Source organism: Streptomyces sp. MMG1121, from assembly GCF_001280015.1.
Lineage (GTDB): Bacteria > Actinomycetota > Actinomycetes > Streptomycetales > Streptomycetaceae > Streptomyces.
On record NZ_LGDV01000197.1, the window covers coordinates 1 to 57,671 of the forward strand.

Consider the following 57,671-nt stretch of genomic DNA (forward strand, 5'->3'; position numbering starts at 1 on the left):
GCCCCCCCGCCCACCCGGGCTCCGCCCCCCGGCCCCTCCTTCCCCGCTCCGCCCGCAAGAAAATCCTGTCCGAATCATTGACGCACCCTGGCCCTCTCCGTAACTTGTGCCAGCAAGCGCTTACTTGAAACGATTCATGACGGCGGCAACGACGCTGCGGGGAGGGCCCGACGGTGCAAACCAGCAGGAATCCTGAGAGGCGTACGATCCTGAAGGCGGCCGGGGCGTCGGCGGCCGCGCTCGGGCTCGCCGCGACGACCGGCTGTGGAGGCGGAAGCGGTTCCGGGGATGGAACGGTGACGATCCGTTACTCGTGGTGGGGTGCCGAGGAGCGGGCCAAGAAGATCAACCAGACCATCGCCCTCTTCGCGAAGAAGTACCCGAAGATCAAGGTCAAGACGGACTTCCAGACGTACCAGTCCTTCTGGGAGAAGTTCCAGACCCAGGCCGCCGGCGGAAATCCACCGGATGTTTTCCAGAACGCCGTCGGATTCCTTCGGAAATACGACAAGCGCGGAATTCTGCTCGACCTCAACTCTCAAGTGAAGGCAGGCAATCTGAGCCTGGATCACTTCCGCGAGGGCGTGACGAAGGTAGGCGAGGTCGACGGCAAGCAGCTCGGAATTCCGGTCGGCTCCAACACCATGGCGCTCGTCATCGACAAGAAGGTCTTCCAGAAAGCGGGCGTCGAGCCGCACGTGGGCTGGTCGTGGGACGACTACTTCAAGGCGCTGAAGACGATCCACGACAGGACGAAGGTACCCGGAGACACCGGCTACTTCGCGATCATGTACCTGTACGACCTCTACCTCCGGCAGAACGGCAAGGCGTTCTTCACCAAGGACGGACTCGGCTTCGACCAGGCCGATCTGAGGGAGTGGTGGACCGACGGCTACAACCGCGTCAAGGCCGGGATCGTCACCGACCCCAAGATCGTCCAGCAGGACCAGCCCAAGTCCTCGCTCTCCGCCGGACACGGCGCCTCCGAGTTCACGTGGGACAACTTCACCGTCCGCTACTCGTCCGAGGGCGACAGCACCTACGGCCTCGCCCCGATCCCGACCACGGACGGCAAGCGGACCGGCCAGTACCTCGCCTCCCTGATGCTCAGCGCCTCCGCCCACACCTCTCACCCGAAGGAGGTCGCGCAGTTCATCGACTTCATGTGCCACGACCCCGAGGTCGGCGCGATCATGGGCTACGACCGCGGCATCCTCGCGAGCACCGAGCAGTACGACGCGTACAAGCCGACCGACGAGGTCAACAAGGAGATCGCGCAGTACGAGGCCGACACCGCCAAGGCGGGCGTCCTCGGCACGATCACCCCGCACCCCTCCGGTGCCGACACCATCGAGGCCGCCTTCCTGCGCATCGGCGGCGACCTCGGCCAGGGCAAGACGAAGGTCTCCGACGCGGTGAAGCAGTTCTTCACCGAGTCCGAGGCCGCCTTCCAGGCCTGATGGGACGTGCCGTGACGCTCGTCAAGGACCCCGTGCCCGCCGCCCGCAAGACGCTCCCGGCCGCCCCCGCCACCGCGGGGCGGCGCGGCAACCGGCGCGAGAACCTCGCCGGCTATCTCTTCATGTCCCCGTGGATCGCGGGCTTCGTGCTGCTGACCGCGGGCCCGATGGCCGCCTCGCTGTACTTCGCGTTCACCGACTACAACCTCTTCAACGCCCCGAAGTGGGTCGGGCTCGACAACTTCACGAAGATGTTCGACGACCCCCGCTGGCAGAAGTCGGTGGAGGTGACGGCGAAGTACGTGATCATCGGCACCCCGCTGAAGCTGCTGCTCGCGCTCGGGGTGGCCCTCCTGCTCGCCCAGAGCCGGCGCGGCCAGGCCTTCTACCGGGCGGCCTTCTACGCCCCGTCACTGATCGGCGCGAGCGTCTCCATCGGCTTCGTCTGGCGGTCGCTGTTCTCCGACGGCGCCGTCGTGGACCGTACCCAGACCTTCTTCGGCTGGCACGTCGGCGGCTGGGTCGGCAACGCCGACTGGGTGCTGTACTGCCTGATCGCCCTGACCGTCTGGCAGTTCGGCGCGCCCATGGTCATCTTCCTGGCCGGGCTCAAACAGGTGCCCAGGGAGCTGTACGAGGCGGCGGAGATGGACGGTGCCGGACCCTTGCGGAGGTTCTGGAACATCACCCTGCCGATGATCTCCCCGGTGCTCTTCTTCAACGTGCTCCTGGAGACCGTCCACTCCTTCCAGATCTTCGGCTCGGCCTATGTCGTCTCCAACACCTACTGCGGACCGGCCGACGCCACGCTCGTCTACACCTGCTACCTCTACCAGCAGGGCTTCAAGAACGCCCAGATGGGCTTCGCCTCCGCCATGGCCTGGATGCTGCTGCTCGCCGTGGCCCTGGTGACGGCCGTCCTCTTCTGGTCACAGAAGAAGTGGGTGCACTACGAGGAGGACGCCCGATGAGTTCGCCCGGTCTCTCCCGCGAGCGCACCGGCTCCCTCGCCTGGCACGTGGGCGCCCTGCTGATCCTGGCGGTCATCCTCTACCCGGTGATCTGGGTCATCGGCGCCTCGTTCAAGCCCGGCAAGGACATCGTCAACAGCCTCACGCTGTTCCCGTCCCACCCGATCCTGAGCAACTACAAGGGCCTTGTCGACGGCATCGCGGACGTCCAGATCTGGACGTTCTTCCAGAACTCCCTCTTCTACGCCCTCGGTGCCGTCGCCGGCGTGCTCATCTCCTGCTCGCTGACCGCGTACGCCTTCGCCCGCATCCGGTTCGCCGGGCGCGGTCTGCTCTTCTCGCTGATGATCGGCACGCTGTTGCTGCCGTACCACGTGCTGCTGATCCCGCAGTACGTGATGTTCCAGAAGCTGGGCTGGGTCAACAGCTACGCCCCGCTGCTGATCGGCAAGTACCTGGCCACGGAGGCCTTCTTCGTCTTCCTGATGGTGCAGTTCATGCGGAACCTGCCGAAGGAGCTGGACGAGGCCGCGCGGCTCGACGGCTGCGGCCACCTGCGCATCTACTGGTCGATCGTGCTGCCGCTGTCCCGGCCCGCGCTCATCACCAGCGCGATCTTCACCTTCATCAACGCCTGGAACGACTTCATGGGCCCGCTGATCTACCTCAACGAGCCGGGCAAGTACACGGTCTCGCTGGGCCTCATGATGTTCCGCGACTCCGACGGCGTGGCCGCCAACTACGGCGGGATGATCGCGATGTCCCTGGTCGCGCTGCTGCCCGTGCTGCTGTTCTTCCTCGCCTTCCAGCGCTATCTGATCGACGGGATGGCGACCTCCGGACTGAAGGGGTGAGGCGAGCCGTGGCCCGGGCGCGGGCGGAGCCGCGGGGGGAGTCCGTGTTCGCGGAGCGGTTCGCCGTCTTCGCCGAGTGTCTGCTGACCGGCGTGTGGATCGCGGTGGCCTCCCTGGGGGTCGTCACCTACCCGGCCGCCTTCGCCGCCGGCGCCCGGCACCTGCGCCGCCGTACCGGCCACCGGGCAGGCGGCTGGCGGGAGTTCGCCGCGGACTTCCGCGCCGCCCTGCGCCGGGGCTGGGCGGTCGGGCTCGCCGGCTGGGCCGCCGCGGCGGCGGCCTGGGTGGATGTGCAGGCCGTGCGGGCCGGGCTGCCCGGCGGGCCGCTCGTGGGGGCCGTAGGGCTGTTCGCGGTGCTCGGGCTCGCCGTCACCGGGCTGCGCGCGGCGGCCGTCTGGGCGCCGGGGGAGAACTGGCGGGCGCTGCTCGCCGCGGCCGGCCGCCGCAGCGTGCTCGACCCCGCCGGATCCTTCCTGCTCGTCGGCGGAGCTGTCCTCACCTGCTGCTCCGCCCTGTTCGTCGCCCCGCTGGCGGTCCCCGTGCTCGGGGCCGTCACCGCGGCGGCCGTCGCCGTGGAGGAGCGCCACCGACGCCGCTGAGCGACGGCACCCCGACCAAGGCCGGCGCCCCGGGCGCCATCCTTCGCCCTGTCATGCCCCTGTCCAGCCGCACGTGTCCCGCACGGAAGGAAAGAGCATGTCTCCCATCCCCCGCAGGTCCCTCCTCAGGGCGGCCGCCGTCGCCGGCGCCGCCACCCGGTTCAGCTGGGCCCTCGGAGCCAAGGACGCCGAGGCCGCGCCGCGAGCCGCAGCCGGGGGCGCCGACCCCGTCACCCTGGACTGGCTGGAGGACGGCGGCCTCGGCGCCGCGCCCGGCTCCACCGTCGGCGTGCCCTGGCCCATGGGCACCTACCAGGAGGACCAGACCTTCGCGCTCACCGACGCCGACGGCAAGGACGTCCCCGTCCAGACCTGGCCGCTCGCCTACTGGCCCGACGGCTCCCTCAAGTGGACGGCCCACGCGGTCGGTTCGGGCGACGGAAAGCTGACCCTCACCGCCGGTACGCCCGCCGCACCCGGCAACAAGGTCACCGTCGACCGGAACGGCGGCACCATCGACGTCTCCACCGGCGTCATCACCGCGAAGATCGGCAAAAACGGCACCACCCTGATCAAGTCCGTCACCCGGGGCTCGACGGAGATCGCCAGGAACGGGCGCCTCGTACTGATCCGGCAGCCCGAGGTGGAGGACGAGGACCAGGGCGCGGTCAGGACCGAGCGCTTCGACGGCACCATCGACTCCGTCACCGTCGAACAGGACGGCCCGGTCCGCGCGGCCGTCCGCATCGACGGCAAGCACCGCAAGGGCGGCCGCGGCTGGCTGCCGTTCTCGATCCGCCTGTACTTCTACGCCGGCGCCGACTCCTTCCGCGTGGTGCACACCATCACCTACGACGGGACGCAGGAGCCGGGCAGGAGCAGCGGCGACTTCATCCGCGGGCTCGGCGTCCGCTTCGGCGTGCCCCTGCGCGACGCGGCGTACGACCGGCACATCCGCATCGGCGGAGAGGGCACCGGCCTGCTCCGCGAGGCCGTCCAGGGCATCACCGGACTGCGCCGCGACCCGGGCGCCGCCGTGCAGAGCGCCCAGTACGAGGGCCGGAAGCTGCCCGACCCGTCCACCTGGGACCAGCGGGTGACGACGCGCCTGCAGTACGTCCCGCACTGGGGCGACTACACCCTCTCCCAGCTCTCCGCCGACGGCTTCACCGTCCGCAAGCGCACCAAGAAGGGGTACGGCTGGATCGCCGCCGGCGGTGGCAAGCGGGCCGCCGGCTTCGGCTACGTCGGCGGCGCGAGCGGCGGACTCTCCTTCGGACTGCGCGACTTCTGGGAGAAGTTCCCCGCCCAGCTCGACATCCGCGACGCCCACACCGACGAGGCCACCGTCACCCTCTGGCTCTGGTCGCCCGAGGCCCAGCCGATGGACCTGCGCTTCTACCACGACGGCATGGGCCAGGACACCTACGCCAGACAGCTCGAAGGCCTCAACATCACCTACGAGGACTACGAGCCCGAGTTCGGCTCCCCCTACGGCATCGCCCGCACCTCCGAACTGCTCTTCTGGGCCAACGACTCCACTCCGGCCGCCGAGACCCTCGCCCAGCAGGTCCGGGCCGTACGGGTACTGCCCCAGCTCGTCGCCCCGCCCGCCCAGCTCATCAAGGCCGAGGTCTTCGGCCCCGGACTGTTCTCCGAACCGGACCGCTCCACCGCCGCCAAGGCGAAGATCGAGGACCACCTCGACTTCCTCTTCGCCTACTACAAGGACCAGGTGGAGATGCGCCGCTGGTACGGCTTCTGGGACTACGGCGACTTCATGCACACCTACGAAACCGTCCGCCACCAGTGGCGCTACGACGTCGGCGGCTACGCCTGGGACAACTCCGAACTCTCGCCCGACCTGTGGCTCTGGTACGCCTACCTGAGAAGCGGCCGCTCCGACCTCTTCCGCTTCGCCGAGGCACTGACCCGGCACACCGGCGAGGTCGACGTCTACCACCTCGGCACCTGGGCGGGCCTCGGCACCCGGCACGGCGTGCAGCACTTCGCCGACAGCGCCAAGCAGCAGCGCATCGCCAACACGACGTACCGGCGCTTCTACTACTTCCTCACCGCCGACGAACGCGTCGGCGACCTCATGCACGCCAACGTCGACTCCGACGAGACCTTCCTCGTCCTCGACCCGCAGCGCAAGGTCCGCACCGACCCCTACACACCCGACCGGCACGCCCTGTCGATCGGCTTCGGCACGGACTGGAGCGGCCTGGTCTCGGCCTGGCTGACCGAGTGGGAACGCAAGGGCCCCCAGTGGGAGAAGGCCAAGGCGCGCGTACTGTCCACGATGGAGGGCATCGCCGCCCAGCCCAACGGCTTCGTCCAGGGCAGCGGGCTCTACGACCTCGACACCGGCAAGTTCGCCGTCGCCGACAAGCCGGTGGTGTCCGTGTCCCACCTTTCGGCTGTCTTCGGTCTCAACGAGCTGTGCGCCGAGCTGATCCACCTGGTCGACATGCCCGCGTTCAAGACGGCCTACCTGGACTACTGCCGCTACTTCAACGCCACCAAGGCCGAGCAGAAGGCCCGCTACGGCTCCGACTTCGGCACCCTGCTGCTCTTCCAGGGCCACTCGCGCCTCGACGCCTACGCCGCCGTACAGACCGGCGACGCGACGCTGACCAAGCGCGCCTGGACCAGGTTCTACAGCTCCGACGGCTACAGCGAGTCCTCGCCGTGGACGACCGAGAAGCTCACCGGACCGGTCACCCTGGTCGAAGGCGGTGAGGCGAACTGGGTGTCCAGCAACGACACCGCACTCTACGGCCTCGCGGCCATCGAGAACCTGGCCCTGCTCGGCGACAGGATGCCCTGACCGGGCGGACGGGAGCGCCGTCGCACGGGCGGCGGCGCTCCCCGACGAGTGTGGCCCGGGCCACGATGCGGCGCCTGAGTACGCGTACTCAGATTTATGCCTGCATACGGGCAGACTCCGTCCATGGACCGCAACCGCTACCGCTTCCTCAGCTTGTGGACCCTGCCCGCCCCGCCGGCGGCCGTGTACGCCGTGCTGGAGCGGCCCGAGGACTACCCCCGCTGGTGGCCGCAAGTGCGGGCGGTGACCCGGCTGGACGGCGGCACCGGGGTCATCACCGTCCGGTCCCTGCTGCCGTACGCCATGACGTTCACCGCACGCGAGACGCGCCGCGATCCGGCCGCCGGGATCCTGCAGATCGCCCTCTCCGGCGACATGGCCGGCTGGGCCCGCTGGACGGTCACCGCCCAGGGGCCGGGGACCCTGGCCCGCTACGACCAGGTCGTGGAGGTGCACAAGCCCCTGCTCCGGCGGCTCGCCGTACCGGGACGCCCGGTCTTCCGGGCCAACCACCGGCTGATGATGCGGGCCGGACGGCGCGGGCTGCTGCGGTACCTCGAAGCGGTTTGAAGGATCGGCGTCTCGACCTGTATTGTTCAGTGCGTTCCCGGGCGATTAGCTCAGTGGGAGAGCGCTTCGTTCACACCGAAGAGGTCACTGGTTCGAACCCAGTATCGCCCACCCGGAGAAGGCCGGTCCGCATCAGCGGACCGGCCTTCTGCTCGCTCACGCCGCCGCCGGCAGTTCCGGGCGCAAAGGCCAGTCCGTGTTGACTATCTCCTCCGAGCCGCTGCGCGCGAACCACGCCTGGAGGCCGCGGGCCTGCGCCGCGTGCCAGTTGGCCTGGAGCGTGTGCAGCTCGGCCGGGGAGAGGCGCTCCAGCCGTGTCGCGAAACGGCGGCCCACCGCCCGTACGACATCCAGCGCGGCCAGCGCGTCCGCCGCCGCGTCGTGCGCGTCCTGCAGCTCGACGCCGTAGTGCGCGCACAGGTCGGTCAGTGTGCGCCGGCCCTTGCGGTACCGGTCCAGATGCTTGTCCAGGACCCGCGGGTCCAGCACCCTGAGCGGCACCGACTCGAACCAGCGGTCCAGCGAGGACGCCCGGTGCCGGCGCAACTCCCGGTCCAGCAGCGTCAGATCGAACGGCGCGTTCATCACCACCAGCGGGCGGCCCATCGCCGCGTGCTCCGCCAGATGCTCGGCTATCTCGTACATCACCGGCGCCGGCCAGCGGCCGTGGTGCTGCAGGTGTTCCTCCGTCAGCCCGTGCACCGCCGTCGCCGCCTCCGGCACCGGGACGCCCGGGTTCACCAGCCAGCGGCAAACCCGGGGCCGGGTCCCCGGCGCGTCCTGGACGACGACAGCGGCCGACACGATCCGGTCGGTCTCGACGTCCACACCCGTCGTCTCCGTGTCGAAGGCGGCCAGTGGCCCTTCGTACCAGGTCGTCATCTGAACCCAACTCCTCGTTCACCCAGCGCAGATGACGTTCCGTCTTCTGCCCGTTTGGTGATACCCGGGCCGTTTGCGCCGTACGCCGGAAGGAGACAACAGGAGTACGGGTCTTTGCAGTTCAGCGGCCCGCAGCGGAAACACTCTTGGCTTGGAAGGCTGTTGGTCATGGCCATAGCGCAGCCCGAGCGGGGCGGGCTGCTGCCCGATCGCCCGGGCACCGTCCGCGGCACGCTCGCCACCACGGCGTGCATGGAGACACTGCAGGTCGGCTATCTGCACGCGGTCGCCGCCGCAGCGGGATGCTCGCTGTCCCAGCCCTTCCCGGACAACGGCATCGACTGGCACGTCAGTCACAGCGCGCCCGGACACACCGTCGACGACGAGGTCACCATCAAGGTGCAGCTCAAGTGCACCTACCAGATCGCTCCGAACCCGCCGGGCCGCTTCTTCTCCTTCACCCTCGACAACGACCATCTGCGCAAGCTCGCCCGCACACCCGTCTCGGTGCACAAGATCCTGGTCGTCATGCTCGTCCCGCGCTCCCAGGACGACTGGCTGCGCGCCAGCCACGACCGGCTCGACCTCAGGCACTGCTGCTACTGGGTCAACCTCGCCGGCCACCCGGTCACCGGCCGGCACCGGACCACCGTGCGGATCCCGACCTCGCGCATCTTCGACGACCGGGCGCTGTGCGAGATCATGACGCGGGTCGGGACCGGAGGCAGGCCATGAGGAGCCGTCCGTACGAGGAACTGCCACGCCAGGTCCGGCCCCATCCCGACGATCTCGTCTGGCACCGGCCCCCCGACCCCGCCCGGGTCGACCCCGCCGTGCTCGGCGCCCTGCTGCACCGGCACGGCTGGCAGCGGCGCGGCGGGGCACCGGGACGCTACGGCCGCTGGACCCCGCCGGGCCCCGGCGGCGGAGGCACCAGCCTGCTGGTGCCGGAGAGCCGCGCCTTCCCCGACAGCGACGACCTGCTCGGCGAGGCCCTCGACGCCCTCGCCCGCAGCGAGACGCCCGCCGCACGCGAGGTGCTGATCTCCCTGGCCGTGCCCAGCGACGAGATCCGCTGGTGGCGGGACACCCCGGGCGGACCCGTCGGCGCCGCGCCCTGGAGCGCCGACGAGCAACTGCGCGGCGCCGTGAGGCAGATGCTGCTCGCCGCCGCGCTCGCCACCCGCGCGCGTGCCGGCTACTACGGCGCCCGCCATCGCCGCGCGGCCGCCACCCTGCTGGAGAACGTGCTCGTCGGCCCCGCCGCCGAGGGCCGCACCCTCACCGCGTTCGCACCCGTGCCCACCGGCCGCCCCCTCGCCGTCCGCCTCCACCAGGCGCTGTACGCCGCCCGCGAGGCCATCGACTACCAGCGGGCCACCGGCGGCATGGACGCCTTCGACGGAGCCGTCGAGGCCGGCGTCAGCCGCGAACTGACCGAGGCGCTCGCCACGTTCGTCCGGGGCACCGAGGGCGCCCGGATCGCCGTCGCCTGGGCACCCGGCGCCGGCGTCCCCGAGGGCTGCGCCGGCTCCGCCGAACCCGTCGAGTTCTCCCCGGGCGACCTGCCCGTGCTGCGCGAGGCCGCGGCCCGCTATCTGCGCGAGGAACCCTCCGTACCGGTCCGGATCACCGGCGCCGTCGTCCGTATGCGCCGTTCGGGACCCGGCGGCGAGGGCACCGTACGGCTGCGTGTCCTCGGCGGCGCCGAGGTGCCGCACGTCCGCGTCACCCTGGACGAGGAGGACTACCGGATAGCGGGCCACGCCCACCTCGTCGGACTCCCGGTGCGCGTGCACGGCCGGCTGGAGCGCCGGGGCGGCTTCCGCCGGCTCACCGGCGCCTCCGGTGTCGTACCCGTACAGGTCGACGAGGCCGAGCGGGACCGGCTGATGAAGGCCCTCCAGGAGAACCTCGACTTCTTCGAGGAGGCGTGCGGGGAGGCGTACGAGGACGGGGACTGAGAGCGTAGGGGAACGGGGACTGAGGGTGACCGTTTAGCGGTCGGTGCCGTCGGGTCGGTACGATCGCCAGTGCGCGCGCTCCTGGTATGGCGCCGCATCCCACCTTCAGTCAGGAGAGACCGGTGTCAGACGTCCGTGTGATCATCCAACGCGATTCCGAGCGGGAAGAACGCGTGGTGACGACGGGCACTACGGCCGCCGACCTCTTCGCGGGCGAGCGCTCGATCATCGCCGCGCGCGTGGGCGGCGAGCTGAAGGACCTGGCCTGCGAGGTCAAGGACGGCGAGACCGTCGAGGGCGTCGAGATCTCCTCCGAGGACGGCCTGAACATCCTGCGCCACTCGACCGCGCACGTCATGGCGCAGGCCGTGCAGGAGATCTTCCCCGAGGCCAAGCTGGGCATCGGCCCGCCGGTCAAGGACGGCTTCTACTACGACTTCGACGTCGAGAAGCCGTTCACGCCCGAGGATCTCAAGGCCGTCGAGAAGAAGATGCAGGAGATCCAGAAGCGGGGGCAGCGCTTCTCCCGCCGTGTCGTCACCGACGAGGCCGCCCGCGAGGAGCTGGCCGCCGAGCCGTACAAGCTGGAGCTGATCGGCCTCAAGGGCTCGGCGTCGCACGACGACGGCGCGGACGTCGAGGTCGGCGCCGGCGAGCTGACGATCTACGACAACCTGGACGCCAAGACCGGCGAGCTGTGCTGGAAGGACCTGTGCCGCGGTCCCCACCTGCCCTCGACCCGCCTGATCCCGGCGTTCAAGCTGATGCGCAACGCGGCCGCCTACTGGCGCGGCAGCGAGAAGAACCCGATGCTCCAGCGCATCTACGGCACCGCCTGGCCGTCCAAGGACGAGCTGAAGGCGTACCTGGACTTCCTCGCCGAGGCCGAGAAGCGCGACCACCGCAAGCTCGGCAACGAGCTGGACCTCTTCTCCATCCCGGAGCAGATCGGCTCCGGCCTCGCCGTCTTCCACCCCAAGGGCGGCATCGTCCGCCGGGTCATGGAGGACTACTCGCGGCGCCGCCACGAGGAAGAGGGCTACGAGTTCGTCTACACCCCGCACGCGACGAAGGGGAAGCTCTTCGAGACGTCCGGACACCTGGACTGGTACGCCGAGGGCATGTACCCGCCCATGCAGCTCGACGAGGGCGTGGACTACTACCTCAAGCCCATGAACTGCCCGATGCACAACCTGATCTTCGACGCGCGCGGCCGCTCGTACCGTGAACTGCCGCTGCGCCTCTTCGAGTTCGGGACCGTGTACCGGTACGAGAAGTCGGGCGTCGTGCACGGCCTCACCCGTGCCCGCGGCTTCACGCAGGACGACGCGCACATCTACTGCACCCGTGAGCAGATGTCCGAGGAGCTGGACAAGACGCTCACCTTCGTCCTCGGCCTGCTGCGCGACTACGGCCTCACCGACTTCTACCTCGAGCTGTCCACCAAGGACCCGGAGAAGTTCGTCGGCTCCGACGAGGTCTGGGAGGAGGCGACCGAGACGCTGCGCGAGGTCGCCGAGAAGCAGGGCCTGCCCCTCGTCCCCGACCCGGGCGGCGCCGCCTTCTACGGCCCGAAGATCTCCGTCCAGGCCAAGGACGCGATCGGCCGGACCTGGCAGATGTCGACCATCCAGCTCGACTTCAACCTGCCCGAGCGCTTCAACCTCGAGTACACCGGCCCGGACGGCTCCAAGCAGCGCCCGGTCATGATCCACCGCGCGCTCTTCGGCTCGATCGAGCGCTTCTTCGCGGTGCTCCTGGAGCACTACGCGGGCGCCTTCCCGGCGTGGCTGGCCCCGGTCCAGGCGCTCGGTATCCCGATCGGCGACGCGCACGTGGAGTACCTGGAGAAGTTCGCGGCGGCGGCCCGCAAGAAGGGTCTGCGCGTCGACGTGGACTCCTCCTCGGACCGTATGCAGAAGAAGATCCGCAACGCCCAGAAGCAGAAGGTGCCCTTCATGGTCATCGCGGGCGACGAGGACATGTCGAACGGCTCGGTGTCCTTCCGCTACCGCGACGGCTCGCAGGAGAACGGCATCCCGTTCGACGAGGCCATCGCCAAGATCGCCCAGGCCGTCGAGGAGCGCGCGCAGGTCTGATCCGGCGCCCGCTGGCACACGAAAGGCCCCCGGGGGGGATCACCTCTCCGGGGGCCTTTCGTCGCCCTCCCGGTAGAAGGTCCGCATCAGCCAGGACGAGAACGAGCCCGTCACCGCGCCGAGCAGGGCGAGACCACTGGCCATCATCCCGATCGCGATCACCCGGCCGAAGGGGGTCACCGGCGTGATGTCGCCGTAGCCGACCGTGCTGAGGGTCGAGGCGGCCCACCACACGGCGTCCCCGAACGTCCGCATGGTGGCACCGGGCGCCCCGCGTTCCTGCTGATAGACCGCGAGGGCACCGGCGAAGCCGAGCAGCAGGGTGGACAGACCGGCGTAGGAGATGACCCGCGCGTACAACGAGAGCCGCCGCCGGCCGGGCCGGTGCTGCAGAGCGTCGTACAGCGGGACGATCCGCAGTGGGCGCAGCAGCGGCAGGACGGCCACCAGCGTGAGCAGCACATGCGTCGGGACGTAGCGCAGGCCCTGCCCGCTGAGCCGCCAGCGCACCGCGTAGTCCACGAGGGACACCCCCCAGAGGACCAGCAGTACGTACGCACTGGCATGCCGCACGAAGGCGGGCAGGTCCGTGGCCAGGACCCGGGTGGCATACACGCCCAGGAAGACCAGGGCCGCCACGAAGAGAGGGATCTCGGTGCGCTGCTCCCAGCGCGTCGCACGGCTGTCGTCGTCCACCGGCCAAGCTTGGCCGGTGACTGTCTTCCGGCCGCCCCGGCGACACGCCGGGAACGGGCGAAGCCATATGCTGCTTGGCATGACGAGTGAGCCGGAGCAGCAGATCGGAGTGGGGACGCAGGACGCGTTCCAGCGCCTGTGGACGCCCCACCGGATGGCGTACATCCAGGGCGAGAACAAGCCGACCGGTCCGGGGGCCGACGACGGCTGCCCGTTCTGCTCGATCCCGGCCAAGTCCGACGAGGACGGGCTGGTCGTCCGGCGTGGTGAGCATGTGTACGCCGTGCTCAACCTCTACCCCTACAACGGCGGCCATCTGATGACCGTGCCGTACCGGCACGTGGCCGACTACACCGAGCTGACCGGGCCGGAGACCGCCGAGCTGGCCGAGCTGACCAAGCAGGCGATGACGGCCCTGCGCACCGCGTCCGGCGCGCACGGCTTCAACATCGGCATGAACCAGGGCACGGTCGCGGGCGCCGGCATTGCCGCCCATCTGCACCAGCACATCGTCCCGCGCTGGGGCGGCGACACGAACTTCATGCCGGTGGTGGGCCACACCAGGGTGCTGCCGCAGCTCCTGGCCGACACCCGGAAGATGCTCGCGGAGGCGTGGTCCGCCTGATCCCCCCGTGCCCTCGGCCGAGGGCACCGCTCACGCGTCGTACAGGTCGGCCTTCCTCGGCGACGGGTCCTGGATGCTGGTGCTGAGGAACGAGGAGCGGGCACCGAACTTCTCCGTGTCCACGCCGTTCTCCGCCAGCACCCTGATCGCCGCCGAGTGCACCACCCGCAGCACCGGGGTGGCCGCGCGCAGCGCGTCGTCGGCCATGAAGCGGTGCCGCCAGGGCTGGTCGGCCCAGGCATGCCTGAGGCCGAACGGCTCGGGCAGGGCGAGCGAACCGCCGAGCCAGTTGAGCAGGGGCGGATACCAGGTCAGCGGGGCGCGCGCGGCCAGCCGTACCACCTCGTCGGTGCCGACCAGGGGCAGCTTGATCGTGCGGGTCTCCCACGGCTTGAGGGACTTGGAGACCTCTCTGGTCGGCGCCTCCGGCTTGGAGGTGAACAGCGAGTTGACCGGCCCCAGCGCGTGTCCGGTCACCTCGATGCGCAGCGTCTGGTGCAGCACGGTCACCGTGATCAGCATGGTGATGATGAGCTGGCCGTCCCACAGCGTCCACTGCACGCCCAGGTAGTGCCGGTCGCCGCTGCCGAACTGCTGCTTGTTGCAGATGTCCTGTATCGCGTGCGGCTTGACCTGGAACGCCTCGACGTCCGTGCCCTCGGGCCGGGACACCGCCGTGGCCTTCTCGCCGATCGGCGTCACGATCCAGTGCTTCACGGACGGCTTGGGAAAGCCCCCGGTGTTCAGCGGGCCGCGCTCCAGCAGGCCGAGCTGGTCGTGGATCGCGCGGATGACGTCCCAGCTGCGGAAGGGGTGGATCTCCCGGGCCGGGTCGGCGGGCAGCAGGTCCTCGGCGAGCTGCCAGGAGCCCCAGCGGGTGCCCATACCGAGTATGCCCTTGGGACCGGCGTAGAAGACCGAGTTGGACTGCTGCTCCGCGCTGAGCCGGGCCAGCGACTGGCGCAGCTCCTCGGCGGCGGTCTGGTTGGGTCCGCGCGGCACGGCCTCGGGGACCTTGGCGCCGACGCTGGTGCCCGACAGCAGGCCGTCCCAGCGGGCCCGCAGATCCTTGGCGGTGGCCTCGCAGATCCGCTTGGCCCAGAACCAGCCGAGGACGGGCAGGACGACGGCCGCGCGCGCGTACCAGGCCCAGAAGCCGGTGAACGGCATCTTGATCAGGAACAGTACGGCGAGGACGCCGACGGCGAGGAGCAGCGCGGTGGCCAGCGTCCCGGCCCGCTTGTCGTCGCGCTTGGCGATGTACGTCCGCAGCTGGAAGACGAGCAGCCAGACGATCAGCCCGGGCAGGAACAGTACGCCGCACAGGGCCGTGACGGCGGCCAGGCGGGTGTCGCGCTCCCGGCGGATGTTGTTGGCCGCGAGGCAGTGCTCGACGACGAACTGCGGCTCGGAGCCGAAGGACTGGATGAGCGGCTTGCGGCCGGAGGCGAGCATGCGGGCGACCACGGCCCGCGAGAACGCCTCACCGAGATTGGGCTTCAGCAGCGCGATCCGGCCGGGCTTGACGGTCGACTGGTGCCAGTCGTTGTCGGCGTTCTTGATGGTGTCGATCGTGCTGTCCCGGTACGCCGCGGAGGCCAGTGCGGAGGTCGCCGCCTGTCCCTCGTCGCCCGAGACGGGCACCTGGGGCCCGTCCCACTCCGTGCCAAACGACATTCCCGCCCCCTCGCCGCCGTGTCGCTCCTGCGGCCTTCCCGACTTCCTTGCTCCGCACACCTGTTGAACACGGGTTGAACAGGCCGTCGCGCCGAATTGCCCCACCGCCACCGACGACTGCGGCACGACGCGATCAGGTGATCAGCGTATCCGCCGCCACCGACAGCCGGTGGGCGGACGGCCGAAGCCGCCCGCCCTCCGGGAAGGTGACGTCCGGTGAACTAGGTCGTCTCGTCCGCCTGTTCGCGGATCCGCTCGGCGATCTGCGGCGGCATCGGCTCGTGCCGGGCGTACGCCCGGTCGAAGCGGGCCGTGCCGTGCGACAGCGACCGCAGGTCGACGGCGTACCGGCCGATCTCGAACTCGGGCACCTCGGCCCGGATCAAGGTCCGCGCGGCGCCGACCTGTTCGGTGCCGAGCACCCGGCCGCGCCGGCTCGACAGGTCGCTCATCACCGCGCCCACATAGTCGTCGCCGACCAGCACGGACACCTCGGCGACGGGCTCCAGCAGATGGATCCGCGCGTCGGCCGCGGCCTCCCGCAGTGCCAGCGCGCCCGCGGTCTGGAAGGCGGCGTCGGAGGAGTCCACCGAGTGCGCCTTGCCGTCCAGCAGCGTGATCCGCACGTCCACCAGCTGGTACCCGGCGGCGACGCCCTTGGCGGCCTGCGCCCGTACGCCCTTCTCGACGGACGGGATGAACTGGCGCGGTACCGCACCGCCGACCACCTTGTCCACGAACTCGATGCCCGAGCCGCCCGGCAGCGGTTCCACCTCGATCTCGCAGATCGCGTACTGCCCGTGCCCGCCGGACTGCTTCACATGCCGGCCGCGTCCGGTCGCCTTGTGCGCGAACGTCTCCCGGAGGGAGACCTTGTGCGGGACGACGTCGACCTGGACGCCGTAACGGCTGCGCAGCCGTTCCAGGGCGACGTCCGCGTGGGCCTCGCCCAGGCACCACAGGACCACCTGGTGGGTGTCCTGGTTCTGCTGCAGCCGCATGGTCGGGTCCTCGGCGACCAGCCGGGCGAGCCCCTGGGAGAGCTTGTCCTCGTCCGCCTTGCTGTGCGCCTGGATGGCGAGCGGCAGCAGCGGGTCGGGCATCCGCCAGGGCTCCATCAGCAGCGGGTCGTCCTTCGCGGAGAGCGTGTCCCCGGTCTCGGCGCGGCCGAGCTTGGCCACGCACACCAGGTCGCCGGCGACGGCGTGCGTCACCGGGCGCTGCTGCTTGCCGAACGGCATGGACAGGGCGCCGACCTTCTCGTCGACGTCGTGGTCCTCGTGGCCACGGTCGGCCAGCCCGTGCCCGGAGACGTGCACCGTCTGGTCGGGGCGCAGGGTGCCGGAGAAGAGGCGGACGAGGGAGACCCGGCCGACGTAGGGGTCGGAGGCGGTCTTGACGACCTCGGCGACCAGCGGGCCGCCGGTGTCGCACGGCTTCAGCTCGCGCGCCTTGCCGTCGATGGTGGTGACCCCGGGCAGCGGATGCTCGAACGGGGTCGGGAAACCGCCGGTGACCAGCTCCAGCAGCTCGACCGTGCCGAGCCCCTGCCGGGCGCCCTCGGCGGCGGGGGCGGCCGCCAGGACGGGGAAGAACGCGCCGCGGGCGACGGCCCGCTCCAGGTCCTCGACCAGAGTCTTGATCTCGACCTGCGCGCCGCCGAGATAGCGGTCCATGAGGGTCTCGTCCTCGCTCTCGGCGATGATCCCCTCGATGAGCCGGTTGCGTGCCTCCTCGATGTCCGGCAGCTGCTCCGGGCCGGGCTCGGACTCCTTGCGCTCCCCGGTGGAGTAGTCGAACAGCTTCTGCGACAGCAGCCCGACCAGCCCGGTCACGGGTGCGTGCCCGTCGGGGCCCTCCGGGGCGCGCAGTGGCAGATACAGCGGGAGCACGGCGTCGGGGTCGTCCCCGCCGAAGGCCTCCGCGCAGGTCCGGGTCATCTCCTCGAAGTCCGCGCGGGCGGCCTCCAGGTGCGTGATCACGATGGCGCGGGGCATGCCTACGGCCGCGCACTCCTCCCAGAGCATCCGGGTCGAGCCGTCCACCCCGTCCGCGGCCGAGACGACGAAGAGGGCCGCGTCCGCAGCGCGCAGACCGGCCCGCAGCTCCCCGACGAAGTCGGCGTACCCGGGGGTGTCGAGGAGGTTGATCTTGATGTCGTCCCATTCGACGGGCACCAGGGAGAGCTGTACGGAACGCTGCTGCCGGTGCTCGATCTCGTCGTAGTCCGAGACGGTGCCGCCGTCCTCGACGCGGCCCGCCCGGTTCACCGCCCCCGCGCTCAGCGCGAGGGCCTCCACCAGGGTCGTCTTGCCCGAACCGGAGTGGCCGACCAGCACCACGTTCCGTACGGACGCGGGCTGGTCGGCCTCGAGAGCCCTGCCGGCGGCCCCGGGGTGTGTCTGAGTCTTGTCGCCCATGATCCTGCCTCCCGTGCACGGTGAGGTCACTACGGGCGCGGATACGCGGGATCCGCGTGTGGTGGCGGCTCCGGCGACGCCCGCGGTTATTCGAGCTTTCCACTCACGTCACGCTGCGTCCATACGGCGGACCCGATCGCGCCACGCACGCCCCGCGCGCGGCGGCGCACACCGCTTCACGCCACGGGCTGTGGGTGCCCGCCCGTCACGTACGCACGCGCGTGGCTACGATGGGCCAGCCGGAGGCCATCAGGGCCGCGGCGACACCGACCGTCGGGAAGGCCATGCTGAACAAGTACGCGCGTGCATTTTTCACGCGTGTCCTCACACCGTTCGCCGCGTTTCTCATCCGGCGGGGGGTGAGCCCCGACACGGTCACGCTCATCGGCACGGCCGGTGTGGTGGCCGGCGCGCTGGTCTTCTACCCCAGGGGCGAGTTCTTCTGGGGCACGGTCGTGATCACCCTGTTCGTCTTCTCCGACCTGGTCGACGGCAACATGGCCCGCCAGCTGGGCCGCTCCAGCCGCTGGGGCGCCTTCCTGGACTCCACCCTGGACCGGGTCGCCGACGGCGCGATCTTCGGCGGCTTCGCGCTCTGGTACGCGGGCCAGGGCGACAACAACATGCTGTGCGCCGTCGCCATCTTCTGTCTGGCCAGCGGCCAGGTGGTGTCGTACACCAAGGCCCGCGGTGAGTCGATCGGGCTGCCGGTCGCCGTCAACGGGCTCGTCGAGCGGGCCGAGCGGCTGGTGATCTCGCTGGTCGCGGCCGGTTTGGCGGGCCTGCACAAGTTCGGCGTGCCGGGCATCCAGTGGCTGCTGCCGATCGCCCTGTGGATCGTCGCCGCGGGCAGCCTCGTCACGCTGGTCCAGCGGGTCGTCACCGTCCGCCGCGAGTCGGCCGAGGCGGAGGCGGCCGTCGCCCGGCACAACGCGGCCCACGGGAGCGAGGCGGCGAAGTGAGCACCGCCGACCGGCTCACCGACACGCTGTACGGCCTCGGCTGGAGCACCGTCAAGAAGCTCCCCGAACCGGTCGCGGCCCGTCTCGGCCGCACCGTCGCCGACCTCGCCTGGAAGCAGCGCGGCAAGGGGGTGAAGCGGCTGAAGAGCAACTACGCGCGCGTGGTGCCCGACGCCACCCCCGAGCGTCTCGCCGAGCTCTCGCGCGCGGGCATGCGCTCGTACCTGCGCTACTGGATGGAGTCCTTCCGGCTGCCGGCCTGGAGCACCGAGCGTGTGAAGAGCGGCTTCGACCCCAAGGACATCGACCGCCTCACCGACGGCCTCGCCTCCGGCCGGGGCGTGGTCCTCGCCCTGCCGCACCTGGCCAACTGGGACCTGGCCGGCGCCTGGGTCACCACCAAGCTGGAGACGCCGTTCACGACGGTCGCCGAGCGGCTGAAGCCCGAGAGCCTCTACGACCGTTTCGTCGCCTACCGCGAGGGCCTCGGCATGGAGGTCCTGCCGCACAGCGGGGGCTCCGCCTTCGGCACCCTGGCCCGGCGGCTGCGCGAGGGCGGCCTGGTCTGCCTGGTCGCCGACCGGGACCTGTCCGCCTCCGGGGTCGAGGTCGACTTCTTCGGCGAGCAGGCCCGGATGCCCGCGGGCCCGGCACTGCTCGCCCAGCAGACCGGCGCGCTGCTGCTGCCGGTCACGCTCTGGTACGACGACTCGCCGGTCATGAAGGGGCAGGTGCATCCCCCGATCGAGGTTCCCGAGTCAGGCACGCGCGCGGAGAAGACGTCCGTGATGACACAGGCGCTGGCCGACGCCTTCGCCACCGGGATCGCCGACCATCCGGAGGACTGGCACATGCTGCAGCGCTTGTGGCTCGCCGACCTCGACCCCGCGAAGGGACCCTCGTGAGAATCGGGATCGTCTGCCCGTACTCCTGGGACGTGCCCGGCGGCGTCCAGTTCCACATCCGCGATCTCGCCGAGTACTTCATCCGGCTCGGCCACGAGGTGTCCGTCCTCGCCCCGGCCGACGACGACACCCCGCTGCCGCCGTACGTCGTCTCGGCCGGCCGCGCGGTACCGGTGCCCTACAACGGCTCGGTGGCCCGGCTCAACTTCGGTTTCCTGTCGGCCGCGCGGGTACGGCGCTGGCTGCACGAGGGCGCCTTCGACGTCGTCCACATCCACGAGCCGACGTCGCCGTCGCTGGGACTGCTGACCTGCTGGGCGGCCCAGGGCCCGATCGTGGCCACGTTCCACACCTCCAACCCCCGCTCGCGCGCGATGATCGCGGCGTACTCGATCCTGCAGGCCGCCCTGGAGAAGATCAGCGCGCGGATCGCGGTCAGCGAGTACGCCCGCCGCACCCTGGTCGAGCACCTCGGCGGGGACGCGGTGGTCATCCCCAACGGCGTCGACGTGGACTTCTTCGCCAAGGCCGAGCCGAAGCCGGAGTGGCAGGGCGACACGATCGGCTTCATCGGCCGGATCGACGAGCCCCGCAAGGGCTTGCCGGTCCTGATGAAGGCCCTGCCGAGGATCCTGGCAACCCGCCCGCAGGCGCGCCTTCTGGTCGCGGGGCGGGGCGACGAGGAAGCGGCCGTGGAGGATCTCCCCAAGGAGCTGCGCGCGCGCGTGGAGTTCCTCGGCATGATCAGCGACGAGGACAAGGCGCGCTTCCTGCGCAGCGTCGACCTGTACGTCGCGCCGAACACCGGCGGCGAGAGCTTCGGCATCATCCTGGTCGAGGCGATGTCGGCGGGCGCACCCGTGCTCGCCTCCGACCTGGACGCCTTCGTACAGGTCCTCGACCAGGGCGAGGCGGGCGAGGTCTTCGCCAACGAGAACGCCGACGCGCTCGCCGAGGCGGCCGTACGGCTGCTGGCCGACCCCGAGCGCCGCGCCGCCCTGAGCGAGCGCGGCAGCACCCATGTGCGGCGCTTCGACTGGTCGACGGTCGGCGCGGACATCCTGTCGGTCTACGAGACGGTGACGGCCGGCGCGGCAGCGGTCGCGGCGGACGAGCGGACGACCGGGTTCCGGGCCAGGTTCGGCCTGGCACGGGACTGAGCCGCGCCACCCTGGCGACGCGAGGGCGCCGAGGCCCGCGTGGGCAGGGTTTCCCGGGCCGCGCGGACCGTCGCGAAGAGCCGTCGGCGGGCGGGATCGACCGCACCCGGGGCGGTGGACCGGGTGAAGGGCCCCCGGGGCCGGTCCGGGGTTTGCCGTGCGGGGCGTCGGACGGCAGCCGATAGCCTTCGGCCGTGACCGCAACCCTCATCTGGATCCTCGTCGTCCTCGTCGCGATCGGGCTGTACCTGAGCTGGACGGCCGGGCGGCTGGACCGGCTGCACGTGCGGATGGACGCCGCGCGGGCCGCGCTCGACGCACAGCTGCTGCGGCGGGCCTCCGTGACCCAGGAACTGGCCACCTCGGGCGTGCTGGACCCGGCCGCCTCCATCGTGCTGTACGAGGCCGCGCACGCGGCCCGGCAGGCGGAGGAGGAGCAGCGCGAGGTCGCCGAGAGCGAGCTGAGCCAGGCGTTGCGCGCGGTCTTCGAGGACCCGGCGCAGGTGGAGGTCGTACGCGAGGCCCCGGGCGGCGAGGAGGCGGCCCATGAGCTGGCCGAGGCCGTCCGCCGGGTCCCGATGGCCCGCCGCTTCCACAACGACGCCGTGGGGGCCGCCCGCAGGCTCCGCGAGCACCGCAAGGTCCGCTGGTTCCGGCTCGCCGGCCACGCCCCGTTCCCGCTGGCCTTCGAGATGGACGACGAGCCGCCCGCGGCCCTGGCGGAGCGGGAGGGCTGAGGCCGTCCGGGGCCGGGGAGCGGGACGCCTGAACGCCTGGTGAACAAAAGGATCCACCGGCTTCCCATTGGCCCTTGCTGTGGCCTGGTCCACTCGCGTTTCCTCGGTGGGGCAGAAACCCTCTTTCCCTTCAGTGAGGTCACCCGTGTCCACCATCGACAACCAGGCTCCCGAGACCGGTACCGCCCGTGTGAAGCGCGGCATGGCCGAGCAGCTCAAGGGCGGCGTGATCATGGACGTCGTCACGCCGGAGCAGGCGAAGATCGCCGAGGACGCGGGCGCCGTCGCCGTCATGGCGCTGGAGCGGGTCCCGGCCGACATCCGCAAGGACGGCGGCGTGGCCCGCATGTCCGACCCGGACATGATCGAGGGCATCATCGACGCCGTCTCGATCCCGGTCATGGCCAAGTCCCGCATCGGCCACTTCGTCGAGGCCCAGGTGCTGCAGTCCCTCGGTGTCGACTACATCGACGAGTCCGAGGTCCTCACCCCGGCCGACGAGGTCAACCACTCCGACAAGTGGTCCTTCACCACCCCGTTCGTCTGTGGTGCCACCAACCTGGGCGAGGCCCTGCGCCGCATCGCCGAGGGCGCCGCGATGATCCGCTCCAAGGGCGAGGCCGGCACCGGCAACGTCGTGGAGGCGGTCCGTCACCTGCGCCAGATCAAGAACGAGATCGCCAGGCTGCGCGGCTTCGACAACCACGAGCTGTACGCCGCCGCCAAGGAGCTGCGCGCCCCGTACGAGCTGGTCAAGGAGGTCGCCGAGCTGGGCAAGCTCCCGGTCGTGCTGTTCTCCGCCGGCGGCGTGGCCACCCCGGCCGACGCGGCCCTGATGCGTCAGCTCGGCGCCGAGGGCGTGTTCGTCGGCTCCGGCATCTTCAAGTCCGGCGACCCGGCCAAGCGCGCCGCCGCCATCGTGAAGGCCACCACCTTCTACGACGACCCGAAGATCATCGCGGACGCGTCCCGCAACCTCGGCGAGGCCATGGTCGGCATCAACTGCGACACCCTCCCCGAGACCGAGCGCTACGCCAACCGCGGCTGGTAATCACCCCATGAACACTCCTGTCATAGGCGTCCTGGCTCTCCAGGGCGACGTACGGGAGCACCTCATCGCCCTGGCCGCGGCCGACGCCGTGGCCAGGCCGGTGCGGCGCCCCGAGGAACTCGCCGAGGTGGACGGCCTCGTCCTGCCCGGCGGCGAGTCCACGACCATCTCCAAGCTGGCCGTCCTCTTCGGAGTGATGGAGCCCCTCCGCGCGCGCGTGCGCGACGGCATGCCCGTCTACGGCACCTGCGCGGGCATGATCATGCTCGCCGACAAGATCCTCGACCCGCGCTCGGGCCAGGAGACCATCGGCGGCATCGACATGATCGTGCGCCGCAACGCCTTCGGACGTCAGAACGAGTCCTTCGAGGCGGCGGTCGACGTCAGGGGCGTCGAGGGCGATCCTGTAGAGGGCGTCTTCATCCGTGCCCCCTGGGTGGAGTCCGTGGGCGCCGGGGCCGAGGTGCTCGCCGAGCACGAGGGCCACATCGTCGCCGTACGCCAGGGCCATGTGCTCGCCACGTCGTTCCACCCGGAACTGACCGGCGACCACCGCGTTCACTCCTTGTTCGTCGACATGGTGCGCGCAAGCAGGGCGGCGGAGGCCTAGTAGGATCTCTGGCGTTCGTATAGAGATGGGTTACGCGAAGGAGACAGGCAGATGTCCGGCCACTCTAAATGGGCCACGACGAAGCACAAGAAGGCCGTGATCGACGCCAAGCGCGGCAAGCTCTTCGCGAAGCTGATCAAGAACATCGAGGTCGCCGCGCGGATGGGTGGCGTCGACCTCGAGGGCAACCCGACGCTCTACGACGCCGTCCAGAAGGCCAAGAAGCAGTCGGTGCCCAACAAGAACATCGACTCCGCGATCAAGCGCGGTGGTGGTCTCGAGGCCGGTGGCGCCGACTACGAGACGATCATGTACGAGGGCTACGGCCCCAACGGTGTCGCGGTGCTCATCGAGTGCCTCACCGACAACCGCAACCGTGCCGCCTCCGACGTCCGCGTCGCCATGACCCGCAACGGCGGGAACATGGCCGACCCCGGCTCGGTGTCGTACCTGTTCAACCGCAAGGGCGTCGTCATCGTCCCCAAGGGCGAGCTGACCGAGGACGACGTGCTCGGCGCCGTCCTGGACGCCGGCGCCGAGGAGGTCAACGACCTCGGCGAGTCCTTCGAGGTGCTCAGTGAGGCCACCGACATGGTCGCGGTCCGCACGGCCCTCCAGGAGGCCGGCATCGACTACGACTCGGCCGAGGCCAACTTCGTCCCGACCATGCAGGTCGAGCTGGACGAGGAGGGCGCCAAGAGGATCTTCAAGCTGATCGACGCGCTCGAGGACAGCGACGACGTGCAGAACGTGTTCGCCAACTTCGACGTCAGCGACGAGATCATGGAGAAGGTCGACGCGTAGCGCGCACAACTTGCCCACGGGCCGACGGGACACACCCCGTCGGCCCGTCGCGTTGTACGGCGTTGTCAGTGACACCCGATAGCCTGCACGAACAGGCGATCGGGAGATGATCGGCAAGTGCTCGGAGGGAGGGGCGCGTGCGCGTACTGGGGGTGGACCCCGGGCTGACCCGGTGCGGTGTCGGCGTCGTCGAGGGGGTCGCGGGCAGGCCGCTGACGATGCTCGGCGTGGGAGTCGTCCGCACGCCCGCGGACGCCGAACTCAGCCACCGCCTGCTCGCCGTCGAAGAGGGCATAGAGCAGTGGCTGGACGAGCACCGGCCCGAGTTCGTCGCCGTGGAGCGCGTCTTCAGCCAGCACAACGTGCGCACGGTGATGGGCACGGCCCAGGCCAGCGCCGTAGCCATGCTGTGCGCCGCCCGGCGCGGCATCCCCGTGGCCCTGCACACCCCGAGCGAGGTCAAGGCGGCCGTCACCGGCACCGGACGTGCCGACAAGGCGCAGGTCGGCGCCATGGTCACCCGACTGCTCCGACTCGCCGCGCCCCCCAGGCCGGCCGACGCCGCAGACGCCCTCGCGCTCGCCATCTGCCACATCTGGCGCGCCCCCGCCCAGAACCGGCTCCAGCAGGCGGTCGCCCGCCACACAGCCCACGCAACGAAAGGCCGTACGGCATGATCGCCTTCGTCAGCGGCACGGTCGCCGCGCTCGCCCCCGATGCGGCGGTCGTCGAGGTCGGCAGTGTCGGCATGGCCGTCCAGTGCACGCCGAACACGCTGTCCACGCTGCGCATCGGCCGGCCCGCCAAGCTGCACACCTCGCTCGTGGTCCGCGAGGACTCGCTGACCCTGTACGGCTTCGCCGACGACGACGAGCGCCAGGTCTTCGAGCTGCTCCAGACCGCGAGCGGCGTCGGTCCGCGCCTGGCCCAGGCGATGCTCGCCGTGCACACCCCGGACGCGCTGCGCCGCGCCATCGCCACCGGTGACGAGAAGGCACTGACCGCCGTACCCGGCATCGGCAAGAAGGGCGCACAGAAACTGCTGCTGGAGCTGAAGGACCGGCTCGGCGAACCCGTCGGCGCCCCCGTGGTCGGCGCGCCGGTCACCCAGGGCTGGCGCGACCAGCTGCACGCGGCCCTCATCGGCCTCGGCTACGCCACCCGCGAGGCCGACGAGGCCGTCGCCGCCGTGGCCCCCCAGGCCGAAGCCGCCGGCGGCACGCCCCAGGTGGGCCGGCTGCTGAAGGCCGCCCTGCAGACCCTGAACCGCGCCCGCTGACCCACGACGATCGAGGCACATGCACATGGACTGGGACGACACGGCCGACACTCCCGCCGAGGAGCGGCTCGTCGGTGCGTCCGCCGACCGGGAGGACCAGGCGGTCGAGGCCGCCCTGCGCCCCAAGGACCTCGGCGAGTTCATCGGCCAGGAGAAGGTCCGCGAACAGCTCGACCTCGTCCTGCGCGCAGCCCGCGCGCGCGGCGCCACCGCCGACCACGTGCTGCTCTCCGGCGCGCCCGGCCTCGGCAAGACCACCCTGTCGATGATCATCGCGGCGGAGATGGGCGCCCCCATCCGCATCACCTCCGGCCCCGCCATCCAGCACGCCGGCGACCTCGCGGCCATCCTCTCCTCCCTCCGGGAGGGCGAGGTCCTCTTCCTCGACGAGATCCACCGCATGTCCCGGCCCGCCGAGGAGATGCTGTACATGGCGATGGAGGACTTCCGCGTCGACGTCATCGTCGGCAAGGGCCCCGGTGCCACCGCCATCCCGCTCGAGCTGCCCCCGTTCACCCTGGTCGGCGCCACCACGCGCGCGGGCCTGCTGCCGCCCCCGCTGCGCGACCGCTTCGGCTTCACCGCACACATGGAGTTCTACGAGCCGCACGAGCTGGAGCGGGTCGTGCACCGCTCGGCGCAGCTGCTGGACGTCGAGATCGAGCCGGACGGCGCCACCGAGATCGCCGGCCGTTCCCGCGGCACGCCGCGCATCGCCAACCGTCTGCTGCGCCGCGTCCGTGACTACGCGCAGGTCAAGGCGGACGGCCTGATCACCAGGGAGATCGCCGCAGCCGCCCTCGCCGTCTACGAGGTGGACCCCCGCGGACTCGACCGGCTGGACCGGGCCGTCCTCCAGGCCCTGCTGAAACTGTTCGGCGGCGGCCCGGTCGGGCTCTCCACGCTCGCCGTCGCGGTGGGCGAGGAGCGGGAGACCGTCGAGGAGGTCGCCGAACCGTTCCTCGTCCGGGAGGGCCTGCTCGCCCGTACCCCGCGCGGCCGGGTCGCCACGCCGGCCGCCTGGGCGCACCTGGGTCTGACCCCGCCGCACGCGTCAGCTGGGGGAAGCGGACAACAGGACCTGTTCGGGACCTGACGGCGCCGTGATGCCTTTGTGACAGCGAAGGCATTGGCCGGGGCAGGAACCCAGGTGCCATGCTGAGCGTTGTTCCATGCGCGCGGACTCGCTTAGACTCCGCCGATGCCGCCCTTGCGGGTGGCGCCGACCACACCCCCGTCAACAGGCCGCTCTCCGTCGCGGTCGCGCGAAGGAAATTCCGTCCCGTGAATGCCTTTACCCTTCTCCCCTTCATCGTGCTCATCGCGGCCATGTTCCTGATGACACGTTCGGCCAAGAAGAAGCAGCAGCAGGCCGCCAGCATGCGGAACGAGATGCAGCCCGGCTCCGGTGTCCGCACGATCGGGGGGATGTACGCGACGGTCAAGGAGGTCAACGAGGAGACGGTCCTCCTCGACGCCGCCCCCGGTGTCGACCTCCTCTTCGCCAAGAACGCGATCGGCGCCGTTCTCGCGGACGACGAGTACAACCGCATCGTCCACGGCATCGAGCACGACCTGAAGTCCGACACCGACATCGTCCCGGACGACGCGTCCTCCCTCACCGAGACCGACGAGTCCGACTCGCCCGCTGCCGCCGCCTCCGACGACAAGGCCGTCGACCTCGGTAAGAAGGACATCGCCGAGGACAGCACCGACGCGGCCGAGGCCGCCGAGGCCAAGGCCGACGACGAGCCGAAGAAGACCGACGGCGACTCCGACGCGAAGTAGTCACGCCCCGGTGGTGCGCTACGCGGCATAATCCGCCCCGCGCACCACCGGGCGCGTCTGTTTCCCGTTCGGGGAACCCGACACCATGTCATGGCCGACCGCGCCGACCGGGCGCGGGGCGGCCCGAGAGGGAGTACGAGAAGGTGGCAGCACCTAAGAGGGGCCGGAGCGCGAGTGCCCAGAGCAAGCCAGGGCGCTCGCTGGCCCTCATCCTGATCGCCATCGTGGCGCTCACCGGAGGCATGTTCCTGTCCGGGAACACCACTCCGCGTCTCGGCATCGACCTCGCCGGTGGTACGAGCATCACGCTCAAGGCGAAGGCCGACCAGGGCTCCGCGGTCAACAAGGCCAATATGGACACCGCGGTCGACATCATGAACCGCCGTGTCAACGGCCTCGGCGTCTCCGAGGCGGAGGTGCAGACCCAGGGGAACGACAACATCATCGTCAACATCCCCAAGGGCACCAACTCCAAGGAGGCGCAAGCGCAGGTCGGCACCACCGCCAAGCTGTACTTCCGCCCGGTCCTGGCCAGCGAGCCCAGCGGCTCCGCCACGCCGAGCCCCTCGCCGAGCGCGTCCTCCAGCGGCAGCTCCTCGCCGAAGCCGAGCGGGAGCCCCTCCTCGAGCGCGTCCTCGAAGGACAAGGCCTCGGGGTCCTCCACCGCGTCCCCCACGGCCTCCGCGACCTCCCAGGGCCGCGCCGTCACCGACGCGCTGAAGAAGGCCGGCTCCACCCCCTCGCCGAGCACGTCCGCCTCCGGCGGCTCCAAGCCGTCGGCCACCCCCTCGGCCTCAGCCGGCGCCAGCGCGGCCGCCGCGAAGCTCCAGGCCGAGTACGCGGCCCTGGACTGCACCAAGCCCGCCCAGCGCGCCAACGCCGGCAAGGACGCCAAGCCGGGCGATCCCACCGTGGCCTGCGGCCAGATCCATGGCGCCTGGTACAAGTACGTGCTCGGCCCGGTCGCCGTGGACGGCACCGAGGTCAAGAGCGCCGCGGCCCGCTTCGACACGCAGGGTGCGTCCGGCTGGCAGGTCGTGATGAACTTCAGCTCCAGCGGAGCCAAGAAGTTCGCGGACGTCACCGGCACGCTGGCCAAGAACCAGCAGCCGCAGAACGAGTTCGCCATCGTCCTCGACGGCGAGGTCGTCTCCAGCCCGTACGTGCAGTCGGCCATCACCGGCGGCCAGGCGGAGATCTCCGGCAGCTTCAACCAGCAGGACGCCCAGAGCCTCGCCAACATGCTGTCGTACGGCGCCCTGCCGCTGTCCTTCCAGGAGCAGTCGGTCACCACCGTCACCGCCGCGCTCGGCGGTGAGCAGCTGCACGCCGGTCTGCTCGCCGGCGCGATCGGCCTGTTGCTGGTCGTGCTCTATCTGGTGGCCTACTACCGCGGCCTGTCGCTCGTCGCCATGGCCTCGCTGCTGGTCTCCGCTATCCTCACCTACGTGATCATGGCGCTGCTCGGCCCCGCCATCCACTTCGCGCTGAACCTGCCGGCTGTCTGCGGTGCCATCGTCGCCATCGGTATCACCGCGGACTCGTTCATCGTGTACTTCGAACGCATCCGGGACGAGATCCGCGAGGGCCGCTCGCTGCGCCCCGCCGTCGAGCGGGCCTGGCCGCGCGCCCGGCGCACCATCCTGGTCTCCGACTTCGTGTCGTTCCTCGCCGCCGCCGTCCTGTTCATCGTGACCGTCGGCAAGGTCCAGGGCTTCGCGTTCACGCTCGGCCTGACCACCGTGCTCGACGTCGTCGTCGTCTTCCTCTTCACCAAGCCGCTGATGACGCTCCTCGCCCGCCGCAAGTTCTTCGCCGACGGCCACAAGTGGTCCGGACTCGACCCGAAGAGCCTGGGTGCCCAGCCGCCGCTGCGCCGCACCCGCCGTCCCGCCGGTCCCGCCGCCGGCCCTGTCGACCCGAAGGAGGCCTGAGCATGTCGAAACTCGGCAACCTCGGCGCTCGACTGCACCGCGGCGAGATCAGCTACGACTTCGTCGGCAAGCGCAAGATCTGGTACGGCATCTCCATCCTGATCACCATCACGGCCATCGTGGGCCTGGCGGTGCGCGGCCTGAACATGAGCATCGACTTCCAGGGCGGCGCGGTCTTCACCACGCCGACCAAGATGAGCACCTCGATCGCCCAGGCGGAGACGTACGCCCATGAGGCCTCCGGCGAGGAGGCGGTCGTACAGAAGCTCGGCAACGGCAGCATGCGCATCCAGATCGCCGGCATCGACACCGCCAAGGCCGACCAGATCAAGCAGAAGCTGGCCGACGACCTGAAGATCAACCCCGACAAGCTCGCCGCCGACCTGGTCGGCCCGAGCTGGGGCCAGCAGATCGCCGACAAGGCCTGGGAGGGCCTGGCGATCTTCATGGTGCTCGTCGTGATCTACCTGGCCATCGCCTTCGAATGGCGCATGGCCGTCGCGGCCCTGGTCGCGCTGATCCACGACATCACCATCACGACCGGTATCTACGCCCTCGTCGGCTTCGAGGTCTCGCCCGGTACGGTCATCGGTCTGCTGACCATCCTCGGCTACTCGCTCTACGACACGGTCGTCGTCTTCGACAGCCTGAAGGAGCAGACGAAGGACATCACCAAGCAGACCCGCTTCACCTACAGCGACATCGCCAACCGGTCGATCAACGGCACCCTGGTCCGCTCGATCAACACCACGGTCGTCGCCCTGCTGCCGGTCGCCGGCCTGCTGTTCATCGGCGGCGGCTTCCTCGGCGCCGGCACGCTGAACGACATCTCGCTGTCGCTGTTCGTGGGTCTCGCGGCCGGTGCCTACTCGTCGATCTTCATCGCCACGCCGCTCGTCGCCGACCTCAAGGAGCGCGAGCCCGCGATGAAGGCCCTCAAGAAGCGGGTCCTGGCCAAGCGTGCGCAGGCCGCCGCCGAGGAGGACCTCGCGGCCGAGCGCTCCGCCGGGATGGACGACGGCTCCGACGACGACGGCGCCCCCGCCGTCGTGGGCCCCCGCAACCAGCCCGCGTCGCGTAACCGCGGCCGTGGCCGACCCTCCGGGAAGCGCCGATGACCGACATCCAGGAGCTGCTGCTCAGCCGCATCCGCGACGTCGCCGACTACCCCGAGCCGGGCGTGATGTTCAAGGACATCACCCCGCTGCTCGCGGACCCGGCCGCGTTCACGGCGCTCACCGACGCCCTCGCCGAGATCGCGGCCGACACCGGCGCGACCAAGATCGTCGGCCTGGAGGCCCGGGGCTTCATCCTCGGTGCCCCGGTCGCCGTCCGCGCGGGCCTCGGCTTCATCCCGGTCCGCAAGGCGGGCAAGCTGCCCGGAGCCACCCTGCGCCAGGCGTACGACCTGGAGTACGGCTCGGCCGAGATCGAGGTGCACGCCGAGGACCTGACCTCCGGCGACCGCGTCCTGATCGTGGACGACGTCCTCGCGACGGGCGGTACGGCCGAGGCCGCCATCCACCTCATCCAGCGCGCCGGGGCCGAGGTCTCGGGCCTGGCGGTGCTGATGGAGCTGGGCTTCCTGGCCGGCCGGACCCGCCTGGAGCCGGCCCTCGCGGGGGCTCCGCTGGAGGCGCTGCTCCAGGTCTGAGCGGGTTGACGTGATGCGGCCGCCCTCGGCATCCCGCCGGGGCGGCCGTACGCGTTTCGCAGGCCTGGCCGGGTGGGGGAGCGAATCGGCCGAAGGCGAGGCCGAGGCCACTTTCAGGACACTCCCCGCACGCCCTGCGAACACCCCGGATCCACCTCCCGGAATCCGGCGGGAGCCTCCCGTGTTCCACAAGTGAACGGTCCGCACACCCGCCTGAAGGCGATGACCAGCCGCAGGATCGCTACCATGGGGTTTCCGGAGCCTGACCGGGGGACCCGGATCGCGCACGAGGAGTCCTCTTGCCAGACGAGGCCCAGCCACTGACCGCCGCCAAGCCCGAGCCCGCCTCGGCGCCCGCGGCCAAGCCCGCGCCGCACGCGTCCGACGCGAAGAACGACACCCGCGGGCCGATCGAGCACGCCCAGTCCGCGCCCGTCGAAAAGGCTGCCGAGGCCTCCCGTCCCAAGCCGGCCCCGGCCGAGCGCCCGGTGCAGCCGCCCGTGGTGCGCCAGCCCGCGGTCCAGAGCGCCCGCTCCGGCTCCTCCAACCGCGTCCGCGCCCGCCTGGCCCGCCTCGGCGTGCAGCGCGCCAACCCCTACAACCCGGTCCTGGAGCCCCTGCTGCGGATAGTCCGCAGCAACGACCCCAAGATCGAGAACTCCACGCTGCGCCAGATCGAGCGCGCCTACCAGGTCGCCGAGCGCTGGCACCGCGGCCAGAAGCGCAAGAGCGGCGACCCGTACATCACGCATCCGCTCGCCGTCACCACCATCCTCGCCGAGCTGGGCATGGACCCGGCCACGCTGATGGCCGGGCTGCTGCACGACACCGTCGAGGACACCGAGTACGGCCTGGACGACCTGCGCCGCGACTTCGGCGACGTCGTCGCGCTGCTCGTCGACGGCGTCACCAAGCTGGACAAGGTCAAGTTCGGCGAGGCCGCGCAGGCCGAGACCGTGCGCAAGATGGTCGTCGCCATGGCCAAGGACCCGCGCGTCCTGGTCATCAAGCTCGCCGACCGCCTGCACAACATGCGCACCATGCGCTATCTCAAGCGCGAGAAGCAGGAGAAGAAGGCGCGCGAGACGCTGGAGATCTACGCGCCGCTCGCCCACCGCCTGGGCATGAACACCATCAAGTGGGAGCTGGAGGACCTCGCGTTCGCGATCCTCTACCCCAAGATGTACGACGAGATCGTGCGTCTGGTGGCCGAGCGGGCGCCGAAGCGCGACGAGTACCTCGCCATAGTGACCGACGAGGTCCAGGCCGATCTGCGTGCCGCCCGTATCAAGGCGACCGTCACGGGCCGCCCGAAGCACTACTACAGCGTCTACCAGAAGATGATCGTCCGCGGCCGTGACTTCGCGGAGATCTACGACCTGGTGGGCATCCGTGTCCTGGTCGACACGGTCCGCGACTGCTACGCGGCCCTCGGCACCGTGCACGCGCGATGGAATCCGGTCCCCGGCCGGTTCAAGGACTACATCGCGATGCCCAAGTTCAACATGTACCAGTCGCTGCACACGACGGTCATCGGGCCCAACGGCAAGCCGGTCGAGCTGCAGATCCGCACCTTCGACATGCACCGCCGGGCCGAGTACGGCATCGCCGCGCACTGGAAGTACAAGCAGGAGGCCGTCGCCGGTGCCTCCAAGGTGCGTACGGACGTGCCCAAGGCCTCCGGCAAGGACAAGGACGCCATCAACGACATGGCGTGGCTGCGGCAGCTGCTGGACTGGCAGAAGGAGACCGAGGACCCGGGCGAGTTCCTGGAGTCCCTGCGCTTCGACCTGTCCCGCAACGAGGTCTTCGTCTTCACGCCCAAGGGCGACGTCATCGCCCTGCCCGCGGGGGCCACGCCCGTCGACTTCGCGTACGCCGTCCACACCGAGGTCGGCCACCGCACCATAGGGGCGCGGGTCAACGGCCGCCTCGTACCGCTCGAATCCACCCTGGACAACGGCGACCTGGTCGAGGTCTTCACCTCCAAGGCGGCCGGCGCCGGGCCGTCCCGGGACTGGCTGGGCTTCGTCAAGTCGCCGCGAGCGCGCAACAAGATCCGGGCCTGGTTCTCCAAGGAGCGCCGGGACGAGGCGATCGAACAGGGCAAGGACGCGATCGTCCGCGCGATGCGCAAGCAGAACCTGCCGATCCAGCGCATCCTCACCGGCGACTCCCTCGTCACGCTCGCGCACGAGATGCGGTACTCGGACATCTCCGCGCTGTACGCGGCGATCGGCGAGGGCCATGTCTCCGCGCCGAACATCGTGCAGAAGCTCGTTCAGGCCCTCGGCGGCGAGGAGGCGGCCAGCGAGGAGATCGACGAGGCGGTCCCGCCGTCCCGCAGCCGCGGGCGCAAGCGCCGTTCCAGCGCCGACCCGGGTGTCGTCGTCAAGGGTGTCGACGACGTGTGGGTCAAGCTGGCCCGCTGCTGCACCCCCGTGCCCGGCGACCCGGTCATCGGCTTCGTCACGCGCGGCAGCGGTGTGTCGGTGCACCGCAGCGACTGCGTCAACATCGAGTCGCTGTCCCGCGAGCCGGAGCGCATCCTCGACGTCGAGTGGGCGCCCACCCAGTCCTCGGTGTTCCTGGTCGCCATCCAGGTGGAGGCCCTGGACCGCTCCCGCCTGCTGTCGGACGTCACCCGTGTCCTGTCCGACCAGCACGTCAACATCCTCTCCGCGGCCGTCCAGACCTCCCGCGACCGGGTGGCCACCTCGCGGTTCACCTTCGAGATGGGCGACCCGAAGCACCTCGGCCACGTCCTGAAGGCCGTACGGGGCGTCGAGGGCGTGTACGACGTGTACCGGGTGACGTCGGGACGCAGTCGGTCGTAGCCCGTCGCAGCCGGATGCGAACGCGCATGTGAAAGGGCCCCGTACGCGCGTACGGGGCCCTTTCACATGCGCATGGGGTACTTCAGCCGCCGAACTCCTGCAGGCCCTTCAGGGCCTGGTCCAGGAGCGCCTGGCGGCCCTCCAGCTCCCGCTCCAGCTTGTCGGCCTTCGCGTTGTTGCCCTGGCCGCGCGCCTGCTCGATCTGCGTCCTCAGCTTGTCCACGGCGGCCTGCAGCTGACCGGTCAGCCCCTCGGCACGCGCGCGTGCCTCCGGGTTCGTCCGGCGCCACTCGGCCTCCTCGGCCTCCTGGATGGCCCGCTCGACGGCGTGCATCCGGCCCTCGACCTTCGGCCGCGCGTCCCGCGGGACATGGCCGATGGCCTCCCAGCGCTCGTTGATCGAGCGGAAGGCGGCTCGCGTGCCCTTCAGATCCGTGACCGGCAGGAGCTTCTCGGCCTCCCCGGCCAGCTCCTCCTTCAGCTTCAGGTTCTCGGACTGCTCCGCGTCCCGCTCGGCGAACACCGAGCTGCGGGCGGCGAAGAACACGTCCTGGGCGCCGCGGAAGCGGTTCCACAGGTCGTCCTCGTGCTCGCGCTGCGCGCGGCCCGCGGCCTTCCACTCCGCCATCAGCTCGCGGTAGCGGGCCGCCGTCGGCCCCCAGTCCGTCGAACCCGACAGCGACTCGGCCTCGACGACCAGCCGCTCCTTGGTCCGGCGGGCCTCCTCGCGCTGCGCGTCCAGCTGCGCGAAGTGCCCCTTGCGCCGCTTGGAGAACGCCGACCGGGCGTGCGAGAAGCGGTGCCACAGCTCGTCGTCGGACTTGCGGTCCAGCCGCGGCAGACCCTTCCAGGTGTCCACCAGCGCGCGCAGCCGCTCACCGGCGGCCCGCCACTGGTCGGACTGCGCCAGCTGCTCCGCCTCGGTGACCAGGTCCTCCTTGGCCTTGCGGGCCTCGTCGGACTGCTTGGCCCGCTGCTGCTTGCGCTCCTCGCGGCGCGCCTCGACGGTCTGCACCAGCTTGTCCAGCCGGGTCCGCAGCGCGGCCAGGTCGCCGACCGCGTGATGCGCGTCCACCTGCTCGCGCAGATGGCCGATCGCGGTCTGTGCGTCCTTCGCCGACAGGTCGGTGGTCTGCACTCGCTTCTCGAGGAGGCCGATCTCGACAACCAGGCCCTCGTACTTGCGCTCGAAGTAGGCAAGCGCCTCGTCAGGGGAGCCGGCCGCCCAGGAACCGACGACCTGCTCGCCATCGGCCGTACGCACGTACACGGTCCCCGTCTCGTCGACGCGGCCCCACGGGTCGCTGCTCACAGCGCCTCCTCCACATGATGCCTGCGAGGGGCCTCAGCGCCCCCGGGCATCGTCCACAGTTTCGTCACGGCCAACATAGGCGACCGGCGGGCGGCCTGTCCGCATCCAGCGCGACCGAAATTCCGCAGCTGGGCCGTCATTGCCGTCAGGACTTCGCCACCGTCGCCTTGTTGATCACGACGGTCGCGTTCGGCGCCGTGTTGCCCGTGCTCGGGTCCGCCGCCTCGGCGCCGGCGGCGGCGATCTTCTTGAGCACCTTCATGCCCGCGTCCGAGATCGTGCCGAACGGGGTGTACTGGGGCGGCAGCGGGCTGTCCTTGTACACCAGGAAGAACTGGCTGCCGCCGGTGTGCTTCTGGCCGGTGTTGGCCATCGCCACCGTGCCCGCCGGGTACGTGTTGCCCTTCAGGCTCTTGTCCTTCAGGTTCTCGTCCGGGAGCGTGTAGCCCGGCCCGCCCATGCCGGTGCCCTGCGGGTCGCCGCACTGCAGCACGTAGATGCCGGTCGTGGTCAGCCGGTGGCACTTGGTGTGGTCGAAGAAGCCCTTGCCCGCCAGGAAGTCGAACGAGTTCACCGTGTGCGGCGCCGCCGCCGTCTTCAGGGCGATGTCGATGTCACCGCACGTCGTCGCGAGCTTCATCGAGTACGCCGCCGACGTGTCGATCGCCATCGCCGGCTCCTTCTTCCAGCTCAGCTTCTTCGCCGAGCCGGCCGCCGGCTTCGCGCACGGGTCCGGCGCCTTGCTGGTCGGCGACGCGCTGGGCTTGACGTCGGCGGCCGTGTTGCTCTTCTTGTCGTCGTTCTTCAGCACGCCGGTCGTGTACAGCGCGACACTGCCGATCACGACCACGCCCAGTACCGACGCGATGACGGAGTTGCGCACACGGGCCTTGCGCCGCGCGCTGGTGCGCCGCTGCTGCTGCCGCAAGAACTTCTCCCGGGCGAGCTGACGCCGCCGCTGCTCCTGGCTGACCACCGGGTTCTCTCCTCATGCGTGTCGTATGTCGACCGGTACGGGTGCGGCTGCGTGTGTCCTTGTGAGCCGACCGCTGTGTGTAGCCCCGTACCGTATATGGGTTCGCTGAGGAAACGGCAGCGCCGGTAGGCTCTGACTGCAGCTGAAGCCGTCAGTAATCGACACAACGAAGGACGATCGTGCTCATTGCCGGGTTCCCCGCCGGGGCCTGGGGGACGAACTGTTATCTCGTCGCCCCCGCCGCCGGTGAGGAGTGCGTGATCATCGACCCGGGCCACCAGGCCGCCGAAGGCGTCGAGGAAGCGCTGAAGAAGCATCGGCTCAAGCCCGTCGCCGTCGTCCTCACCCACGGCCACATCGATCACGTGGCCTCGGTCGTCCCGGTCTGCGGCGCCCACGACGTGCCGGCCTGGATCCACCCCGAGGACCGGTACATGATGAGCGACCCCGCGAAGGCGCTCGGCCGGTCCATCGGCGCGCCGCTGATGGGCGAGCTGACCGTGGGGGAGCCGGACGACGTCCGGGAGCTGACGGACGGCACCACCCTCGCCCTGGCCGGCCTGGAGTTCTCCGTCGCGCACGCGCCGGGCCATACCAAGGGGTCGGTGACCTTCCGGATGCCCGAGAGCGCCGACATCCCGTCGGTGTTCTTCTCCGGGGATCTGCTGTTCGCCGGCTCCATCGGACGCACCGACCTGCCGGGCGGATCCATGGAGGACATCCTCGAGTCGCTGGCCCGTGTGTGCCTCCCGCTCGACGACTCCACCGTGGTGCTGTCCGGCCACGGCCCCCAGACGACCATCGGCCAGGAGCGCGCCGCCAACCCGTATCTGCGGCAGGTGGCGGCCGGCCAGGGAGCCTCCCCGGCTCCTCGACGAGGAATGTGACGAGAGACCTTCCGTGAGTACCTTCCAGGCCCCCAAGGGCACCTACGACCTGATCCCGCCGGACTCCGCCAAGTACCTCGCGGTCCGCGAGGCGATCGCCGCCCCGCTGCGCAACTCCGGGTACGGCTACATCGAGACGCCCGGCTTCGAGAACGTCGAGCTGTTCGCGCGCGGTGTCGGCGAGTCCACCGACATCGTCACCAAGGAGATGTACGCCTTCGAGACCAAGGGCGGCGACCAGCTGGCCCTGCGCCCCGAGGGCACGGCCTCCGTGCTCCGCGCGGCGCTGGAGGCCAACCTGCACAAGTCGGGCAACCTCCCGGTCAAGCTCTGGTACTCCGGCTCGTACTACCGCTACGAGCGCCCGCAGAAGGGCCGCTACAGGCACTTCTCCCAGGTCGGCGCCGAGGCGCTCGGCGTGGAGGACCCGGCGGTCGACGCCGAGCTGATCATCCTGGCCGACCAGGCGTACCGCTCGCTGGGCCTCAGCAACTTCCGCATCCTGCTGAACAGCCTGGGCGACAAGGAGTGCCGTCCGGTGTACCGGAGCGCGCTCCAGGACTTCCTGGGCGCCCTGGACCTGGACGAGGACACGCGGCGCCGCGCCGGGATCAACCCGCTGCGCGTCCTCGACGACAAGCGCGAGTCGGTCCAGCGGCAGCTCACGGGCGCGCCGCTGCTGCGCGACTACCTGTGCGACGGCTGCAAGGCCTACCACGAGGAGGTCCGCGACCTGCTGACCGAGGCGGGCGTGGCCTTCGAGGACGACCCGAAGCTGGTGCGCGGCCTGGACTACTACACCCGCACCACCTTCGAGTTCGTGCACGACGGTCTGGGCTCGCAGTCCGCGGTGGGCGGCGGCGGCCGCTACGACGGCCTGTCCGAGATGATCGGCGGCCCCGCGCTGCCGTCGGTCGGCTGGGCCCTGGGCGTCGACCGCACGGTCCTCGCCCTGGAGGCGGAGGGCGTCGAACTGGACCTCCCGTCCACGACGTCGGTCTACGCCGTCCCGCTCGGCGAGGAGGCCCGCCGCCTGCTGTTCGCGAAGGTCACCGAGTTGCGCAAGGCCGGCATCGCGGCGGACTTCTCCTTCGGCGGCAAGGGCCTGAAGGGTGCCATGAAGAACGCCAACCGCAGCGGCGCCCGCTACGCCCTCGTGGCCGGCGAACGCGACCTCGCCGAGGGCGTCGTCCAGCTGAAGGACATGGAGTCCGGCGAGCAGTCGCCGATCGCGGTGACCGAGCTCCTCACGGAACTGAAGTCCCGGCTCGGCTAGTCGAGACCCGCGAGAAGGAGGGCGCCGCAGAGCACTCCGGCGCCCTCCTCACTGCTCCAGCAGGCCATGGCGCATCGCGCTCGTCACCGCCGCCGTGCGGTCGTCCACCCCGAGCTTCGCGAAGACCCGCGGCAGACGGGTCCTCACCGTCGACTCGCCGATGAACAACCGTCGGCCGATCTCCGCGTTCGTGCAGCCGTCGGCCACCAGGCGCAGGACCGCGCTCTCGCGGGCGGACAGCCGGGGTACGTCCGGCCTCGAACGGAGCCGGTCGACCAGGCGGGTGGCCACCGACGGGGCGAGTACGGTCTCTCCGCGCGCCGCGGCCCGCACCGCGTCGGGCAGTTCGCGGCGGGGGAGGTCCTTCAGGAGGTAGCCCGCCGCGCCCGCCTCCACGGCCCGCAGCATGTCCCGGTCCGTCTCGTACGTCGTCAGGACGGTCACCCGGCACGGCAGCCCGGCCGCGCTCATCCGCTCGATCGAGTCGACGCCCCCGCCGTCCGGCATGCGCAGGTCCATCAGCACGATGTCCGGCCGCAGTTCGGCCGGCGTCGCCTCCGTCCGCGGCCCGCTGCCCGCGTCGCCGACCACCTCCAGATCCGGCTCGGCGCTGAGCATCGCGCGCAGCCCCTCCCGGACGACGGGGTGGTCGTCGGCCAGGACGATCCGGATCACTCGGTCTCACGCCTCACGACGGCGGGGACGGGCAGGCGTACGGCCACCGTCGTGCCGTCGCCGGGTGCGATGCGGACCGGCGGGCCCGGGTGCGCCGCGTCGAGGACGAAGGCCAGGGTGGCGGCCCACGCCACGGCGGAGTAGGCGTCCCAGTACCGGATCGTGCGGTCCCAGGCGTGCCCGTTCCGCGCCGTGGTGCCGCCGGTCGTCCCTGACGGCGTCATCCCTCGCGCCGGTTCTTCCACCGGAAGGCCAGCAAGCACAGCACCAATCCTCCGACGCACCACGCGGCGAGCACCAGCGCGATCCGCCCGAACTCCCAGGCGTGCGCCTGCTCCAGCACCTTCGCCGAGTCCGGCAGGAACACGCCCCTGAGGCCCTGGCACAGCCACTTCGGCGGGAACAGGGCGCCGATGTCGATGGCGATGTAGACCCCGGAGACGAACTGGAGCAGGAGGAAGGGGAGTACGACGACGGAACTGGCGCTCTTCGCCGACTTGGGCACCGAGCTGATGGCGATGCCGAGCAGCGCGCAGCCGGTCGGGCCCAGCACGAAGATCCACGCGAAGTCGAACCAGCGCCCGGGGCCGGACGGCAGGTGGACGTCGTAGAACGTCGTGCCGACGGCCAGCAGGATCGCGGTCTCCAGGACACCGGTGAACAGAACCAGCCAGATCTTGCCCAGGAAGTACGCCGCGGGCGGCATCGGTGTGCCCCGCAGCCGGCGCAGCACCTTCTCGTCACGCTCGACGGCGATGGAGATGCCGAGCGACTGGAAGCTCGTCGACATGATCCCGGAGGCCGTCATCGCGGGCACGTACAGCTGGGAGGCCGTGATCCCGGCGCCCCGGACGTCGTCGCGGAAGACCGACGCGAACAGGAACAGGAACACCACCGGGAGGGCGAAGGTGAACACCACCTGCTCGCGCTGCCGGAAGAACCGCCGGATCTCCTGCCGCCCCGCAGCAGCCCGAGAGACCAGGCGCCGGGTAGGGATGCGGCGGACCCTCGGGCGGTGGCCCGTACGGCGGTCGTGGTCATCGGGCGGCCTCCTGTCCGGTCAGCCGGAGGCAGACGTCCTCCAGGGCGGGGCGGGTCACGGTCAGCCCGGGTATCTCGCCGTCGAAGCGGGGCATGAGCGCGGCGACGACCGGGGTGGGGGCGTCGGTCAGCTCCGTGCGCGGGGAGCCGTCGGGTTCCGTCCAGGCGACGGTGACCTCACCGCCGTAGCGCAGGCGCAGCCCGTCGGGGGTGCCCTCGGCGACGACCCGGCCCTTCGTGACGACGGCGAGGCGGTCGGCGAGCGTCTCCGGCCTCCTCCAGGTGATGCGTGGTGAGCAGGATCGTCGTGCCCTCGTCGGCGAGCAGCCGGACCAGGTCCCAGAACCGGCGCCGGGCGGCCGGGTCGAAGCCCGTGGTGGGCTCGTCCAGGAGAAGCAGCTCCGGGCCGCCGATCACGCCGAGCGCCACGTCCAGACGGTGCCGCCGGCCGCCGGAGAGGGTCTTGATCCGGCTGTCCGCCTTCGCCTCCAGGCCGACCAGGGCGATGACCTCCGCCGGATCGCGCGGGCGCGGGTAGCAGCGGGCGAAGTGCCGCACCGTCTCGCGGACGGTCAACTCGGCGGGCGCCGATTCGTCCTGCCAGACGATCCCCACCCGGGACCGCCACGCGCGCGTGCCCGTCGCCGGGTCCGCGCCCAGGGCGGACACCTCGCCCCCGTCCCGTGACCTGTTCCCCTGGAGGATCTCCACCGTGGTGCTCTTGCCCGCGCCATTGGGTCCGAGCAGGCCGAACACCTCACTGCGCAGGATGCCGAGGTCGAGACCGTCGACCGCGGTGACGCCCCCGTACCGCTTGCGCAGCCCCCGGACGTCCACCGCGCGTTCGTTCGCGTGTGCTGTCATGGCCTCGAGCTTCGGCCGGAACCGAACGGTCCGTGACCACCGTGCGTACCTCCTTATGTCCTCCGAACGGTGGACGCACGCGCGCGTGCGGCACAATGACCCCTGCCCGAAGATGGTCCAACTCTCAAGTGACGGAATCGGCGGATGAGCAAGACGACAGTCAAAGACGTCTCGACGGAGCCCGGGCCCGAGCGCGCCGCCGACGCACCCCGTACGGTGGGCGGCAGCCGCGCCTTCGCCCTGCTGCTGGTGATCACCGGTGCGGCCGGACTGCTGGCGGCCTGGGTCATCACGCTCGACAAGAACAAGATCCTCGAAGCGAAGATCGCGGGGAAGACGTTCACGCCGGGCTGCAGTGTCAACCCGATCGTCTCCTGCGGCAGCGTCATGGAGAGCAAGCAGGCGGCGGCCTTCGGCTTCCCGAACCCCTGGCTCGGCCTGGTCTGCTACGGCATCGTCATCTGCGTCGGCATGAACCTGCTGGCCCGCGCCCGCTTCCCGCGCTGGTACTGGCTGACCTTCAACTTCGGCACGCTCTTCGGTGTCTGCTTCGTCACCTGGCTGCAGTTCCAGTCCCTGTACCGGATCAACGCGCTGTGCCTGTGGTGCTCGCTGGCCTGGGTCGCCACGATCACCATGTTCTGGTACGTGACCTCGTTCAACGTCCGCAACGGCTTCCTGCCCGCGCCCGGCTGGCTGAAGCGGTTCCTCGCCGAGTTCACCTGGGTCGTCCCGGTCACCCACTGCGGCATCATCGCCATGCTGATCCTCACCCGCTGGGGCAGCCAGCTCTGGGCCTGAACCTCCGGCCCGGCCGGGTTGTCAGTGCGGTGATTTAGGGTTTTGGACGTGGAACCCGACCTCTTCACCGCAGCGGCGGAAGAACGCCAGGAGAAGGACCCGGCAGGCAGCCCCCTGGCCGTGCGGATGCGCCCCCGCACCCTCGACGAGGTCGTGGGCCAGCAGCACCTGCTGAAGCCCGGCTCCCCGCTGCGCCGGCTGGTCGGCGAGGGCTCGGGCGGCCCCGCCGGCCCGTCCTCGGTGATCCTCTGGGGCCCGCCCGGCACGGGCAAGACGACGCTGGCGTACGTCGTCTCCAAGGCGACGAACAAGCGGTTCGTGGAGCTGTCCGCGATCACCGCGGGCGTCAAGGAGGTCCGCGCGGTCATCGACGGCGCCCGCCGCGCCACGGGCGGCTTCGGCAAGGAGACCGTCCTCTTCCTGGACGAGATCCACCGCTTCAGCAAGGCCCAGCAGGACTCCCTGCTCCCGGCGGTCGAGAACCGCTGGGTGACGCTGATCGCGGCGACGACGGAGAACCCGTACTTCTCGGTGATCTCCCCGCTGCTCTCCCGCTCCCTCCTGCTCACCCTCGAACCGCTGACCGACGACGACGTCCGGGGGCTGCTGAAGCGGGCCCTGGGCGACGAGCGCGGCCTGAAGGACGCCGTCGGCCTGCCCGACGACACCGCGGAGCATCTTCTGCGCATCGCCGGAGGCGACGCGCGACGCGCCCTGACCGCCCTGGAGGCCGCCGCCGGCGCCGCCCTGGACCAGGGCGAGAGCGAGATCAGCCTGCAGACCCTGGAGCAGACGGTCGACCGGGCCGCCGTCAAGTACGACCGCGACGGCGACCAGCACTACGACGTCGCCAGCGCCCTCATCAAGTCCATCAGGGGCTCCGACGTCGACGCGGCCCTGCACTACCTGGCCCGCATGATCGAGGCCGGCGAGGACCCCCGCTTCATCGCCCGCCGCCTGATGATCTCCGCGAGCGAGGACATCGGCCTGGCCGACCCGAACGCCCTGCCCGTCGCGGTCGCCGCCGCCCAGGCCGTCGCCATGATCGGCTTCCCCGAGGCCGCCCTCACCCTCAGCCACGCCACCATCGCCCTCGCGCTCGCCCCGAAGTCCAACTCCGCGACCACCGCGATCGGTGCCGCCCTGGAGGACGTACGCAAGGGCCTGGCCGGCCCGGTCCCGCCGCACCTGCGCGACGGGCACTACAAGGGAGCCGCCAAGCTCGGCCACGCCCAGGGATACGTCTACCCGCACGACCTGCCCGAGGGCATCGCCCAGCAGCAGTACGCCCCGGACGAGCTGAAGGACCGCACGTACTACGCCCCGACCCGGCACGGCACGGAGGCGCGGTACGCGGACGCGGTGGAGTGGACCAGGAAGCACCTCGGTCGAAAGCGGTCCTGAGCAGCCTGTAGAATCCCTCGCAGTGCTGAGTCCGGCACAGTCAGAGCCGGACAGTCGGCCGGAGACCCAGTTCCTCGTGAGCTGACTCCAGGAGCGTCGCGCACCGTCGATCGGTGTCGCGGGCAGCCCACCACCACCCGGAATCCCGGGAGCGGCCGGTGGGCCACTCGCGTGCTGCACGTATGTGCCCAGACCAGGGAAACGGCTGCCCGGCAGGTCCCCCGAGGACCCGGCGGGTTTTCCCGGCTGCGGATGCGACCTCCCTAACCCTGACGAGCCGAACACTACGAAAGAGACAGAAACAGTGGCGAACCAGTCCCGCCCCAAGGTCAAGAAGTCGCGTGCCCTCGGCATCGCGCTGACCCCGAAGGCCGTCAAGTACTTCGAGGCCCGCCCCTACCCGCCGGGCGAGCACGGCCGCGGCCGCAAGCAGAACTCGGACTACAAGGTCCGTCTGCTCGAGAAGCAGCGTCTGCGCGCGCAGTACGACGTGTCCGAGCGCCAGCTCGTCCGCGCCTACGAGCGTGCCTCCAAGGTGCAGGGCAAGACCGGTGAGGCCCTGATCATCGAGCTGGAGCGCCGTCTCGACGCGCTGGTCCTGCGTTCGGGCATCGCCCGCACGATCTACCAGGCCCGCCAGATGGTCGTCCACGGCCACATCCAGGTCAACGGTCAGAAGGTCGACAAGCCGTCCTTCCGTGTCCGCCCGGACGACGTCGTGCAGGTCCGCGACCGCTCCAAGGACAAGACGCTCTTCACGATCGCCCGCGAGGGTGGCTTCGCCCCCGACGGTGAGACCCCGCGCTACCTGCAGGTGAACCTCAGGGCCCTGGCGTTCCGCCTGGACCGCGAGCCGAACCGCAAGGAGATCCCGGTGATCTGCGACGAGCAGCTCGTCGTCGAGTACTACGCCCGCTGATCCCAGCCCCGGCGCAGCACTTCAGCCCGCCGTCTCCCCGCCCGGTCCTGCCGGGCGGGCGAGGCGGCGGGTTTGTGTTTCCCGGCCCCGTCAGGGCGTAGGCAGGTCCGGGCGTTCGGACGGCGCGGGCCGGTGGGGGCCGGTCGCACAGTTCCCCGCGCCCCTTCGGGGCGCGTCGCCCCCTCGCGGAGCCGGCACCGCGTCCAGCGGCCGTACCCCCTCACGCTCCAGCGCACGGGCCACGGCCGTCGCACGGTCGAGCCGGTCCCCTTCGCGCACGCACTCCTCGTAGCGCGCGTCGCCCAGCGCCTGCCGGGCGAGCGCCTCACAGCGCTCGTGCGGGGCGTTGTAGTACGCCGAGCCGAACAGCGGCAGTCCCACCGACGGCCACAGCCGGGCCGCCGCGCCCTGGAGCAGCGCCGCCTCTGCCGCGTCGCCCTCGGCCGCCGTCACCAGGGCCAGCAGCTCGATCGACAGCACCGAGCCGAGCAGATCGTGGAAGGCGTGCGCGTTGCGCAGGCACTCCGTGAGCAGTTCGCGCGCCCGCTCCTGGGCGCCGTCCTGCCAGGCCGCGTACGCCAGCACGTACAGGGCGTAGGACCTCGCCCAGCGTTCCCCGTGGTCCTCGCACACCTGGCGCACGTCCTCGCACAGCCGCACCGCGTCCGGCAGATCCCCCTGGAAGGCCCGCGTCATCGCCAGCTCCACCTGGCCCATCAGCACGTTGCTGTTCAGCTCGCCGATCTCCTGATAGCGCGCCAGCGCCGACCGCAGCAGCGTTTCTGCACGGGCCATGTCATCCGTGACCAGGGCCAGACAGCCGGTGCGGTGCTCCGCGTACGCCACCGCCGTCGGATCCGCGGCCTGTTCCGCTTGCTCGCGGCACTCCCGCAGCGCCGCCAGCGCGGGCACGGTGGCACCCTGCAGGATCGCCACGTAGCCGAGCACCCACAGCGCCTTCAGCCGGGACTGCTCGTACTCCGAGTCCAGCTCCAGGCTGCGTTCCAGCCAGCGCCGCCCCTCCGCGAGCCGCCCGCAGCCCACCCAGCAGAACCACAGCGACCCCGCCAGGCACTGGCCGAGGTGTGCCTCGTCCGGCTCGGTCAGACAGAACTCCAGCGCAGTCCGCAGATTGGGCAGCTCGGCCTCGACCCGCTCGGCGATCTCGCCCTGCCGGGGCGAGAACCAGTCCAGCTCGCACCAGGTCGCCAGGCCCAGGAACCAGTCGCGGTGCCGACGGCACAACCGGCCCGCGTCTCCTGCCACCTCCAGCCACTCGGCGCCGTAGGCCCGGACGGTGTCCAGCATCCGGTAGCGCGGGCCCGCCCCGGTGTCCTCGCGGGTGACGACGGACTGGGCCAGCAGCTCCGACAGCACGTCGAGAACGTCCTCGGCGGGCAGCCCGTCCCCGCCGCACACGTACTCGGCCGCCTCCAGGTCGAAGGTCTGCGCGAACACCGACAGCCGCGCCCACAGCAGCCGTTCGACAGGCGTGCACAGCTCGTGGCTCCAGCCGATCGCCGTGCGCAGCGTCTGATGGCGGGCGGGCGGACCACCGGGCACCGGGCGCGCGACCTCGGGCCGGCCGCCCGCGGCCAGCAGCCGGAACCGGTCGTCCAGCCGCCGCACCAGCTGCCCCAGGGACAGGGCCCGCAGCCGTCCGGCCGCCAGTTCCAGCGCGAGCGGGATGCCCTCCAGCCGACGGCACAACTCGCGGACCTGGGGGCCGTCGGACACCCGCAGCCCCTGCTCCCGGGCCCGGTCCGTGAACAGCTCCACCGCCTCGTCCTCGCCGAGCGGCGCCAGCGGGAACAGCCGCTCGCCCGCCAGCCCCAGCGGACGCCGGCCCGCGGCCAGCACCCTCAGCTCCGGCAGCTTCCGCAGCAGCTCCGCCGTCAGTGCGGCACAGGCCTCCGCCAGATGCTCGAACCCGTCCAGCACCAGCAGCACCGGGCGGCCGGCGAGGTGCTCCAGCAGCATCTCGCGGGGCAGCCGTGTGGTGTGGTCGGTCAGGCCCAGCGCCTCCACCACCGCGTACTCCACGAACTGCGGATCGCGCACCGCGGCCAGCTCCACCCGCCCGGACCCGGCCCCCCGGCCGGCGGCGGCCCGCGCGGCCAGCCGGGACTTGCCGACGCCGCCGACCCCGGTCACGGTCACCAGCCGCGCCTCGCCGAGCGCCGTTGCCAGCTCGGCGAGTTCGGCCGCGCGCCCGACGAAAGTGGTCAGTTCCAGGGGCGGATCGCCGTCAGGGAAGGGGGCTGGGCGCTGAGGACCTCGCATGGGACACGGAGCGTACTGAAGCGTGTTCATTCCGTACAATCGCTTCACGCGACTCCGTCCCCGCCACCCGGTAATCCGGTACGGAGCCGCGGCCCCGGCGCGATAGGCTCGGGACACTGATTTTTTCCATGGTTTTCGATGTTGAGAGCACGTTTCAGGGAGCGGGTGCGCACAGTGTCCGGTGGAGAGGTGGCCGGGATTCTGGTGGCCGTCTTCTGGGCGATCCTGGTCTCCTTCCTCGCCGTCGCACTGGCGAGGCTGGCCCAGACGCTGAAGACGACCACCAAGCTCGTGGCGGACGTGACCGACCAGGCCGTCCCGCTGCTCGCCGACGCCTCCGCGGCCGTGCGGTCCGCGCAGACCCAGATCGACCGCGTCGACGCGATCGCCTCCGACGTACAGGAGGTCACGTCGAACGCCTCCGCGCTGTCGACGACCGTCGCCTCCACGTTCGGCGGCCCGCTGGTCAAGGTCGCGGCCTTCGGTTACGGGGTGCGCCGGGCGCTGGGCGGCCGCAAGGAGGACGTGCCCGCGAAGACGCCCCGGCGTACCGTGATCGTGGGCCGCACGGTCCCTGCCGCGCGACGCAAGCGGAAGTAAGGACTGAGACCGAGCGATGTTCCGCCGTACGTTCTGGTTCACCACAGGTGTCGCCGCCGGTGTGTGGGCCACCACCAAGGTCAACCGCAAGCTGAAGCAGCTGACTCCCGAGAGCCTCGCCGTCACCGCGGCGAACAAGGCCGTGGAGACCGGTCAGCGGCTGAAGGACCGGGCCGTCGGCTTCGCGCTCGACGTCCGCGACAACATGGCGCAGCGGGAGGCCGAGTTGGGCGAGGCGCTGGGCATCGACCAGGACCCCGAACTCTCCGCCCCCCGGCGGCTCGCCGCCATCGAGAACCACCGCAACGACAACCGCAGCACACCGAAGTACATCGAAGCCCCGATGTACTCGTACAACCGGAATGAGGACCACTGATGGAGTCGGCTGAGATCCGCCGCCGCTGGCTGAGCTTCTTCGAGGAGCGCGGGCACACCGTCGTCCCTTCGGCGTCGCTCATCGCGGACGACCCGACTCTGCTCCTGGTCCCCGCCGGCATGGTGCCCTTCAAGCCCTACTTCCTGGGCGAGGTCAAGCCGCCGTTCGACCGCGCCACCAGCGTCCAGAAGTGCGTGCGCACGCCCGACATCGAAGAGGTCGGCAAGACCACGCGCCACGGCACGTTCTTCCAGATGTGCGGCAACTTCTCCTTCGGCGACTACTTCAAGGAAGGCGCCATCAAGTACGCCTGGGAGCTGCTCACCAGCCCCCAGGACAAGGGCGGTTACGGCCTGGAGCCGGAGAAGCTCTGGATCACCGTCTACAAGGACGACGACGAGGCCGAGCGCATCTGGCACGACGTCGTCGGCGTGCCGAAGGAGCGCATCCAGCGCCTCGGCATGAAGGACAACTACTGGTCCATGGGTGTCCCCGGCCCCTGCGGCCCCTGCTCCGAGATCAACTACGACCGCGGCCCCGGGTTCGGCGTCGAGGGCGGCCCGGCCGTCAACGACGAGCGGTACGTGGAGATCTGGAACCTCGTCTTCATGCAGTTCGAGCGCGGCGAGGGCATCGGCAAGGACAATTTCGAGATCCTCGGGGACCTGCCGAGCAAGAACATCGACACGGGCCTGGGCCTCGAGCGGCTCGCCATGATTCTGCAGGGCGTGCAGAACATGTACGAGATCGACACCTCCATGGCCGTCATCGACAAGGCCACCGAGCTGACCGGCGTCCGCTACGGCGACGCCCACGACTCGGACGTCTCCCTGCGCGTGGTCACCGACCACATGCGGACGTCCGTGATGCTGATCGGCGACGGCGTCACCCCCGGCAACGAGGGCCGTGGCTACGTCCTGCGCCGCATCATGCGCCGCGCCATCCGCAACATGCGGCTGCTCGGTGCCACCGGTCCGGTCGTCAAGGACCTGATCGACACCGTGATCGCGATGATGGGCCAGCAGTACCCCGAGCTGATCACCGACCGCGAGCGCATCGAGAAGGTCGCCCTCGCCGAGGAGAACGCCTTCCTCAAGACGCTGAAGGCCGGCACCAACATCCTCGACACCGCCGTCACCGAGACCAAGCAGTCCGGCGGCACCGTCCTCTCCGGCGACAAGGCGTTCCTGCTCCACGACACCTGGGGCTTCCCGATCGACCTCACCCTGGAGATGGCCGCCGAGCAGGGGCTGGCCGTGGACGAGGACGGCTTCCGCCGTCTGATGAAGGAGCAGCGGGAGCGCGCCAAGGCCGACGCCCAGGCCAAGAAGACCGGGCACGCCGGCATGGGTGCCTACCGCGAGATCGCCGATGCCGCCGGTGCCACCGAGTTCATCGGCTACGCGGACACCGAGGGCGAGTCCACGATCGTCGGCATCCTGGTCGACGGCGCCTCCTCGCCGGCCGCCAGCGAGGGCGACGAGGTCGAGATCGTCCTCGACCGCACCCCGTTCTACGCCGAGGGCGGTGGCCAGATCGGCGACACCGGCCGTATCAAGGTCGACTCCGGTGCCGTCATCGAGATCCGCGACTGCCAGAAGCCGGTCCCGGGGGTGTACGTCCACAAGGGCGTCGTCCAGGTCGGCGAGGTGACCGTGGGCGCCAAGGCCCACGCCTCGATCGACGCCCGGCGCCGCAAGGCCATCGCCCGCGCCCACTCGGCCACGCACCTGACCCACCAGGCCCTGCGTGACGCCCTCGGCCCGACGGCCGCCCAGGCCGGTTCCGAGAACCAGCCCGGCCGCTTCCGCTTCGACTTCGGCTCCCCGTCCGCCGTTCCGACGGCCGTGATGACCGACGTCGAGCAGAAGATCAACGAGGTGCTCGCCCGCGACCTCGACGTGCACGCCGAGGTCATGGGCATCGACGAGGCCAAGAAGCAGGGTGCCATCGCCGAGTTCGGCGAGAAGTACGGCGAGCGCGTCCGCGTCGTGACCATCGGCGACTTCTCCAAGGAGCTGTGCGGCGGCACGCACGTGCACAACACCGCCCAGCTGGGCCTGGTGAAGCTGCTCGGCGAGTCCTCCATCGGCTCGGGTGTCCGCCGTATCGAGGCCCTGGTCGGCGTGGACGCCTACAACTTCCTCGCCCGTGAGCACACGGTCGTCAACCAGTTGACCGAGCTGCTCAAGGGCCGCTCGGAGGAGCTGCCGGAGAAGGTCTCCGCGATGCTCGGCAAGCTGAAGGACGCCGAGAAGGAGATCGAGAAGTTCCGCGCCGAGAAGGTGCTCCAGGCCGCCGCCGGTCTCGCCGAGTCCGCCAAGGACGTGCGCGGTGTGGCCCTTGTCACGGGTCGGGTCCCGGACGGCACGACCCCGGACGACCTGCGCAAGCTGGTCCTCGACGTGCGCGGCCGTATCCAGGGCGGACGTGCCGCGGTTGTGGCCCTTTTCACGGTCAACAACGGCAAGCCGCTGACCGTCATCGCCACCAACGAGGCCGCCCGTGAGCGTGGTCTCAAGGCCGGTGACCTGGTCCGTACGGCCGCCAAGACCCTCGGCGGCGGCGGTGGCGGCAAGCCGGACGTGGCCCAGGGCGGCGGTCAGAACCCGGCCGCCGTCGGCGAGGCCGTCGAGGCCGTCGAGCGTCTCGTGGCCGACACGGCCAAGTGATCGCCGAGTGACCGCCGAATAAATCCGAGTAAGGAAACGGTCGGAAATGCGCAGAGGACGTCGACTTGCGATCGACGTCGGGGACGCCCGGATCGGGGTCGCGTCGTGCGACCCCGACGGGATCCTCGCCACCCCGGTGGAGACGGTCCCCGGCCGGGACGTACCCGCCGCCCATCGCCGGCTGCGGCAGCTGGTGGAGGAGTACGAACCGATCGAGGTCGTCGTCGGACTCCCTCGCTCCCTCAAGGGCGGCGAGGGCCCGGCCGCGGTCAAGGTCCGTGCCTTCGCCCAGGAACTGGCCAAGGGCATCAAGCCGGTGCCGGTCCGGCTGGTGGACGAGCGGATGACGACCGTCACGGCCAGTCAGGGACTGCGCGCCTCGGGCGTGAAGTCGAAGAAGGGCCGCTCGGTCATCGACCAGGCAGCCGCCGTCATCATCCTCCAGCAGGCCCTCGAATCCGAACGGGTGTCAGGTAAAGCACCGGGCGAGGGCGTCGAAGTGGTCATCTGATCGCGATACGGTAACGTTCCGCGCGATGCGCCGGTGTTCGAACAGCCGGGGCACAGCAAGAGGCGGAACGGAAGCGGGCCCACCGGCAGCGCGACCGGTGGCCTCGCGGCTCTAGGGGATCGATGACTGAGTATGGCCGGGGCCCAGGCCCCGAACCGTGGCATCCGGAGGACCCGTTGTACGGGGACGGCGGATGGGGAGGGCAGCAGCCGCACGGCGGTCAGCAGCCCCCCTACGGGGGCCAGCAGCAGCACTACCCCCAGCAGCAGCCGCAGTACGGAGACTGGAGCCAGGAGCAGCAGCCCGGGTACGGCCACGAGCAGTACCCGTACTACGACGAGCAGGGGCATCAGCAGTACGCCGGCCACCCCCAGCAGCAGTACCAGCAGCACGGCGGCTGGGACGCGACCGGCACCCACGGCCAGGTCCCCTACGCCGCCGATCCCGGCGACCCCTACGGCCAGCAGCCCGTCGCCTACGGCGCGGAGCAGCCCGACCTCTACGGTTCCGACGACGCCTACCCGCCGCCGGAGCCGCCCGGCCGCAGGCGCCCCGAGTCCGAACCGGAGCCGCAGGCCGAGCCGGAAGAGGAGACGCACCCCTTCTTCACGGGGGGCGGCGGCGATGACGACGACGAGGAGCACGAGCTGGCCGGCCGGCGTGACCGGCGCGGCAAGGGCAGGAAACCCGCCAAGGGCAAGAAACGCCGCACCGGCTGCGCCTGCATGGTGGTCGTCCTGGTGTTCGGCGGCGGCCTCGGCGGCCTCGGGTACTTCGGCTACAAGTTCTACCAAAATCGTTTCGGCACGGCCCCGGACTACGTGGGCGACGGCACCGGCGAGACGGTGACGGTCGAGATCCCCAAGGGCGCGGGCGGCTACGAGATCGGCCGTCGGCTGAAGGACGCCGGTGTCATCAAGTCCGTCGACTCCTTCGTGCACGCGCAGTCGCAGAACGCGCAGGGCGACACCATTCAGGCCGGCGCCTATCTCTTGCGTAAACAGATGTCCGCCGCCAGCGCCGTGCGAATGATGCTGGACCCGAAGAGCCAGAACAATGTCGTGGTGACCCCGGGCGAACGCAACGCGGGCGTCTACGAGGCGATCGACAAGAAACTCGAACTCTCCGCCGGCAGCACCCAGAAGGCCGCCCAGAAGGAATACAAGAGCCTTGGCGTACCCGCCTGGGCGCCGAACACCGGCGAGCTCAAGGACCCGCTGGAGGGCTTCCTCTTCCCGGGCACCTACCCGGCCGCCAAGGGCATGCAGCCGGACGCGGTCCTGAAGGCGATGGTCGCCCAGGCCACGTCCAAGTACGACGCCTACGGCCTCACGTCCAAGGCCCGGTCCTTGGGTCTGGACAACGCGTTCCAGCTCGTCACCGTCGCGAGCCTGGTCCAGGCGGAGGGCAAGACGCACGACGACTTCCGCAAGATGGCGGAAGTGGTCTACAACCGTCTCAAGCCCACCAATACCGAGACGAACCAGCTGCTCCAGTTCGACTCGACGTACAACTACCTCAAGGGGACCAGCAACATCCATATCTCCGAGAAGGAGATCAATGGAAACCACAACCCGTACAACACCTACACCCACAAGGGACTCCCGCCCGGTCCGATCGGAAATCCCGGCGAGGACGCGCTCAAGGCGGCTCTGAATCCGACGCACGACGGCTGGATGTACTTCGTGGCGACCGACGGCGTGAACAACACCGAATTCGCCAGGACTCTCACGGAATTCCAGCAACTCAAGGACAAGTTCAATGCCACATCGGGCAACTGACGCCCGCCGGGCAGCGGTACTCGGCAAGCCCATCGCCCACTCCCTCTCCCCGGTGCTGCACCGGGCGGCGTACGACGAACTCGGCCTCAGCGACTGGTCGTACGAGCGCTTCGAGGTCGACGAGGCCGGTCTGCCCGGCTTCTTCGCCAAGCTTGGGCCGCAGTGGGCGGGGCTGTCCCTGACCATGCCGCTCAAGCGGGCGGTGATCCCGCTGCTGGACGAGATCAGCGACACGGCAGCCTCGGTGGACGCGGTCAACACCGTCGTCCTCACCGAGGACGGCCGCCGCCTCGGCGACAACACCGACATCCCCGGCATGGTGGCCGCCCTGCGCGAGCACGGCATCGAACAGGTCGACTCCGCCGCGATCCTCGGCGCCGGCGCCACCGCCTCCTCCGCGCTCGCCGCCCTCGCCCGGATCTGCACGGGCGAGATCACCGTCTACGTCCGCAGCGAGGCCCGCGCCGCCGAGATGCGGCAGTGGGGCGCACGGCTCGACGTGGACGTGCGTACGGCCGACTGGGTGGACGCCGGGCAGGCGCTGCGCGCCCCGCTGGTGATCGCCACCACGCCCGCCGGCGCCACCGACGCCCTGGCCGCCGCCGTACCCGAACGCCCGGCCACCCTCTTCGACGTGCTCTACGACCCCTGGCCCACCGAACTGGCGGCCCGCTGGTCCATGTACGGCGGCGCGGTGGTCAGCGGCCTCGACCTGCTGGTCCACCAGGCCGTCCTCCAGGTCGAACAAATCACCGGCCGCTCCCCGGCGCCCCTGGAGGCCATGCGGCACGCCGGCGAGAAGGCGCTCGGCGCCCGCTGACGTCCGCCCCCGTCCGTCTGCTGGACCAGCGGCCGGACAACCGCCCCGGACGTGGGAGGATCGGAGGTGGCGTACCGGGGTCGCGCACCCGGTGACGCCGTCGCCGTACGCGAGGACGCGCGTACGCAGGGCAGTACCGGGCGCGAGCACTGAGGAGCACCGTTGAGCAGGCTGCGTTGGCTGACCGCGGGGGAGTCCCACGGTCCCGCACTCGTCGCGACGCTGGAGGGCCTTCCCGCCGGCGTGCCGATCACCACGGAGATGGTGGCGGACCACCTCGCGCGGCGACGGCTCGGTTATGGCCGCGGTGCGCGCATGAAGTTCGAGCGTGACGAGGTCACCTTCCTGGGCGGCGTCCGTCACGGTCTGACCCTCGGCTCCCCGGTCGCGATCATGGTCGGCAACACCGAGTGGCCCAAGTGGGAGCAGGTCATGGCGGCCGACCCGGTGGATCCCGAGATCCTCGCCGGACTGGCCCGCAACGCCCCGCTGACCCGCCCGCGCCCCGGCCACGCCGACCTCGCCGGCATGCAGAAGTACGGCTTCGACGAGGCCCGGCCGGTCCTGGAGCGCGCCTCGGCCCGGGAGACCGCGGCCCGCGTGGCCCTCGGCGCGGTCGCCCGGTCGTACCTGAAGGAGACGGCCGGCATCGAGATCGTCTCGCACGTCGTGGAGCTGTGTGCCGTGAAGGCTCCGCAGGGTGTGTACCCGACCCCGGCCGACGTCGAGAAGCTGGACGCCGACCCGCTGCGCTGCCTGGACGCGGACGCGTCGAAGGCGATGGTCGCGGAGGTCGACCAGGCCCACAAGGACGGCGACACGCTCGGCGGTGTGGTCGAGATCCTGGCCTACGGCGTGCCGGTGGGCCTGGGCTCGCACGTCCACTGGGACCGCAAGCTGGACGCCCGGCTGGCGGGCGCGCTCATGGGCATCCAGGCCATCAAGGGCGTCGAGATCGGCGACGGTTTCGAGCTGGCGCGGGTGCCGGGTTCGCAGGCGCACGACGAGATCGTGAAGACCGACGAGGGCATCCGGCGGGTCTCCGGCCGGGCCGGCGGTACGGAGGGTGGCCTGAGCACCGGCGAGCTGCTGCGCGTCCGCGCGGCGATGAAGCCGATCGCGACCGTGCCGCGCGCCCTGCAGACGGTCGACGTGGCCACGGGCGAGGCGACCCAGGCGCACCACCAGCGCTCGGACGTGTCCGCGGTGCCGGCCGCCGGCATCGTCGCCGAGGCCATGGTGGCGCTCGTCCTGGCGGACGCCGTCGCCGAGAAGTTCGGTGGCGACTCCGTGCCCGAGACCCGCCGCAACGTGCGGTCGTACCTCGACAACCTCCGGATCCGGTGAGCGCCGTGCCTGCGGTCGTACTGGTCGGACCGATGGGCGTCGGCAAGTCCACCGTCGGACAGCTGCTGGCCGAGCGCCTCGGTCTCGGCTACCGGGACACCGACGAGGACATCGTCGCCGCCGAGGGCCGCGCCATCGCCGAGATCTTCGTCGACGAGGGCGAGTCCGCCTTCCGGGCGATCGAGAAGCGGGCGGTGCACACCGCGCTCGCCGAGCACGAGGGCGTCCTCGCGCTCGGCGGCGGTGCCGTCCTCGACGCCGACACCCGCGCGCTGCTCTCCGGGCACCGCGTGGTCTACCTCTCGATGGACGTGGAAGAGGCCGTCAAGCGCACCGGCCTGAACGCGGCCCGCCCGCTGCTCGCGGTCAATCCCCGCAAGCAGTGGCGCGAGCTGATGGAGGCCCGGCGGCATCTGTACGAGGAGGTCGCCTCGGCCGTCGTGGCGACGGACGGCCGCAGCCCCGAAGAGGTCACGCAAGCAGCGCTGGACGCACTGGAGTTGAAGGAAGCATGAGCGAGGCAGTCACCCGGATCCAGGTCGCCGGCACGGCGGGCACCGACCCGTACGAGGTGCTGGTCGGCCGTCAACTCCTCGGCGAACTGGCCGGGTTGATCGGGTCGAAGGCCAAGCGGGTCGCGGTGATCCACCCGGAGGCGCTGGCCGGGACCGGTGACGCGCTGCGCGCCGACCTGGCCGAGCAGGGCTACGAGGCCGTGGCCATCCAGGTGCCCAACGCCGAGGAGGCGAAGACCGCCGAGGTCGCCGCCTACTGCTGGAAGGCGCTCGGCCAGTCGGGCTTCACCCGTACCGACGTCATCGTCGGCGTCGGCGGCGGTGCGACGACGGACCTCGCCGGTTTCGTCGCGGCCACCTGGCTGCGCGGGGTCCGCTGGGTAGCGGTCCCGACCACCGTGCTGGCCATGGTGGACGCGGCGGTCGGCGGCAAGACCGGCATCAACACCGCCGAGGGCAAGAACCTCGTCGGCGCCTTCCACCCGCCGGCCGGCGTCCTGTGCGACCTCGCCGCGCTGGACTCCCTCGGGGTCAACGACTACGTCTCCGGGCTCGCGGAGGTCATCAAGGCCGGTTTCATCGCCGACCCGGTGATCCTGGAGCTGATCGAGTCCGACCCCGAGGGCGCCCGGAGCCCGGCGGGCCCACACACGGCGGAGCTGATCGAGCGCTCGATCCGGGTGAAGGCCGAGGTCGTCTCCTCGGACCTGAAGGAGTCGGGTCTGCGCGAGATCCTCAACTACGGCCACACGCTGGGCCACGCCATCGAGAAGAACGAGCGCTACAAGTGGCGCCACGGTGCCGCGGTCGCGGTCGGCATGCACTTCGCCGCCGAACTGGGCCGTCTGGCGGGCCGGCTGGACGACGCGACGGCGGACCGGCACCGCACGATCCTCGAAGCGGTCGGTCTCCCGCTGCACTACCGCTACGACCAGTGGCCCAAGCTGCTGGAGACGATGAAGGTCGACAAGAAGTCCCGCGGCGACCTGCTGCGCTTCATCGTCCTGGACGGCCTGGCCAAGCCGACGGTCCTGGAGAGCCCGGACCCGGCCGTGCTGCTCGCCGCGTACGGGGAAGTGGGCCAGTAGGTCCCCGGCTGTTCCGTCCGCCCGATTCCTGACCTCGACTTCCCTTGCGGAACGGGCACTTCGGGCGGTCCCCGGCCGTTTCACCAAACGACGGCGGGGGACGGTACCGTTCGGTAGGCAGCGGGGTTCGCCCCCGCTGCCAGCACGAACGGCCTGTACGAGACGGAGTGGCAACGGATGCAGCACGCAGTGGGGTCTCCGCTGCCGCCGCCCCACCAGCCGGGGCAGGTGCCGCATGTCGGCTGGGCGCCGGCCGCACACCACCCGGGCCCGCACCCGGGAGCTTCCCAGGGGCCCGCCCCGGTGCCCCCGCCGCCGGCCTTCCCGGCCCCGCTCGGCGCCGTCCCGCCGACACCTCCGCAACACCCCGCGCCCCAGCCTCCGCTCGCGCAGCCCCCGGCCCTGCAGCCCATGGCCGCGCCGCCGGCCCCCGACACCACCGGCCATGTGCCGCTGCCGCCCGGCGGCCCCGTCGGCGTGCCCATGGCGGCCCCGGCCCCGGCGGCGGTGCCCGACCCGACGACCACCACCCTGGCCGTCCTGCTGATCGGCCCGGCGGGAGCGGGCAAGACCAGCGTCGCCAAGTACTGGGCGGACCACCGCCGGGTGCCCACCGCGCACATCAGCCTCGACGACGTGCGCGAATGGGTCCGCTCGGGATTCGCCGACCCCCAGTCCGGCTGGAACGACAGCTCCGAGGCCCAGTACCGCCTGGCCCGCCGCACCTGCGGCTTCGCCGCCCGTAACTTCCTCGCCAACGGCATCTCCTGCATCCTGGACGACGCCGTGTTCCCGGACCGCCCGGTCGTGGGCCTCGGCGGCTGGAAGCGCCATGTCGGCCCCGGTCTGCTCCCGGTCGTCCTCCTCCCGGGCCTGGACATCGTCCTGGAGCGCAACGCCGAGCGCAGCGGCAACCGCCGCCTCACCGACGAGGAGGTGGCCCGCATCCACGGCCGCATGGCCGGCTGGTACGGCTCGGGCCTCCCGATCATCGACAACTCCCAGCTCGACGTCCCGGGCACCGCCAGGGTCCTGGACGAGGTCCTGGCCAGGGCCATAGCCAGCCCGCCGAGCTGGTGATCCCCACCGCGCCCGCCCCACCGCGCCCGTCCACCGCACCCCACTCGGCCCCCGCAAATCGGCACAATTGGCATAAAACTCCTACGCTCGTCTCATGTCAGAGGTGTACGCGACCCGCCGATCCCGGCTGAGAGACCACTTCACCGCGGCCGGCACCGCGGCAGCGCTCGTCACCCGCCCCGCCAACGTGCGCTATCTCGCCGCCGCGGCCCCGCAGGGCTGTGCCCTGCTGCTCGGCAGACGCGAGGACCTCCTCGTCTGCGCGGGCCCGCCCGACGACCGCGCCTGCGACGGGCGCCCGGACGAACATCTGCGCCTGCACGTCCTCCCGGCGAACGGTGGCGACACCGCCGTCGCGGCGGCGGACCTGGCGGTGGCTCAGGACGCCGACTCCCTGGCGGTGGAGGAACACCACCTCACGGTGACCCGGCACAGAGCCGTCTCCTCCGTCGCCCCCGGACTCCGCCTCACCGACCTCGGCGGAGCCGTCGAGCAGCTCAGGGTCGTCAAGGACGAGGAGGAGATCTCCTGCCTGCGCATCGGCGCCGAGATCGCCGACCAGGCCCTCGGCGAGCTGCTGGAGTCCATCCTGGTCGGCCGAACCGAACGGCATCTCGCGCTGGAGCTGGAGCGCCGGCTGGTCGACCACGGCGCCGACGGACCGGCCTTCCCCACCTCCGTGGCCACCGGCCCGAACTCCGGCCGGCGCGGTCACCGGCCCACCGACCGGCGGGTGGAGGAGGGCGACTTCCTGTCCGTGTGCCTGGGCGCGACCTACCGCGGCTACCGCGGCGAGATCGGGCGGACCTTCGTGATCGGTACGTCGCCCGCCGACTGGCAGGTAGACCTGTACGACCTGGTCTTCGCCGCCCAGCGCGCCGGCCGCGAGTCCCTGGCGCCCGGCGCAGCCTGCCGCGACGTGGACCGCGCGGCACGTCACGTACTGGACTCGGCCGGCTATGCGGAGGCTCTGTCTCCGCTGACCGGACACGGCGTCGGACTCGAAATCGACGAGGACCCGCAGTTGGCGCCCGCGGCCATGGGTAAACTGGATGCCTGCGTGCCGGTCACC

Annotated in this window: 50 protein-coding genes, 1 tRNA gene and 2 pseudogenes (1 of these 53 running past the window's edge); 42 read left to right on the top strand and 11 right to left on the bottom strand. The window is 70.8% G+C overall.

All coding sequences use genetic code 11. The features are described from left to right. The first annotated feature begins 173 nt into the window (after window positions 1–173). The 7 genes from ADK64_RS23330 (at window position 174) to ADK64_RS23360 (ending at window position 7,398) form a co-directional block, all read left to right on the top strand. Window positions 174–1,460, top strand: a complete 1,287-nt coding sequence (locus tag ADK64_RS23330; RefSeq protein WP_053661807.1) for an ABC transporter substrate-binding protein — start codon at window positions 174–176, stop codon at window positions 1,458–1,460. An 11-nt stretch (window positions 1,461–1,471) separates the two neighbouring features. Next, on the top strand, window positions 1,472–2,431 hold the full coding sequence (locus ADK64_RS23335) for a carbohydrate ABC transporter permease (RefSeq protein WP_053661866.1): 960 nt from the start codon (window positions 1,472–1,474) through the stop codon (window positions 2,429–2,431). Then, window positions 2,428–3,285 carry a carbohydrate ABC transporter permease gene (locus ADK64_RS23340; protein WP_053661808.1) on the top strand — a complete coding sequence of 286 codons (858 nt, stop codon included), beginning with the start codon at window positions 2,428–2,430 and terminating at the stop codon, window positions 3,283–3,285. Before ADK64_RS23335 ends, ADK64_RS23340 begins: the two co-directional genes overlap by 4 nt. A gap of 8 nt (window positions 3,286–3,293) precedes the next feature. Continuing rightward, window positions 3,294–3,884 (top strand): hypothetical protein, encoded by a 591-nt coding sequence (locus ADK64_RS23345; protein WP_107093061.1) that lies wholly within the window; start codon window positions 3,294–3,296, stop codon window positions 3,882–3,884. Window positions 3,885–3,981: 97 nt separating this feature from the next. Beyond that, window positions 3,982–6,717, top strand: a complete 2,736-nt coding sequence (locus ADK64_RS23350; protein ID WP_053661810.1) for a hypothetical protein — start codon at window positions 3,982–3,984, stop codon at window positions 6,715–6,717. Window positions 6,718–6,840: 123 nt separating this feature from the next. Beyond that, the gene (locus tag ADK64_RS23355; RefSeq protein WP_053661811.1) at window positions 6,841–7,287 is read left to right on the top strand and encodes an SRPBCC family protein; all 447 of its coding nucleotides are present in this window, start codon (window positions 6,841–6,843) and stop codon (window positions 7,285–7,287) included. A gap of 39 nt (window positions 7,288–7,326) precedes the next feature. Further along, window positions 7,327–7,398, top strand: a tRNA-Val gene (locus ADK64_RS23360). Window positions 7,399–7,443: 45 nt separating this feature from the next. On the opposite strand, the gene ADK64_RS23365 is transcribed toward ADK64_RS23360, so the two are convergent. After that, a complete protein-coding gene (locus ADK64_RS23365; protein ID WP_053661812.1) occupies window positions 7,444–8,169 on the bottom strand; it encodes a 3'-5' exonuclease in 726 nt (241 codons plus the stop codon). 168 nt (window positions 8,170–8,337) lie between these two features. On the opposite strand from ADK64_RS23365, the gene ADK64_RS23370 reads away from it, so the two are divergent. From ADK64_RS23370 to thrS, 3 genes are all read left to right on the top strand, one after another. Further along, window positions 8,338–8,904: a DUF4365 domain-containing protein gene (locus ADK64_RS23370; RefSeq protein WP_053661813.1), complete on the top strand. Its 567-nt coding sequence runs from the start codon at window positions 8,338–8,340 to the stop codon at window positions 8,902–8,904. After that, a complete protein-coding gene (locus ADK64_RS23375; RefSeq protein WP_053661814.1) occupies window positions 8,901–10,133 on the top strand; it encodes a hypothetical protein in 1,233 nt (410 codons plus the stop codon). The genes ADK64_RS23370 and ADK64_RS23375 overlap by 4 nt, the downstream gene beginning before the upstream one ends. A gap of 122 nt (window positions 10,134–10,255) precedes the next feature. Beyond that, window positions 10,256–12,232, top strand: coding sequence for a threonine--tRNA ligase (thrS, locus tag ADK64_RS23380; protein ID WP_053661815.1), 1,977 nt, complete (start codon window positions 10,256–10,258; stop codon window positions 12,230–12,232). Between the two features lie 39 nt (window positions 12,233–12,271). Here thrS and ADK64_RS23385 read toward each other — a convergent pair whose 3' ends face one another. Then, entirely contained in the window at window positions 12,272–12,928 is a 657-nt protein-coding gene (locus ADK64_RS23385) for a potassium channel family protein (protein ID WP_053661816.1), read from the bottom strand. Between the two features lie 67 nt (window positions 12,929–12,995). Between ADK64_RS23385 and ADK64_RS23390 the strand changes: the two genes are divergently transcribed. Then, a complete protein-coding gene (locus ADK64_RS23390; protein ID WP_053661817.1) occupies window positions 12,996–13,553 on the top strand; it encodes an HIT family protein in 558 nt (185 codons plus the stop codon). A gap of 30 nt (window positions 13,554–13,583) precedes the next feature. Here the strand turns inward: ADK64_RS23390 and ADK64_RS23395 are convergent, their stop codons facing one another. Beyond that, window positions 13,584–15,230 (bottom strand): DUF412 family protein, encoded by a 1,647-nt coding sequence (locus ADK64_RS23395; RefSeq protein WP_053661818.1) that lies wholly within the window; start codon window positions 15,228–15,230, stop codon window positions 13,584–13,586. 221 nt (window positions 15,231–15,451) lie between these two features. Next, entirely contained in the window at window positions 15,452–17,650 is a 2,199-nt protein-coding gene (locus ADK64_RS23400) for an elongation factor G-like protein EF-G2 (RefSeq protein ID WP_053661819.1), read from the bottom strand. A gap of 230 nt (window positions 17,651–17,880) precedes the next feature. Between ADK64_RS23400 and pgsA the strand changes: the two genes are divergently transcribed. From pgsA to relA, 15 genes are all read left to right on the top strand, one after another. Further along, entirely contained in the window at window positions 17,881–18,612 is a 732-nt protein-coding gene (gene pgsA, locus ADK64_RS23405; protein WP_078992797.1) for a phosphatidylinositol phosphate synthase, read from the top strand. Beyond that, on the top strand, window positions 18,609–19,517 hold the full coding sequence (locus ADK64_RS23410; protein ID WP_053661821.1) for a phosphatidylinositol mannoside acyltransferase: 909 nt from the start codon (window positions 18,609–18,611) through the stop codon (window positions 19,515–19,517). Before pgsA ends, ADK64_RS23410 begins: the two co-directional genes overlap by 4 nt. Next, entirely contained in the window at window positions 19,514–20,677 is a 1,164-nt protein-coding gene (locus ADK64_RS23415) for a glycosyltransferase family 4 protein (RefSeq protein ID WP_053661822.1), read from the top strand. Before ADK64_RS23410 ends, ADK64_RS23415 begins: the two co-directional genes overlap by 4 nt. A gap of 194 nt (window positions 20,678–20,871) precedes the next feature. Continuing rightward, window positions 20,872–21,414: a hypothetical protein gene (locus ADK64_RS23420; RefSeq protein ID WP_053661823.1), complete on the top strand. Its 543-nt coding sequence runs from the start codon at window positions 20,872–20,874 to the stop codon at window positions 21,412–21,414. 145 nt (window positions 21,415–21,559) lie between these two features. Then, window positions 21,560–22,465, top strand: coding sequence for a pyridoxal 5'-phosphate synthase lyase subunit PdxS (gene pdxS, locus ADK64_RS23425; protein WP_053661824.1), 906 nt, complete (start codon window positions 21,560–21,562; stop codon window positions 22,463–22,465). 7 nt (window positions 22,466–22,472) lie between these two features. Next, window positions 22,473–23,075 carry a pyridoxal 5'-phosphate synthase glutaminase subunit PdxT gene (gene pdxT, locus ADK64_RS23430; RefSeq protein ID WP_053661825.1) on the top strand — a complete coding sequence of 201 codons (603 nt, stop codon included), beginning with the start codon at window positions 22,473–22,475 and terminating at the stop codon, window positions 23,073–23,075. 51 nt (window positions 23,076–23,126) lie between these two features. Continuing rightward, window positions 23,127–23,879 (top strand): YebC/PmpR family DNA-binding transcriptional regulator, encoded by a 753-nt coding sequence (locus ADK64_RS23435; protein WP_053661826.1) that lies wholly within the window; start codon window positions 23,127–23,129, stop codon window positions 23,877–23,879. 137 nt (window positions 23,880–24,016) lie between these two features. After that, the gene (ruvC, locus tag ADK64_RS23440; RefSeq protein WP_053661827.1) at window positions 24,017–24,556 is read left to right on the top strand and encodes a crossover junction endodeoxyribonuclease RuvC; all 540 of its coding nucleotides are present in this window, start codon (window positions 24,017–24,019) and stop codon (window positions 24,554–24,556) included. Beyond that, window positions 24,553–25,158, top strand: a complete 606-nt coding sequence (ruvA, locus tag ADK64_RS23445; RefSeq protein ID WP_053661828.1) for a Holliday junction branch migration protein RuvA — start codon at window positions 24,553–24,555, stop codon at window positions 25,156–25,158. The genes ruvC and ruvA overlap by 4 nt, the downstream gene beginning before the upstream one ends. A gap of 25 nt (window positions 25,159–25,183) precedes the next feature. After that, on the top strand, window positions 25,184–26,254 hold the full coding sequence (ruvB, locus tag ADK64_RS23450) for a Holliday junction branch migration DNA helicase RuvB (protein WP_053661867.1): 1,071 nt from the start codon (window positions 25,184–25,186) through the stop codon (window positions 26,252–26,254). Window positions 26,255–26,442: 188 nt separating this feature from the next. Beyond that, entirely contained in the window at window positions 26,443–26,946 is a 504-nt protein-coding gene (gene yajC, locus ADK64_RS23455; RefSeq protein ID WP_053661829.1) for a preprotein translocase subunit YajC, read from the top strand. A gap of 143 nt (window positions 26,947–27,089) precedes the next feature. Continuing rightward, window positions 27,090–28,880, top strand: coding sequence for a protein translocase subunit SecD (secD, locus tag ADK64_RS23460; RefSeq protein ID WP_199829698.1), 1,791 nt, complete (start codon window positions 27,090–27,092; stop codon window positions 28,878–28,880). A gap of 2 nt (window positions 28,881–28,882) precedes the next feature. Beyond that, entirely contained in the window at window positions 28,883–29,998 is a 1,116-nt protein-coding gene (gene secF / locus ADK64_RS23465; RefSeq protein WP_053661831.1) for a protein translocase subunit SecF, read from the top strand. Then, on the top strand, window positions 29,995–30,534 hold the full coding sequence (locus ADK64_RS23470) for an adenine phosphoribosyltransferase (RefSeq protein WP_053661832.1): 540 nt from the start codon (window positions 29,995–29,997) through the stop codon (window positions 30,532–30,534). Before secF ends, ADK64_RS23470 begins: the two co-directional genes overlap by 4 nt. Window positions 30,535–30,833: 299 nt before the next feature. Then, on the top strand, window positions 30,834–33,371 hold the full coding sequence (gene relA / locus ADK64_RS23475; protein ID WP_053661833.1) for a GTP pyrophosphokinase: 2,538 nt from the start codon (window positions 30,834–30,836) through the stop codon (window positions 33,369–33,371). A gap of 82 nt (window positions 33,372–33,453) precedes the next feature. Here the strand turns inward: relA and ADK64_RS23480 are convergent, their stop codons facing one another. Both ADK64_RS23480 and ADK64_RS23485 read right to left on the bottom strand, forming a co-directional pair. Next, window positions 33,454–34,683, bottom strand: coding sequence for a DUF349 domain-containing protein (locus tag ADK64_RS23480; protein ID WP_053661834.1), 1,230 nt, complete (start codon window positions 34,681–34,683; stop codon window positions 33,454–33,456). A 145-nt stretch (window positions 34,684–34,828) separates the two neighbouring features. Beyond that, window positions 34,829–35,659 (bottom strand): peptidylprolyl isomerase, encoded by an 831-nt coding sequence (locus ADK64_RS23485; RefSeq protein ID WP_053661835.1) that lies wholly within the window; start codon window positions 35,657–35,659, stop codon window positions 34,829–34,831. A gap of 179 nt (window positions 35,660–35,838) precedes the next feature. Between ADK64_RS23485 and ADK64_RS23490 the strand changes: the two genes are divergently transcribed. Further along, window positions 35,839–36,546, top strand: coding sequence for an MBL fold metallo-hydrolase (locus ADK64_RS23490; protein WP_053661836.1), 708 nt, complete (start codon window positions 35,839–35,841; stop codon window positions 36,544–36,546). Between the two features lie 13 nt (window positions 36,547–36,559). Then, entirely contained in the window at window positions 36,560–37,822 is a 1,263-nt protein-coding gene (gene hisS, locus ADK64_RS23495; RefSeq protein ID WP_053661837.1) for a histidine--tRNA ligase, read from the top strand. Window positions 37,823–37,870: 48 nt separating this feature from the next. Here hisS and ADK64_RS23500 read toward each other — a convergent pair whose 3' ends face one another. From ADK64_RS23500 to ADK64_RS23515, 4 genes and pseudogenes are all read right to left on the bottom strand, one after another. Next, a complete protein-coding gene (locus ADK64_RS23500) occupies window positions 37,871–38,497 on the bottom strand; it encodes a response regulator (RefSeq protein WP_053661838.1) in 627 nt (208 codons plus the stop codon). Further along, entirely contained in the window at window positions 38,494–38,721 is a 228-nt protein-coding gene (locus tag ADK64_RS23505; RefSeq protein ID WP_053661839.1) for a hypothetical protein, read from the bottom strand. Before ADK64_RS23505 ends, ADK64_RS23500 begins: the two co-directional genes overlap by 4 nt. Beyond that, window positions 38,718–39,538 (bottom strand): annotated as a pseudogene (locus ADK64_RS23510) (ABC transporter permease). The gene ADK64_RS23505 and the pseudogene ADK64_RS23510 overlap by 4 nt, the downstream one beginning before the upstream one ends. Next, window positions 39,535–40,402 (bottom strand): annotated as a pseudogene (locus tag ADK64_RS23515) (ABC transporter ATP-binding protein). Before ADK64_RS23515 ends, ADK64_RS23510 begins: the two co-directional pseudogenes overlap by 4 nt. Window positions 40,403–40,546: 144 nt before the next feature. On the opposite strand from ADK64_RS23515, the gene ADK64_RS23520 reads away from it, so the two are divergent. The 3 genes from ADK64_RS23520 to rpsD all read left to right on the top strand — a co-directional run bounded on the left by ADK64_RS23520 (window position 40,547) and on the right by rpsD (window position 43,526). Then, on the top strand, window positions 40,547–41,203 hold the full coding sequence (locus ADK64_RS23520) for a vitamin K epoxide reductase family protein (protein ID WP_053661840.1): 657 nt from the start codon (window positions 40,547–40,549) through the stop codon (window positions 41,201–41,203). A 48-nt stretch (window positions 41,204–41,251) separates the two neighbouring features. Then, window positions 41,252–42,607 carry a replication-associated recombination protein A gene (locus ADK64_RS23525; RefSeq protein WP_053661868.1) on the top strand — a complete coding sequence of 452 codons (1,356 nt, stop codon included), beginning with the start codon at window positions 41,252–41,254 and terminating at the stop codon, window positions 42,605–42,607. A gap of 304 nt (window positions 42,608–42,911) precedes the next feature. Next, a complete protein-coding gene (gene rpsD / locus ADK64_RS23530; protein WP_053661841.1) occupies window positions 42,912–43,526 on the top strand; it encodes a 30S ribosomal protein S4 in 615 nt (204 codons plus the stop codon). 90 nt (window positions 43,527–43,616) lie between these two features. On the opposite strand, the gene ADK64_RS23535 is transcribed toward rpsD, so the two are convergent. Then, complete coding sequence (locus ADK64_RS23535) at window positions 43,617–45,809, bottom strand: ATP-binding protein (protein WP_078992798.1); 2,193 nt, start codon at window positions 45,807–45,809, stop codon at window positions 43,617–43,619. Between the two features lie 165 nt (window positions 45,810–45,974). On the opposite strand from ADK64_RS23535, the gene ADK64_RS23540 reads away from it, so the two are divergent. From ADK64_RS23540 to ADK64_RS23590, 11 genes are all read left to right on the top strand, one after another. Beyond that, window positions 45,975–46,409, top strand: coding sequence for a DUF948 domain-containing protein (locus ADK64_RS23540; RefSeq protein WP_107093062.1), 435 nt, complete (start codon window positions 45,975–45,977; stop codon window positions 46,407–46,409). Between the two features lie 16 nt (window positions 46,410–46,425). Next, the gene (locus tag ADK64_RS23545; protein WP_053661843.1) at window positions 46,426–46,785 is read left to right on the top strand and encodes a hypothetical protein; all 360 of its coding nucleotides are present in this window, start codon (window positions 46,426–46,428) and stop codon (window positions 46,783–46,785) included. Further along, window positions 46,785–49,457: an alanine--tRNA ligase gene (alaS, locus tag ADK64_RS23550; protein WP_053661844.1), complete on the top strand. Its 2,673-nt coding sequence runs from the start codon at window positions 46,785–46,787 to the stop codon at window positions 49,455–49,457. Before ADK64_RS23545 ends, alaS begins: the two co-directional genes overlap by 1 nt. A gap of 46 nt (window positions 49,458–49,503) precedes the next feature. Beyond that, window positions 49,504–49,968, top strand: coding sequence for a Holliday junction resolvase RuvX (ruvX, locus tag ADK64_RS23555; protein ID WP_053661845.1), 465 nt, complete (start codon window positions 49,504–49,506; stop codon window positions 49,966–49,968). 122 nt (window positions 49,969–50,090) lie between these two features. After that, a complete protein-coding gene (gene mltG, locus ADK64_RS23560; RefSeq protein ID WP_234384682.1) occupies window positions 50,091–51,749 on the top strand; it encodes an endolytic transglycosylase MltG in 1,659 nt (552 codons plus the stop codon). Then, on the top strand, window positions 51,730–52,569 hold the full coding sequence (locus ADK64_RS23565; RefSeq protein WP_053661847.1) for a shikimate dehydrogenase: 840 nt from the start codon (window positions 51,730–51,732) through the stop codon (window positions 52,567–52,569). The genes mltG and ADK64_RS23565 overlap by 20 nt, the downstream gene beginning before the upstream one ends. 162 nt (window positions 52,570–52,731) lie before the next feature. Continuing rightward, window positions 52,732–53,916, top strand: a complete 1,185-nt coding sequence (gene aroC, locus ADK64_RS23570) for a chorismate synthase (RefSeq protein WP_053661848.1) — start codon at window positions 52,732–52,734, stop codon at window positions 53,914–53,916. A 32-nt stretch (window positions 53,917–53,948) separates the two neighbouring features. Then, window positions 53,949–54,431, top strand: a complete 483-nt coding sequence (locus ADK64_RS23575) for a shikimate kinase (protein ID WP_107093063.1) — start codon at window positions 53,949–53,951, stop codon at window positions 54,429–54,431. Continuing rightward, the gene (gene aroB / locus ADK64_RS23580; protein WP_053661850.1) at window positions 54,428–55,519 is read left to right on the top strand and encodes a 3-dehydroquinate synthase; all 1,092 of its coding nucleotides are present in this window, start codon (window positions 54,428–54,430) and stop codon (window positions 55,517–55,519) included. The genes ADK64_RS23575 and aroB overlap by 4 nt, the downstream gene beginning before the upstream one ends. A gap of 177 nt (window positions 55,520–55,696) precedes the next feature. After that, window positions 55,697–56,599 carry a Pro-rich N-terminal domain-containing protein gene (locus ADK64_RS23585; protein ID WP_078992799.1) on the top strand — a complete coding sequence of 301 codons (903 nt, stop codon included), beginning with the start codon at window positions 55,697–55,699 and terminating at the stop codon, window positions 56,597–56,599. Window positions 56,600–56,693: 94 nt separating this feature from the next. After that, window positions 56,694–57,671 carry the 5' portion of an aminopeptidase P family protein gene (locus tag ADK64_RS23590; protein WP_053661852.1) on the top strand. 129 nt of this gene lie beyond the right edge of the window, so 978 of the gene's 1,107 nt are visible here — the first part of the coding sequence; it begins with the start codon at window positions 56,694–56,696; its stop codon lies beyond the right edge, outside the window.

Bases quoted from the DNA above. Each gene is read 5' to 3' on its own strand.
- ADK64_RS23340 (WP_053661808.1), top strand. From the start codon at position 2,428: ATGAGTTCGCCCGGTCTCTCCCGCGAGCGCACCGGCTCCCTCGCCTGG.
- ADK64_RS23350 (WP_053661810.1), top strand. From the start codon at position 3,982: ATGTCTCCCATCCCCCGCAGGTCCCTCCTCAGGGCGGCCGCCGTCGCC.
- ADK64_RS23355 (WP_053661811.1), top strand. From the start codon at position 6,841: ATGGACCGCAACCGCTACCGCTTCCTCAGCTTGTGGACCCTGCCCGCC.
- ADK64_RS23365 (WP_053661812.1), bottom strand. From the start codon at position 8,169: ATGACGACCTGGTACGAAGGGCCACTGGCCGCCTTCGACACGGAGACG.
- ADK64_RS23370 (WP_053661813.1), top strand. From the start codon at position 8,338: ATGGCCATAGCGCAGCCCGAGCGGGGCGGGCTGCTGCCCGATCGCCCG.
- ADK64_RS23375 (WP_053661814.1), top strand. From the start codon at position 8,901: ATGAGGAGCCGTCCGTACGAGGAACTGCCACGCCAGGTCCGGCCCCAT.
- ADK64_RS23390 (WP_053661817.1), top strand. From the start codon at position 12,996: ATGCTGCTTGGCATGACGAGTGAGCCGGAGCAGCAGATCGGAGTGGGG.
- ADK64_RS23395 (WP_053661818.1), bottom strand. From the start codon at position 15,230: ATGTCGTTTGGCACGGAGTGGGACGGGCCCCAGGTGCCCGTCTCGGGC.
- ADK64_RS23400 (WP_053661819.1), bottom strand. From the start codon at position 17,650: ATGGGCGACAAGACTCAGACACACCCCGGGGCCGCCGGCAGGGCTCTC.
- pgsA (WP_078992797.1), top strand. From the start codon at position 17,881: ATGGGCCAGCCGGAGGCCATCAGGGCCGCGGCGACACCGACCGTCGGG.
- pdxT (WP_053661825.1), top strand. From the start codon at position 22,473: ATGAACACTCCTGTCATAGGCGTCCTGGCTCTCCAGGGCGACGTACGG.
- ADK64_RS23435 (WP_053661826.1), top strand. From the start codon at position 23,127: ATGTCCGGCCACTCTAAATGGGCCACGACGAAGCACAAGAAGGCCGTG.
- ruvA (WP_053661828.1), top strand. From the start codon at position 24,553: ATGATCGCCTTCGTCAGCGGCACGGTCGCCGCGCTCGCCCCCGATGCG.
- ruvB (WP_053661867.1), top strand. From the start codon at position 25,184: ATGGACTGGGACGACACGGCCGACACTCCCGCCGAGGAGCGGCTCGTC.
- secF (WP_053661831.1), top strand. From the start codon at position 28,883: ATGTCGAAACTCGGCAACCTCGGCGCTCGACTGCACCGCGGCGAGATC.
- ADK64_RS23470 (WP_053661832.1), top strand. From the start codon at position 29,995: ATGACCGACATCCAGGAGCTGCTGCTCAGCCGCATCCGCGACGTCGCC.
- ADK64_RS23505 (WP_053661839.1), bottom strand. From the start codon at position 38,721: ATGACGCCGTCAGGGACGACCGGCGGCACCACGGCGCGGAACGGGCAC.
- ADK64_RS23520 (WP_053661840.1), top strand. From the start codon at position 40,547: ATGAGCAAGACGACAGTCAAAGACGTCTCGACGGAGCCCGGGCCCGAG.
- ADK64_RS23535 (WP_078992798.1), bottom strand. From the start codon at position 45,809: ATGCGAGGTCCTCAGCGCCCAGCCCCCTTCCCTGACGGCGATCCGCCC.
- ADK64_RS23545 (WP_053661843.1), top strand. From the start codon at position 46,426: ATGTTCCGCCGTACGTTCTGGTTCACCACAGGTGTCGCCGCCGGTGTG.
- alaS (WP_053661844.1), top strand. From the start codon at position 46,785: ATGGAGTCGGCTGAGATCCGCCGCCGCTGGCTGAGCTTCTTCGAGGAG.
- ruvX (WP_053661845.1), top strand. From the start codon at position 49,504: ATGCGCAGAGGACGTCGACTTGCGATCGACGTCGGGGACGCCCGGATC.
- mltG (WP_234384682.1), top strand. From the start codon at position 50,091: ATGACTGAGTATGGCCGGGGCCCAGGCCCCGAACCGTGGCATCCGGAG.
- ADK64_RS23565 (WP_053661847.1), top strand. From the start codon at position 51,730: ATGCCACATCGGGCAACTGACGCCCGCCGGGCAGCGGTACTCGGCAAG.
- ADK64_RS23575 (WP_107093063.1), top strand. From the start codon at position 53,949: ATGGGCGTCGGCAAGTCCACCGTCGGACAGCTGCTGGCCGAGCGCCTC.
- aroB (WP_053661850.1), top strand. From the start codon at position 54,428: ATGAGCGAGGCAGTCACCCGGATCCAGGTCGCCGGCACGGCGGGCACC.
- ADK64_RS23585 (WP_078992799.1), top strand. From the start codon at position 55,697: ATGCAGCACGCAGTGGGGTCTCCGCTGCCGCCGCCCCACCAGCCGGGG.